56 protein-coding genes (2 of these 56 cut by a window edge) are annotated in these 56,742 nt (G+C 55.1%); 22 read left to right on the plus strand and 34 right to left on the minus strand.

All coding sequences use genetic code 11. The annotated features are described in order from the left end of the window. A protein-coding gene (locus KGP24_RS10890) for an LLM class flavin-dependent oxidoreductase (RefSeq protein WP_223563310.1) crosses the window boundary here: on the plus strand, positions 1 to 940 show its 3' portion. The gene continues 86 nt to the left of window position 1, outside the view; only the last 940 of its 1,026 coding nucleotides appear in the window; its start codon lies off the left edge, out of view; the stop codon is at positions 938 to 940. Between the two features lie 98 nt (positions 941 to 1,038). On the opposite strand, the gene KGP24_RS10895 is transcribed toward KGP24_RS10890, so the two are convergent. After that, complete coding sequence (locus tag KGP24_RS10895; protein ID WP_033145372.1) at positions 1,039 to 2,073, minus strand: AI-2E family transporter; 1,035 nt, start codon at positions 2,071 to 2,073, stop codon at positions 1,039 to 1,041. A gap of 421 nt (positions 2,074 to 2,494) precedes the next feature. Here KGP24_RS10895 and mdtJ point away from each other — a divergent pair, with 421 nt between their 5' ends. Both mdtJ and mdtI read left to right on the plus strand, forming a co-directional pair. Then, positions 2,495 to 2,857 carry a multidrug/spermidine efflux SMR transporter subunit MdtJ gene (mdtJ, locus tag KGP24_RS10900; protein ID WP_223563311.1) on the plus strand — a complete coding sequence of 121 codons (363 nt, stop codon included), beginning with the start codon at positions 2,495 to 2,497 and terminating at the stop codon, positions 2,855 to 2,857. After that, entirely contained in the window at positions 2,844 to 3,173 is a 330-nt protein-coding gene (mdtI, locus tag KGP24_RS10905) for a multidrug/spermidine efflux SMR transporter subunit MdtI (RefSeq protein ID WP_024909144.1), read from the plus strand. The genes mdtJ and mdtI overlap by 14 nt, the downstream gene beginning before the upstream one ends. Positions 3,174 to 3,211: 38 nt before the next feature. Here mdtI and KGP24_RS10910 read toward each other — a convergent pair whose 3' ends face one another. From KGP24_RS10910 to KGP24_RS10925, 4 genes are all read right to left on the minus strand, one after another. Beyond that, positions 3,212 to 4,033, minus strand: coding sequence for a serine protease (locus KGP24_RS10910; RefSeq protein WP_223563312.1), 822 nt, complete (start codon positions 4,031 to 4,033; stop codon positions 3,212 to 3,214). A 278-nt stretch (positions 4,034 to 4,311) separates the two neighbouring features. Further along, on the minus strand, positions 4,312 to 4,776 hold the full coding sequence (gene asr / locus KGP24_RS10915; RefSeq protein ID WP_223563313.1) for an acid resistance repetitive basic protein Asr: 465 nt from the start codon (positions 4,774 to 4,776) through the stop codon (positions 4,312 to 4,314). Positions 4,777 to 4,923: 147 nt separating this feature from the next. Further along, on the minus strand, positions 4,924 to 6,408 hold the full coding sequence (locus KGP24_RS10920; RefSeq protein ID WP_223563314.1) for a carboxypeptidase M32: 1,485 nt from the start codon (positions 6,406 to 6,408) through the stop codon (positions 4,924 to 4,926). A gap of 74 nt (positions 6,409 to 6,482) precedes the next feature. Further along, positions 6,483 to 7,736: an MFS transporter gene (locus KGP24_RS10925; RefSeq protein WP_223563315.1), complete on the minus strand. Its 1,254-nt coding sequence runs from the start codon at positions 7,734 to 7,736 to the stop codon at positions 6,483 to 6,485. 121 nt (positions 7,737 to 7,857) lie between these two features. Between KGP24_RS10925 and KGP24_RS10930 the strand changes: the two genes are divergently transcribed. From KGP24_RS10930 to bioD, 3 genes are all read left to right on the plus strand, one after another. Continuing rightward, positions 7,858 to 8,790 (plus strand): LysR family transcriptional regulator, encoded by a 933-nt coding sequence (locus KGP24_RS10930; protein WP_223563316.1) that lies wholly within the window; start codon positions 7,858 to 7,860, stop codon positions 8,788 to 8,790. A 94-nt stretch (positions 8,791 to 8,884) separates the two neighbouring features. Continuing rightward, positions 8,885 to 10,105: a sugar metabolism global transcriptional regulator Mlc gene (gene mlc / locus KGP24_RS10935; RefSeq protein WP_194399087.1), complete on the plus strand. Its 1,221-nt coding sequence runs from the start codon at positions 8,885 to 8,887 to the stop codon at positions 10,103 to 10,105. 130 nt (positions 10,106 to 10,235) lie between these two features. Beyond that, complete coding sequence (bioD, locus tag KGP24_RS10940) at positions 10,236 to 10,931, plus strand: dethiobiotin synthase (RefSeq protein WP_023311511.1); 696 nt, start codon at positions 10,236 to 10,238, stop codon at positions 10,929 to 10,931. On the opposite strand, the gene clcB is transcribed toward bioD, so the two are convergent. From clcB to KGP24_RS10985, 9 genes are all read right to left on the minus strand, one after another. Next, positions 10,866 to 12,176: a voltage-gated ClC-type chloride channel ClcB gene (gene clcB, locus KGP24_RS10945; RefSeq protein ID WP_223563317.1), complete on the minus strand. Its 1,311-nt coding sequence runs from the start codon at positions 12,174 to 12,176 to the stop codon at positions 10,866 to 10,868. The genes bioD and clcB overlap by 66 nt on opposite strands. A 102-nt stretch (positions 12,177 to 12,278) precedes the next feature. Continuing rightward, a complete protein-coding gene (gene osmV, locus KGP24_RS10950) occupies positions 12,279 to 13,427 on the minus strand; it encodes an osmoprotectant ABC transporter ATP-binding protein OsmV (RefSeq protein ID WP_223563318.1) in 1,149 nt (382 codons plus the stop codon). Beyond that, positions 13,427 to 14,074, minus strand: a complete 648-nt coding sequence (osmW, locus tag KGP24_RS10955; RefSeq protein ID WP_223563319.1) for an osmoprotectant ABC transporter permease OsmW — start codon at positions 14,072 to 14,074, stop codon at positions 13,427 to 13,429. Before osmW ends, osmV begins: the two co-directional genes overlap by 1 nt. Before the next feature lie 8 nt (positions 14,075 to 14,082). Continuing rightward, positions 14,083 to 14,982, minus strand: a complete 900-nt coding sequence (osmX, locus tag KGP24_RS10960) for an osmoprotectant ABC transporter substrate-binding protein OsmX (RefSeq protein WP_223563320.1) — start codon at positions 14,980 to 14,982, stop codon at positions 14,083 to 14,085. Between the two features lie 18 nt (positions 14,983 to 15,000). Further along, positions 15,001 to 15,711 (minus strand): osmoprotectant ABC transporter permease OsmY, encoded by a 711-nt coding sequence (gene osmY, locus KGP24_RS10965; protein ID WP_223563321.1) that lies wholly within the window; start codon positions 15,709 to 15,711, stop codon positions 15,001 to 15,003. Positions 15,712 to 15,987: 276 nt separating this feature from the next. Next, complete coding sequence (locus tag KGP24_RS10970; RefSeq protein ID WP_223563482.1) at positions 15,988 to 16,725, minus strand: YoaK family protein; 738 nt, start codon at positions 16,723 to 16,725, stop codon at positions 15,988 to 15,990. A gap of 155 nt (positions 16,726 to 16,880) precedes the next feature. Further along, entirely contained in the window at positions 16,881 to 17,504 is a 624-nt protein-coding gene (locus KGP24_RS10975; protein ID WP_223563322.1) for a glutathione S-transferase family protein, read from the minus strand. 72 nt (positions 17,505 to 17,576) lie between these two features. Continuing rightward, positions 17,577 to 18,773: an MFS transporter gene (locus KGP24_RS10980; protein WP_223563483.1), complete on the minus strand. Its 1,197-nt coding sequence runs from the start codon at positions 18,771 to 18,773 to the stop codon at positions 17,577 to 17,579. 49 nt (positions 18,774 to 18,822) lie between these two features. Next, entirely contained in the window at positions 18,823 to 19,950 is a 1,128-nt protein-coding gene (locus KGP24_RS10985; protein WP_223563323.1) for an alpha/beta hydrolase, read from the minus strand. Between the two features lie 113 nt (positions 19,951 to 20,063). Between KGP24_RS10985 and KGP24_RS10990 the strand changes: the two genes are divergently transcribed. Together KGP24_RS10990 and KGP24_RS10995 are read left to right on the plus strand one after the other, a co-directional pair. Next, a complete protein-coding gene (locus KGP24_RS10990; protein ID WP_223563324.1) occupies positions 20,064 to 20,948 on the plus strand; it encodes a LysR family transcriptional regulator in 885 nt (294 codons plus the stop codon). Positions 20,949 to 21,280: 332 nt separating this feature from the next. Next, entirely contained in the window at positions 21,281 to 21,736 is a 456-nt protein-coding gene (locus KGP24_RS10995) for a hypothetical protein (RefSeq protein ID WP_223563325.1), read from the plus strand. A 46-nt stretch (positions 21,737 to 21,782) separates the two neighbouring features. On the opposite strand, the gene KGP24_RS11000 is transcribed toward KGP24_RS10995, so the two are convergent. From KGP24_RS11000 to KGP24_RS11025, 6 genes are all read right to left on the minus strand, one after another. Further along, positions 21,783 to 22,193, minus strand: a complete 411-nt coding sequence (locus KGP24_RS11000; protein WP_223563326.1) for an SgcJ/EcaC family oxidoreductase — start codon at positions 22,191 to 22,193, stop codon at positions 21,783 to 21,785. A 243-nt stretch (positions 22,194 to 22,436) separates the two neighbouring features. After that, positions 22,437 to 23,294: an HNH endonuclease signature motif containing protein gene (locus KGP24_RS11005; RefSeq protein ID WP_223563484.1), complete on the minus strand. Its 858-nt coding sequence runs from the start codon at positions 23,292 to 23,294 to the stop codon at positions 22,437 to 22,439. Beyond that, entirely contained in the window at positions 23,294 to 24,811 is a 1,518-nt protein-coding gene (locus tag KGP24_RS11010; protein WP_223563327.1) for an AAA family ATPase, read from the minus strand. Before KGP24_RS11010 ends, KGP24_RS11005 begins: the two co-directional genes overlap by 1 nt. 563 nt (positions 24,812 to 25,374) lie before the next feature. Further along, a complete protein-coding gene (locus tag KGP24_RS11015) occupies positions 25,375 to 25,590 on the minus strand; it encodes a DUF6500 family protein (protein ID WP_223563328.1) in 216 nt (71 codons plus the stop codon). 94 nt (positions 25,591 to 25,684) lie between these two features. Beyond that, complete coding sequence (locus tag KGP24_RS11020) at positions 25,685 to 26,002, minus strand: YebG family protein (RefSeq protein ID WP_223563329.1); 318 nt, start codon at positions 26,000 to 26,002, stop codon at positions 25,685 to 25,687. A 76-nt stretch (positions 26,003 to 26,078) separates the two neighbouring features. Further along, positions 26,079 to 27,059, minus strand: coding sequence for a nitrilase family protein (locus KGP24_RS11025; protein ID WP_223563330.1), 981 nt, complete (start codon positions 27,057 to 27,059; stop codon positions 26,079 to 26,081). 100 nt (positions 27,060 to 27,159) lie between these two features. Between KGP24_RS11025 and KGP24_RS11030 the strand changes: the two genes are divergently transcribed. After that, positions 27,160 to 28,074 (plus strand): LysR family transcriptional regulator, encoded by a 915-nt coding sequence (locus tag KGP24_RS11030; protein ID WP_223563331.1) that lies wholly within the window; start codon positions 27,160 to 27,162, stop codon positions 28,072 to 28,074. Here the strand turns inward: KGP24_RS11030 and KGP24_RS11035 are convergent. Next, on the minus strand, positions 27,998 to 28,348 hold the full coding sequence (locus KGP24_RS11035; protein ID WP_061715355.1) for a helix-turn-helix domain-containing protein: 351 nt from the start codon (positions 28,346 to 28,348) through the stop codon (positions 27,998 to 28,000). The genes KGP24_RS11030 and KGP24_RS11035 overlap by 77 nt on opposite strands. A 337-nt stretch (positions 28,349 to 28,685) precedes the next feature. On the opposite strand from KGP24_RS11035, the gene KGP24_RS11040 reads away from it, so the two are divergent. After that, positions 28,686 to 29,861, plus strand: coding sequence for an efflux RND transporter periplasmic adaptor subunit (locus KGP24_RS11040; RefSeq protein WP_223563332.1), 1,176 nt, complete (start codon positions 28,686 to 28,688; stop codon positions 29,859 to 29,861). Between the two features lie 24 nt (positions 29,862 to 29,885). After that, entirely contained in the window at positions 29,886 to 33,041 is a 3,156-nt protein-coding gene (gene oqxB, locus KGP24_RS11045) for a multidrug efflux RND transporter permease subunit OqxB (RefSeq protein ID WP_223563333.1), read from the plus strand. 63 nt (positions 33,042 to 33,104) lie between these two features. On the opposite strand, the gene KGP24_RS11050 is transcribed toward oqxB, so the two are convergent. Further along, positions 33,105 to 33,584 carry an Rrf2 family transcriptional regulator gene (locus KGP24_RS11050; protein ID WP_047348690.1) on the minus strand — a complete coding sequence of 160 codons (480 nt, stop codon included), beginning with the start codon at positions 33,582 to 33,584 and terminating at the stop codon, positions 33,105 to 33,107. Positions 33,585 to 33,835: 251 nt separating this feature from the next. After that, a complete protein-coding gene (locus KGP24_RS11055; RefSeq protein WP_223563334.1) occupies positions 33,836 to 34,384 on the minus strand; it encodes a hypothetical protein in 549 nt (182 codons plus the stop codon). 258 nt (positions 34,385 to 34,642) lie between these two features. Here KGP24_RS11055 and KGP24_RS11060 point away from each other — a divergent pair, with 258 nt between their 5' ends. Continuing rightward, a complete protein-coding gene (locus KGP24_RS11060; protein WP_223563335.1) occupies positions 34,643 to 36,358 on the plus strand; it encodes a SulP family inorganic anion transporter in 1,716 nt (571 codons plus the stop codon). 43 nt (positions 36,359 to 36,401) lie between these two features. Here KGP24_RS11060 and dmsD read toward each other — a convergent pair whose 3' ends face one another. The 3 genes from dmsD to KGP24_RS11075 all read right to left on the minus strand — a co-directional run bounded on the left by dmsD (position 36,402) and on the right by KGP24_RS11075 (position 39,946). After that, on the minus strand, positions 36,402 to 37,016 hold the full coding sequence (gene dmsD, locus KGP24_RS11065; RefSeq protein ID WP_223563336.1) for a Tat proofreading chaperone DmsD: 615 nt from the start codon (positions 37,014 to 37,016) through the stop codon (positions 36,402 to 36,404). 93 nt (positions 37,017 to 37,109) lie between these two features. After that, entirely contained in the window at positions 37,110 to 39,548 is a 2,439-nt protein-coding gene (gene ynfE / locus KGP24_RS11070; RefSeq protein ID WP_223563337.1) for a selenate/tellurate reductase subunit YnfE, read from the minus strand. 131 nt (positions 39,549 to 39,679) lie between these two features. Beyond that, complete coding sequence (locus tag KGP24_RS11075) at positions 39,680 to 39,946, minus strand: DUF1161 domain-containing protein (RefSeq protein ID WP_023335538.1); 267 nt, start codon at positions 39,944 to 39,946, stop codon at positions 39,680 to 39,682. Positions 39,947 to 40,051: 105 nt separating this feature from the next. On the opposite strand from KGP24_RS11075, the gene KGP24_RS11080 reads away from it, so the two are divergent. Then, positions 40,052 to 40,762 (plus strand): YnfC family lipoprotein, encoded by a 711-nt coding sequence (locus KGP24_RS11080; RefSeq protein ID WP_223563338.1) that lies wholly within the window; start codon positions 40,052 to 40,054, stop codon positions 40,760 to 40,762. 17 nt (positions 40,763 to 40,779) lie between these two features. On the opposite strand, the gene speG is transcribed toward KGP24_RS11080, so the two are convergent. Then, positions 40,780 to 41,340 (minus strand): spermidine N1-acetyltransferase, encoded by a 561-nt coding sequence (gene speG / locus KGP24_RS11085; RefSeq protein ID WP_048030664.1) that lies wholly within the window; start codon positions 41,338 to 41,340, stop codon positions 40,780 to 40,782. Then, complete coding sequence (locus tag KGP24_RS11090) at positions 41,340 to 41,678, minus strand: DUF1283 family protein (protein WP_121423579.1); 339 nt, start codon at positions 41,676 to 41,678, stop codon at positions 41,340 to 41,342. The genes speG and KGP24_RS11090 overlap by 1 nt, the downstream gene beginning before the upstream one ends. Positions 41,679 to 41,830: 152 nt before the next feature. On the opposite strand from KGP24_RS11090, the gene KGP24_RS11095 reads away from it, so the two are divergent. From KGP24_RS11095 to KGP24_RS11115, 5 genes are all read left to right on the plus strand, one after another. Further along, positions 41,831 to 42,157 carry a YnfA family protein gene (locus tag KGP24_RS11095; RefSeq protein ID WP_223563339.1) on the plus strand — a complete coding sequence of 109 codons (327 nt, stop codon included), beginning with the start codon at positions 41,831 to 41,833 and terminating at the stop codon, positions 42,155 to 42,157. Between the two features lie 111 nt (positions 42,158 to 42,268). Next, positions 42,269 to 43,483, plus strand: coding sequence for a D-mannonate dehydratase ManD (gene manD, locus KGP24_RS11100; protein WP_223563340.1), 1,215 nt, complete (start codon positions 42,269 to 42,271; stop codon positions 43,481 to 43,483). 14 nt (positions 43,484 to 43,497) lie between these two features. Further along, positions 43,498 to 44,517, plus strand: coding sequence for a Zn-dependent oxidoreductase (locus KGP24_RS11105; RefSeq protein ID WP_223563341.1), 1,020 nt, complete (start codon positions 43,498 to 43,500; stop codon positions 44,515 to 44,517). A gap of 73 nt (positions 44,518 to 44,590) precedes the next feature. Then, positions 44,591 to 45,958, plus strand: coding sequence for an MFS transporter (locus tag KGP24_RS11110; protein ID WP_223563342.1), 1,368 nt, complete (start codon positions 44,591 to 44,593; stop codon positions 45,956 to 45,958). A gap of 220 nt (positions 45,959 to 46,178) precedes the next feature. Next, a complete protein-coding gene (locus KGP24_RS11115) occupies positions 46,179 to 47,642 on the plus strand; it encodes a mannitol dehydrogenase family protein (protein ID WP_223563343.1) in 1,464 nt (487 codons plus the stop codon). Between the two features lie 43 nt (positions 47,643 to 47,685). Here the strand turns inward: KGP24_RS11115 and ydfZ are convergent, their stop codons facing one another. After that, positions 47,686 to 47,889, minus strand: a complete 204-nt coding sequence (gene ydfZ / locus KGP24_RS11120; protein WP_014883679.1) for a putative selenium delivery protein YdfZ — start codon at positions 47,887 to 47,889, stop codon at positions 47,686 to 47,688. A 287-nt stretch (positions 47,890 to 48,176) separates the two neighbouring features. Here ydfZ and KGP24_RS11125 point away from each other — a divergent pair, with 287 nt between their 5' ends. Next, positions 48,177 to 48,608, plus strand: coding sequence for a universal stress protein (locus tag KGP24_RS11125; protein WP_024909093.1), 432 nt, complete (start codon positions 48,177 to 48,179; stop codon positions 48,606 to 48,608). Positions 48,609 to 48,641: 33 nt separating this feature from the next. Here the strand turns inward: KGP24_RS11125 and KGP24_RS11130 are convergent, their stop codons facing one another. Both KGP24_RS11130 and ydfG read right to left on the minus strand, forming a co-directional pair. Continuing rightward, a complete protein-coding gene (locus KGP24_RS11130; protein WP_023311557.1) occupies positions 48,642 to 49,328 on the minus strand; it encodes a GntR family transcriptional regulator in 687 nt (228 codons plus the stop codon). A gap of 91 nt (positions 49,329 to 49,419) precedes the next feature. Further along, positions 49,420 to 50,166 (minus strand): bifunctional NADP-dependent 3-hydroxy acid dehydrogenase/3-hydroxypropionate dehydrogenase YdfG, encoded by a 747-nt coding sequence (gene ydfG / locus KGP24_RS11135; protein WP_023311558.1) that lies wholly within the window; start codon positions 50,164 to 50,166, stop codon positions 49,420 to 49,422. A 142-nt stretch (positions 50,167 to 50,308) separates the two neighbouring features. Here ydfG and dcp point away from each other — a divergent pair, with 142 nt between their 5' ends. Beyond that, entirely contained in the window at positions 50,309 to 52,342 is a 2,034-nt protein-coding gene (dcp, locus tag KGP24_RS11140) for a peptidyl-dipeptidase Dcp (RefSeq protein ID WP_223563344.1), read from the plus strand. Positions 52,343 to 52,388: 46 nt separating this feature from the next. Here the strand turns inward: dcp and uspF are convergent, their stop codons facing one another. Both uspF and KGP24_RS11150 read right to left on the minus strand, forming a co-directional pair. Then, complete coding sequence (uspF, locus tag KGP24_RS11145) at positions 52,389 to 52,823, minus strand: universal stress protein UspF (RefSeq protein ID WP_223563345.1); 435 nt, start codon at positions 52,821 to 52,823, stop codon at positions 52,389 to 52,391. 256 nt (positions 52,824 to 53,079) lie between these two features. Beyond that, on the minus strand, positions 53,080 to 53,751 hold the full coding sequence (locus tag KGP24_RS11150) for an MgtC family protein (protein WP_223563346.1): 672 nt from the start codon (positions 53,749 to 53,751) through the stop codon (positions 53,080 to 53,082). Between the two features lie 456 nt (positions 53,752 to 54,207). Here KGP24_RS11150 and KGP24_RS11155 point away from each other — a divergent pair, with 456 nt between their 5' ends. Further along, complete coding sequence (locus KGP24_RS11155; protein ID WP_223563347.1) at positions 54,208 to 55,416, plus strand: MFS transporter; 1,209 nt, start codon at positions 54,208 to 54,210, stop codon at positions 55,414 to 55,416. A gap of 19 nt (positions 55,417 to 55,435) precedes the next feature. Here KGP24_RS11155 and KGP24_RS11160 read toward each other — a convergent pair whose 3' ends face one another. Then, entirely contained in the window at positions 55,436 to 56,425 is a 990-nt protein-coding gene (locus KGP24_RS11160; RefSeq protein WP_223563348.1) for a 2-hydroxyacid dehydrogenase, read from the minus strand. Positions 56,426 to 56,635: 210 nt separating this feature from the next. On the opposite strand from KGP24_RS11160, the gene KGP24_RS11165 reads away from it, so the two are divergent. Continuing rightward, on the plus strand, positions 56,636 to 56,742 hold the beginning of the coding sequence (locus tag KGP24_RS11165) for a YdbH family protein (RefSeq protein WP_223563349.1). It continues 2,533 nt past the right edge of the window; 107 of the gene's 2,640 nt are visible here — the first part of the coding sequence; the start codon lies at positions 56,636 to 56,638; its stop codon lies off the right edge, out of view.

Here is a 56,742-nt window from a genome sequence, read left to right on the forward strand (position 1 = left end):
GTCCATCGATTTAGCCGTGGCGGCTGAAGAGCTGGGGGCAGACGGCGCGTATTTCCGCGTGCACCATTTTGCACGACAGCTTAGCTCGCCGTTCCCTCTGCTGGCGGCAATTGGCGCAAAAACGAAAACCATCGAAATCGGTACCGGCGTGATTGACATGCGCTATGAAAACCCGATGTACATGGCCGAGGATGCGGGCGCGGCGGACCTGATTTCCGGCGGTCGTTTGCAGCTTGGCATCAGCCGTGGCTCGCCGGAGCAGGTCATTGATGGCTGGCGCCATTTCGGCTATGTCCCGCAGGAAGGGGAAAACGAATCGGACATGGCGCGCCGTCATACCGAGGTGCTGCTTGAGGTACTGCGCGGCGAAGGGTTTGCAAAACCCAATCCACAGCCTATGTTTCCGAATCCGCCGGGGCTGCTGCGCCTGGAGCCTTATTCTGAAGGGCTGCGCGAGCGTATCTGGTGGGGCGCCGGTTCCAATGCGACGGCCGTATGGGCCGCAAAGCTGGGAATGAACCTGCAAAATTCAACCCTGAAGGACGATGAAACCGGCGAACCGTTCCATATTCAGCAGGCAAAACAGATCCGCGCGTACCGTCAGGCCTGGAAAGAGGCAGGGCATACGCGCCAGCCGCGGGTGTCTGTCAGCCGCAGCATTTTTGCGCTAATGGACGACCGCGACCGGATGTATTTCGGTGCCAGCCGGAACGACAGCGATAGCGTGGGCTACCTTGATGAGAAAACGCGCGCGATCTTCGGGCGCAGCTATGCGGCGGAGCCGGACAAGCTGATTGAACAGCTGAAAAAGGATGACGCGATTGCCGAAGCCGATACGTTATTACTGACCGTGCCGAACCAGCTCGGTGTGGATTACAATGCGCACGTGATTGAGTCCATTCTCAAACATGTCGCACCGGCAATGGGCTGGCGCGAGTAGTCGACACACAGGGATAACGCGTGGCGTGATTCTCTATATGTAACTATCCGGGCGCTTATCGCGAAGACAGGAGGGCCAATACGTCCCTCCTGCCAGCGCTATTTGTGGCTCATATCGCTTAGCAGCACGGCGATGGTTTGCCCGCCCGCCGTCTGTTCCAGGCCAATCTTGACGATAATGGTCAGCGGGACGGAGAGCAGCATCCCAACGGGCCCGAGCAGCCAGCCCCAGAATATCAGGGACAAAAAGACCACCAGCGTGGAGAGTCCCAGCCCTCGTCCCATCATGCGTGGCTCCAGAATGTTACCGAACACTAGGTTGATGACTAGATAGCCGGCCAGCAGGATCAGTGCGTCATAAAGCCCGCTGAAAACCAGCACCTGAAGAATAGGGGGGATCGCCGCCAGCACGGAGCCGATGTTGGGAATGTAGTTAAGCGCAAACGCCAGCAACCCCCAGACAAACGCAAAGCGTACGTCCAGCGCCAGAAGCATTCCCCAGACGACACCGCCCGTGACCAGGCTAATCGCCGTTTTCAGCACCAGATAGCGGGAGACGCTGTCCAGCGCGCGTTGGATCGCCCCCATTCCTTCCACCGGCCGGACCATCATCTGCTGGAGCTTTGCCGGCAGCTGCGGCACCTCCAGCAGCATAAACACCACCGTTAAAAACAGCAGGAAAATGGAGGTCATGGCATTGGAAAGCTGCGCCAGCAGGCTGGTGACGATCGTCATGGCCGCATTGGGGTCGATATATTTCAGGAGTTCCTCAACCGAGACTTCGATACCCGCGCGCTGTAGCCAGGGCTCCAGCTGCAGCAGCGGGATTGCCAGCGAAGAGCGGTATTTTGGCAGCGTTCGCGCCAGTTCATTTAGCGAGGTACCCAGATAGGCTACCAGCAAGACCATCGCCACAATAATGATGCTGATAAGCAGCGTGATGGCCAGCACGCGCGGGATGCGTAGCCGCGTCATGCGCTGTACCAGCGGGTTAAGGATCACAGCAACAAACAGGGCCAGAATAAAGGGCACGATAATGTCAGCGGCAAAACGAACGCCCGTCAGTATGATCACCAGCATGCCCAGCATGATGACAATTTTTAACCCGTTCAGGGTAATAATGGGTTTGGCCATGGTGACTCCGAAATTTTCTTTATATTTATAATAATGTTGAAAGGCGTTGCAATAAACTAACCAAAATCAAACGGTATGGGTAAAGAATTGCAAAGTCTTTGAGTAAAATCTTAGCTTATGGTACAAATTTGGCGTGTTTAACTACCGAGGACAATTTTCATCCGCAAAGACGAGAAGCAACAACGCGGATAATTGTAATTTTATGGACAATATGTTCAGGACGTACTCTTCAAACAATACCGCTGTATACTCCACTTCTTTCTGCCTGCTTTCTGGTGAACAACACTGGCGCACCGCACTATAGACACTTCTTCTGCCTGAGCTGGCGCTAAGCGCTTAGCTATCTGATTTCAATTCGTATTTTTTGGTTTGCTGCACGCGGCAGGCCACGATGGATTATATTCTCAAGCAGGAGAAAAACATGTTTTACTGGATCCTATTAGCGCTGGCTATCATCGCTGAAATTACCGGCACGCTGTCTATGAAGTGGGCAAGCGTCAGCGATGGCAATACCGGTTTTATTTTGATGCTGGTGATGATTTCGCTTTCATATATTTTCCTCTCATTTGCAGTGAAAAAAATTGCGCTGGGCGTCGCGTATGCCCTGTGGGAAGGGATCGGTATTTTGTTGATTACGCTGTTCAGCGTGCTGATATTTGACGAAACATTAACAACAATGAAGGTCGCCGGATTAACGACGCTGGTCGCGGGTATTGTGCTGATTAAATCGGGTACCCGTAAACCTGGCAAACAGCAGAAGGTGCAGAACCATGCAACAGTTTGAGTGGGTTCATGCGGCCTGGCTGGGGCTGGCCATCGTGCTGGAGATTCTGGCGAACGTTCTGCTGAAATTCTCCGATGGTTTTCGCCGTAAGCTCTACGGCCTGATGTCGATTGCCGCAGTTCTGGGGGCGTTCAGCGCCTTGTCTCAGGCGGTAAAAGGGATCGATCTTTCGGTGGCCTATGCGCTGTGGGGCGGTTTTGGTATCGCCGCCACGCTGGCCGCAGGCTGGGTGCTCTTCGGCCAGCGCTTAAACAACAAGGGCTGGATGGGGCTCATCTTGCTGCTTGCCGGCATGATCATGATAAAACTCGCCTGATAACGTTGTGATCCTTAGTTTCAGGCCTTCGCGCTGGCTTACTGTGTAGCCAGCGCTTCCAGCTTGTCGCGAAAACCGGTTACGGACAAGGCCCGGTTATCTGCGCGCCAGCGATCTTTCGCCGCCGGTGCAGAGCTCTGAACCCCGATCAACTGCCAGCCGCTGTCCGTTTTCAGCATCAGCGGTGAGCCACTGTCACCCGGCAACGTATCGCATTGGTGCGAGAGTACGCTGGTTTGCGCCCAGCCCGTCACAATACAGTCAGTGTGCGTATAAAGCGTATCCAGATGGTCGACAGGATAGCCGGACTGCGTCACTTTGCGGTCGGCGGCTTTCAGGGCGGCGGTGAGTGCGGCTTTGTCGCCGTCAAATAACGGCAGCGGCGTAATGCCGGAAGGGGGGTAGCGTAAAACGATCAGGCCAAAGTCCCATGAGGCAGCCGCCGGTGGCACTATCCAGCCGTCGCCATCAGGCTTCAGGCGTTTGCCGAGAGACGGATCGACCCGGCCTTCAATGCCGTGAATTTCATAGCGCCAGGTTCCTTTTTGCGACACAAACCGCAAGGCCACCGCTTTATCAGGCTTGCCGTTAGGCGGCGTTAACAGACAGTGGCCTGCCGTCAGGGCAAGCTGAGGGGTGATCAACGTCGCAGTGCATAAGTTACCGCTGGCGGTTTCCAGTTGACCTATAGCATCCCAGGGGGCCTGGGTAGGATCGGAGACGCGCGTGCGATCGTCATGACCGAAAAAAAGCGTCTTTAGCTCTTTCGCGCTAATGGTGTCATCACCGCCATCATCCGCATGTGAGAATCCAGAAAAAAGAACAAACGTTCCCAGTAACAACACAACAGATTTACGCATATCACACTCTGGTGGGGGTAATTATGATTATTAAAAGTGAACCCTATGAAAATACTATAGACGGGACAGCGCTAAAGTGGGAGCAAAATCAGCGTGCTACAATCAGGAAAGATAAAAATGGCTGGCGATGAGCGCGCATAAAATAAGCAGGATCAGAATCAGCTCAAACCGATAGCGTCGCAGCATACGCCCTCCGGATAAAAAAACGGCGCGGAACCTTTTCCGGTTCAGCGCCGGTTTACCAACGTGCCCCGAAGGGCACGGTTAAGCTTGTACTCTTACGCAGCTGGCTGTGCAGCTGGTTTAGCAGCTTCGTGTTTTACTGCTTTTTTGTGGTGCTTTTTAGCAGCCTGAGCTTTCTGTTCTACAGCCGGTTTGGTCGCTTTTTTGTGATGCTTTTTAGCAGCCTGAGCTTTCTGCTCTACAGCGGGTTTAGCGGCTTTTTTGTGATGCTTTTTAGCAGCCTGCGCTTTCTGCTCTACAGCGGGTTTAGCGGCTTTTTTGTGGTGCTTTTTGGCAGCCTGCGCTTTCTGCTCGGTTGGTGCTGCGGTTGCAGGTGCAGCGGCTTCTTTTTTCGCTGCAGCTTTGTGATGTTTTTTATGGTGAACCGCTTTTGCTGGCGCAGCGGTGGTGGTTGCAGCAGGTGCGGCAGCCGGTGCAGTAGTTGCGGTAGTGTCAGCAGCAAATGCAGCAGAAGACAGACCCATAGCAGCGGCAACAACCAGAGCTAATACTTTATTCATTCTCATACCCTCGAATTTGGTTTTTCATTTAACCCCACTGCGGGGCCGTTGAAATAACTATATCCCTGTAAATTCGAGGTTTCCGTGAGTGATTGGTATCGGCGTGTAACGGAATGTACAACGCCGGGGTTGCCCCGGCGCGGCGTATTACAGGTAACGTGAGGTCAGATGTTCGCGGAAATAACGGATATTCAGATCTTCACCCGTCGCCTGGGTGATTAATTGCGACGTGCTGAAGCGGCTACCGTGCTGCCAGATGTTCTGACGCAGCCACTCAAAGAGTGCGGAGAAATCACCTTCAGCGATGGAGGCCTGCAGACCCGGCAGTGCGGTCCTGGCGGCATGGAACAGCTGCGCGGCGTACATAGCGCCAAGCGTGTATGACGGGAAGTAACCAAAACCGCCGTCGGTCCAGTGGATATCCTGCATACAGCCGTTGCGGTAGTTATCTTTGGTGGATAACCCGAGCCAGGCCTGCATTTTTTCGTCCCACAGGGCGGGAATATCGTCCACCTCAATCTCACCGTTGATCAGCGCCCGCTCAATCTCATAGCGCAGCACCACGTGTGCCGGGTAGCTCACTTCGTCCGCATCGACGCGGATATAGCCAGGTTTCACGCGCTGGTTCCAGGCAATAAAGTTCTCTTCGCTAAACGCCGCCTGGCTGCCAAAGCGGGCGTGCACCGCAGGGAGGAGATGCCTGAGGAAGGCTTCACTGCGTCCCAGCTGCATTTCAAAGAACAGGCTCTGTGACTCATGAATTGCGGTTGAGCGCGCCAGCGCTATCGGCTGTCCTGCCCACGCGCGCGGCAGGTTTTGTTCGTAGCGCGCGTGTCCGGTTTCGTGGATCACGCCAAACAGCGCGCTGAGTAGCTCATCTTCGTCATAGCGCGTGGTGATGCGCACGTCTTCCGGGACGCCGCCGCAGAAAGGGTGCGCGCTCACGTCCAGGCGACCGCCGTTAAAATCGAAGCCAAGCATCTTCATGGCTTCCAGGCCCAGCTCACGCTGGGCTGCCGTCGGGAAGGGGCCTTGCGGCGGAATAAACGACCGTTGAGCCTGTTTTTCCACGACGTTTGCCAGCAGGTCCGGTAGCCAGGACTTCATATCGCCGAACAGAACGTCCAGACGCGCGCTGGTCATGTCGGGTTCGAAAATATCCAGCAGCGCATCGTACGGCGTACAGCCTTTGGCTTCGGCCCGCAGGCAAGCCTCTTCGCGGCTGAGTTTGACCACCTCTTTCAGGTTGGCGGAAAAGCCCTGCCAGTCGTTAGCGGGGCGCTGGGTACGCCAGGCGTGTTCGCACTTGCTGCCTGCCAGGGATTTCGCTTCCACCAGCGATTCCGGCAGCAGGGTAGCCTGCTGGTAGTGGCGCGTCATTTCGCGCAGGTTGGCCTGTTCAACATCATTCAGATCTTCACCTGCCGCCGCCGCTAACAGGTCGCCGACTTTTTTATCGGTCAGGATCTGGTGTTGCAGGACGCTCATCTCCGCGAGTGCTTCACCGCGCGCGGCGCTACCGCCCGGCGGCATCATCGTGAACATATCCCAGCTGGCGATGGAGGAGAGGTGGGAGAAGCGGGAGAGACGCTGGAAGATGCGGGTGAGCTGTTGGTAGTTATTGTTTTTCATGAAGTCCTCGTGTCTGAATCAGCCGATGACAAAAATTAGCATCGGCTTGATTTAAACACGAAGGCGCTGGAATGTTAATGCAGACGTTTATGCAAACTGGTGCCCACCAGCAGCGCCGCGCACAGCATCAGCGCGATAAACCCGCCCACGCCGTTCCAGCCGTAGTGATGCCAGAACACGCCGCCGAGGGTCCCGGCGATGCTGGAACCCAGGTAATAGCTAAACAGATACAGCGACGATGCCTGGCCTTTGGCGCGACGCGCGCGCGGGCCAATCCAGCTGCTGGCGACCGAGTGAGCGGCGAAAAAACCCGCAGAGAAGAGCAGCATTCCGGCAAAAATCAGCCACAGGGAGGAGAAGAGCGTCAGCAGCAGGCCAACCAGCATCACCGCCGTGAAGAACAGCATGACCGGGCCGCGTCCGTAGCGTGCGGTCATCGCCCCGGCTTTCGGTGAACTCCACGTTCCGGTCAAATAAGCAACCGAGAGTAAACCGACAACGGCCTGATTCAGATGCCAGGGTGAGAGCATCAGGCGGTAGCCAATATAGTTAAACAGCGTGACGAAGGAGCCCATCAGCAGGAAGCCGATCAGAAACAGGCGCGGCAGCCCTTTGTCACGCCAGTGCAGGCGGAAGTTGATAAACAGCGTTTTTGGGCGCAAAGAGGTCGGGCGGAAATGGCGCGATTCTGGCAGAATTTTCCAGAACATCAGGGCCGATGCCAGCGCAAAACACCCGATCACCGCCAGGGCAATACGCCAGTTAAAGAAGTCCGTAAAGACTCCGCTCAGCAGGCGTCCGCTCATTCCGCCAATGGAGTTCCCGCTGATGTAAAGCCCCATAGAGAAGGCAACAAAGCTCGGGTGGATCTCCTCGCTGAGGTAGGTCATCCCGACCGCCGCCACGCCGCTGAGCGAGAGCCCAATTAGCGCACGCATCACCAGAATACCGTGCCAGCTGGTCATCATCGTCGAGAGTAACGTACAGACCGAGGCCAGCATCAGCGCGGTCACCATCACCGGCTTACGGCCAATGGCGTCGGACAACGGCCCGGTAAAGAGCAGGCCGATCGCCAGCATGCCGGTAGAAATAGAGAGTGAAACGCTGCTGCTGGCTGGCGATACGCCAAACTCGTGAGAGAGAACGGGCAGGATCGGCTGAACGCAATAGAGCAGGGCGAAGGTCGCCAGACCGGCGGAAAAGAGCGCCAGCGTGACGCGCATAAATTGGGGGGTACCACGTTTAATGAACTGGACCGGCTGCGATGCTGCGGGTAAATCATTGATATCTTTAGCCGGATCGATATCAATAGTAGTTGTACGACTCACAGAGTTTCCTTGCTTAAACATCCCCGTGATTTCTGGTGACGGGTATGACCACATGTTCAGGGTAGGAAAATGTAAATATTCTGTCTAATATATTAATAATCTCAAATGATACTTTAAAAATATGAATATTGAGCTGCGTCATCTTCGCTATTTTGTCGCCGTCGCCGAGGAGCTGCATTTTGGCCGCGCGGCGGCGCGGCTGAATATCTCTCAGCCACCGTTAAGCCAGCAGATTCAGATCCTGGAACAGCAGGTCGGGGCGCGCCTTCTGGCCCGCACCAACCGCAGCGTGAGCCTGACGGCGGCGGGTAAGCAGTTTCTGATCGACAGTCGACAAATTCTGAGCATGGTCGATGACGCCGCCGCACGGGCAGAACGGCTCTATCTCGGGGAAGCCGGAGAATTGCGCATCGGGTTTACCTCGTCCGCGCCGTTTATCAGCGCCGTCTCGGAAACCCTGTCGTCATTCCGTCGTCACTTTCCGGATGTTCACATTCAGACGCGCGAAATCAACACCCGCGAGCAGATTGCGCCGCTGAATGAAGGTTCGCTGGATCTGGGGCTGATGCGTAACACCCAGCTGCCGGACACGCTGGCGTGGGAGGTGATCCTGCGCGAGCCGCTGATGGCCATGATCCCGCACGATCACCCGCTGGCGTCGCGTCCGGCGGTCTCGCTGGCAGAGCTGGCAAAAGAGCCGTTTGTCTTTTTTGATCCACAGGTCGGGACGGGTCTGTATGACGATATCCTGGGGCTGATGCGCTGCTACGATCTTGCCCCGGTCATCACCCAGGAAGTCGGGGAGGCAATGACCATTATCGGCCTGGTCGCGGCCGGGCTTGGCGTGTCTATTCTTCCGGCCTCCTTTAAGCGGGTACAACTGCGCGAAATGCGCTGGGTGAGCATCGCCGAAGAGGATGCTGTCTCCGAAATGTGGCTGGTCTGGTCAAAACACCGGGAACAGGGCCATGCCGCGCAGCGCTTCAAACAGCAGCTAATTAGCGCCTCTGCCGGGCGGCATTTCCACGGAAAAGGGGGCAAAAATGTGCGGTAAATCACATGGCTAAGTAAATATTTGACGACGGATATGGAAGTGCTTCACCATAGCAAACAGTTTATTTCGAAGCTCGAAAATAAGGGAGTACGAGGTGGTTGCTGATAGTCAGCCAGGGCATATCGATCAGATTAAGCAGACCAACGCTGGCGCGGTGTATCGCCTGATTGATCAGCTTGGTCCGGTTTCGCGTATCGATCTTTCGCGCCTGGCACAGCTGGCACCTGCCAGTATCACCAAGATTGTTCGCGAGATGCTGGAAGCGCACCTGGTTCAGGAGACGGAAATTCAGGAGCCGGGCAGCCGTGGCCGTCCGGCAGTCGGGCTGGTGGTTGAAACGGAAGCATGGCACTACCTGTCAATGCGCATCAGCCGGGGGGAGATTTTCCTTGCGCTGCGCGACCTGAGCAGCAAGCTGGTGGTGGAAGACCGCCTTGAACTGCCGCTCAACGCGGAGGAACCGCTCCTCGACGCGATTGTCTCACACATCGATCGCTTCTTTATTCGCCATCAGCAGCGGCTTGAACGCTTAACGGCGATTGCCATCACCATGCCGGGGATTATTGATACCGAAAACGGTATTGTTCACCGCATGCCGTTTTACGACGATGTCAAAGAGATGCCGCTGGGCGAGGTGCTGAAAAATCATACCGGCGTGCCGGTTTATATTCAGCATGACATCAGCGCCTGGACGATGGCGGAAGCGCTGTTTGGCGCTTCCCGCGGTGCGCGGGATGTGATCCAGGTCGTTATCGACCATAACGTCGGAGCGGGCGTGATTACCGACGGGCGTCTTCTTCACGCCGGTAGCAGTAGCCTGGTGGAAATTGGCCACACCCAGGTCGACCCGTACGGTAAGCGCTGTTACTGCGGAAACCACGGCTGTCTGGAGACCATTGCCAGCGTGGAAAGCGTGCTGGAGCTGGCGCAGGTACGGCTCAGCCAGTCCATGAGCTCCTCGCTGCACGGACAACCCCTGACGGTGGATTCCCTCTGCGCCGCCGCGCGCCAGGGCGATCTGCTGGCGAAGGACATTATTACCGGCGTGGGGAATAACGTTGGCCGCATTCTGGCCATTATGGTGAACCTCTTCAACCCACAAAAAATCCTCATTGGCTCACCGCTGAGTCAGGCGGCGGAGATCCTCTTCCCGGCGATCTCGGCCTGTATCCACCAGCAGTCGCTTCCCGCCTACAGCAAAAATATTGCGGTAGAAAGCACCCAGTTTTCCAACCAGGGTACGATGGCAGGCGCGGCGCTGGTCAAAGATGCCATGTATAACGGCTCGCTGTTGATCCGGCTGTTGCAGGGTTAACTCTTTTCCGCAGATGTAAGAAAAATTGCGCTATCTCAAGCCGGGTAGCGCATGCATCCCGTAGACTTCCTCCTCTGAATTATTTAGCTGGTTTATATTTTCGAAGCATACCCAAGAGGTGAAGTGAGTCATGCTTAAGCGTTTCTTTGTTACTGGTACAGATACCTCTGTCGGCAAGACCGTCGTATCCCGCGCATTGCTACAGGCGCTGGCAGCAAGCGGTAAACGCGTGGCAGGGTACAAACCGGTCGCAAAAGGCAGTAAAGAGACGCCAGAGGGATTGCGTAATAAAGACGCCCTGGTGCTGCAAAGCGTCTCGTCACTGGAACTGCCTTATCACGCGGTCAATCCCATTGCGTTAAGCGAAGAGGAGAGCAGCGTAGCGCACAGTGGCCTGATTAATTATCCCCTGCTGTCCGACGGTCTGGCGAACCTGAGCGAGAAGGTGGACCACGTGGTGGTGGAAGGGACGGGCGGCTGGCGCAGCCTGATGAATGATTTGCGTCCGCTGTCCGAATGGGTCGTGCAGGAACAGCTTCCGGTGGTAATGGTGGTAGGTATCCAGGAAGGGTGCATCAACCACGCGCTGCTGACGGCGCAGGCGATAGCCAATGACGGCCTGCCGCTGATTGGCTGGGTGGCAAACCGCATCAACCCGGGCCTGGCGCACTACGCGGAGATCATTGACGTGCTGAGCAAAAAACTGCCCGGGCCGCTGGTGGGTGAACTGCCTTATCTGCCGCGCGCAGAGCAGCGTGAGCTAGCGCAGTACATCGATCTCTCTGCCCTCGGTGGCGTGTTGACCGTAGATCGAGTCGTGGCGTAACGTCCGCGACAGCACGGACGCCACCACGCAGGCGACCAGCAGGCCGGGCAGTAAAAAATACTGCCCGGTCATTTCACAGACCATCAGCGCCGACATAATGGGCGCATGCGTGGTCGCGGCAAGTAGCGTTGCCATCCCCGCCAGCCCCAGCAAAATCAGCGTCTCAGAACCCGGCAGCCACAGCGCGAAAAGCTGCGCGAACAGCATTCCTGTTGCCATACCGACAAACAGCGTGGGCGTAAACACCCCGCCCGGCGCGCCCGATCCGCTGCTTGCCAGTACCGCCAGCAGCTTACAGATGAACACCCCGGCAATCACCGACAACAGCGGCGGCGCGAGCAGAAAAGCCTGAACCACGCTGTAGCCATTCCCCCACACCTTCGGCGTGAGGAGAGACAGCACTCCGACGATCGCACCGCCCAGCGCTAATTGCCACGGCGGCGAAAGCTTGAGGCGCAGGAAAAGTCCGTGGCTGAAGTCCATCAGCCACATCAGCAGCGGTCCGCAGAGACCCGCCACCAGCCCCATCGCGACCAGCAGGCCATAATCGGCCGCGGTGAGGATGCCGCTCAGATGGACCTCATAGAGCGTGCCGGCACCGGGTGCCAGGAGCTGCGTGGTGAGAAGCGCCACCACCGCCGCGATAACCACGGGGCCGAGCGAGGCCAGCATCAGCGTGCCAAACAGAATCTCAGCGATGAACAGGCTTCCGGCTAAGGGTGCATGGTAGGCGCTGGCCATCCCGGCCGCGGCACCACAGGCTATCCATAATTTCCATTCGGATTTGGGCGTAAAGCGCCGGGCGAAAAAGGAGGCGGCGAGCGCGGCAAGCAGGATCATCGCACCTTCACGCCCGATGGCGCTTCCGCTGGCAACGACCAGCAGCGACGCAAGGGATTTCACAAGGCTGGCGCCGTAGTCAAGCTGGCCGTCATCGGTCTCCAGTGCTTCCATATAATCGGTTGGCGCGTGAGGCCGCTGCGCGGTCAGGCGCTGCCATCCCCAGAGCAGCAGCCCGGCAGCCAGCCCACCCAACGCAGGCGTCAGCGCGCGTCGCCAGGGCGAGAGCGACGCGGCGGCATTCACCAGGCTGCCGCTGTCGTTGCTGAGAAGCAGCCACTCCAGCAGGTACATGCTGTGGCGGAACACCGCAACGGCCATCGCTGCCAGCACGCCGGTGACGGTGGCAATCAGTAGTCGACGAAACATCGCGCGGATGTCGGGGTAAGAATGAAGACGTTCCATGAGTCGCGTTTTAACGGGGACGATACGATATTGTGGCGGGAAGTCGCGGGGTTAGCAAAAGGTCTGCGTGCGAAAAAGCCGGGCGATGCCCGGCCTGAAAGGTTAGCCGTCGCTATGAATATTCAGCGCCCGACGCGTACGCCCGGAGCTCAGGTACTCGGCAATATAGTCCTGCGAAATCTCGCCGTTGTATCGACCATCCTCATCCACAATCGGCATCCAGCTGGTGTTGCTCTCATAAAGGCGTGACAGCACCACGCGCAGGTTATCTTCTGCTTTTCCAGTCATGCGGAACGGATGCAGAATGTCGGCGCAGGTCCCGCTGGCGTTACGCGCTTCGCGACGCTTCACAAAGCCCAGCGGCTTGCCGTGCTCGTCAACCACGGTGATCGCGCGAATATCGTTATCATCCATGGTCGCAAAGGCCTCGGGAAGCGGAGTAGAGCCCCGCACCGTAATGGTCGGCTGCTGGTCGGTGACGTCGCCTGCCGACACCAGCAGCAGGCGCTTCAGGGTGCGGTCCTGACCGACAAACGAGCCGACAAACTCATTCGCCGGTTTCGCCAGCAGTTCATCCGGGCTGGCGCACTGCACGATTCTCCCCTGACGGAACACCGCAATACGGTCGCCAAGCTTCAGGGCCTCATCGATATCGTGGCTGACCAGCATGACGGTCTTTTTCAGCTTGCGCTGCATCTCGAGGAACTGGTTCTGGATCACCTCGCGGTTGATCGGGTCCACCGCGCCGAAGGGTTCATCCATCAGCAGTACCGGAGGATCCGCCGCAAGGGCGCGGATTACGCCGATACGCTGCTGCTGGCCGCCGGACATTTCGCGCGGGTAGCGGTTGAGGAACTTATGGGGATCCATCGCCACCATATCCATCAGCTCTTCGGCGCGGGTTTTGCAGCGCGCTTTATCCCAGCCCAGCATGCGCGGCACGACGGTGATGTTCTCTTCGATAGTCATGTTCGGGAACAGGCCAATCTGCTGGATCACGTAGCCAATGTTGCGGCGCAGGGTGACGGTATCCATCCCGCTGGTATCTTCGCCGTTAATCAGGATCGTCCCGCTGCTGGGCGTAATGAGACGGTTAATCATCTTCAGGGTGGTGGTCTTCCCGCAGCCGGATGGGCCGAGCAGGACGCACATTTCTCCCTCGGGCACGTTCAGGTTGACGTTATCGACGGCCTTAAAGGTCTGGCCGTGCTTCTGTGAAAATTGTTTGGTGAGGTTTTCCAGTTTTATCATTATCGAATCCCCTTTGGAGTCAAAACCACCTGCAGACGGTGCAGCAGCCAGTCGAGCACAATCGCTAAAAGACAAATCATCAGCGCACCCGCAATCAGCATGCGAATATCGCTTCCGCCGATGCCGTTGAGCAGCAGCAGGCCCAGACCGCCCGCGCCGATCACGGCGGCAATCGCCATTACGCCGATATTCATCACCACGGCGGTGCGGATCCCGCCGAAAATCACCGGCAGCGCCATCGGGATCTCGACCCAGCGCAGCCTCTGCCAGAAGGTCATGCCGATGCCTCGTCCGGCTTCGCGCAGGCCCGGCGGCAGGCTGTCTAGCGCCGTATGGGTGTTACGCACAATCGGCAGCAGCGAGTAGAGAAACACCGCCGCGATCGCGGGCAGGGCACCGATACCCTGACCGATCAGCGAAAACAGCGGGATCATCAGGCCAAACAGGGCGATGGACGGAATGGTCAGCACGATGGTGGCTATCCCCAGCACCGGCGTTGCCAGCCACTTGTGGCGGACAATCAGAATGCCCAGCGGTACGCCGATGATGATGGCTAACCCTACGGCCAGCGCCACCAGCCACAGATGCTGCAGCGTCAGGGTTAAGATGTAATCCCAGTTGTCCAGAATGTAGTGAATCGTCTCCATTGCGCCTCCTACAGCAGCTGTTTGCTACGCAGGAAATCGCGGGCGACCTGCTGCGGTGACTGATGGTCGATATCCACCTTCTTGTTCAGCTCGGTGATAACGTCGTTGTTGAGCTGGGCAGAGAGGGTGTTGAGCGCCTCTTCCAGACCGGGGTTAGCCTCCAGGGTGTCTTTACGCACCACCGGCGTCACCGCGTAGCTCGGGAAGAAGCCTTTATCGTCTTCCAGCACCTTGAGGTCGAAGCCTTTCACGCGCCCGTCGGTGGTGTAAATCAGACCGGCGTCAACAAAGCCGTCGCGCACCGCGTTATAGACCAGACCGGGGTCCATCTGACGGATTTGCGGACGGTCCAGATCCATCTTGTAGGCTGCCTGAAGCGGCTTCATGCCGTCGCTGCGCCCGACAAACTCCAGGTCCAGGCCCAGCAGCCAGTTTTTGTCCGGGTTGGTTTTACGGATCTGCTCAATCTTCGCCACCATCTCTGACATGGTGTTGATATGTTCCGCCTCGGCGCGCTTGCGCTGCATGGCGAAAGCGTAGGTGTTGTTCATGTCTGCGGGCTTGAGCCAGACCAGACCGTGCTTCGCGTCCAGGCGTTTCACCGTCTCGTAAGACTCCTGCGGCGACATGCGCTTGTTGATGTGGTTAAAGATGATCAGCGACGTGCCTGTATACTCCCAGGTCATATCAATCTGCTTGTTGATCATCGCGTTGCGGGAGATCACCGTGGCAATGTTGGTTTGCGGCTGGACCTGAAAACCTTTCTTTTGCAGGTACTGCACGGTCATCGCCGAGAGAATATGCTGCTCGGTAAAGCTCTTGGTCGCCAGAATCAGCGGGGCCGCCATCGCCTGGCTGGTGAACAGCGCCGCGGCACACAGCGCCGTCAGGCCGGAAAACAGTCTCATAAAAGCTCCTTGTTATTGTTATCGAGCGAGATGGGGACTCATCACGCGACCCAGCGCAGCCAGCAGGGTATCGAGGATCAGGGCGAACAGGGCGGTGGCCGCCGCGCCGAGGATCAGGGTCGGGAAATCGTTCAGGTAAATGCCGGGGAAAATCAGCTCGCCGTAGCTGCTGGCCCCAATCAGGAACGCCAGCGGCGCGGTACCGACGTTAATGGCGGTGGCGATGCGGATCCCCGAGAGCATGACCGGCCAGGCAGCGGGAAGCTCAACCTGACGCAGGCGCTGCCATTTGGTCATCCCAATGCCGTTTGCCGCTTCCAGCAACGATGGCGGGACGGAGCACAGCCCGGCATAGGTATTGCGCACGATCGGCAGCAGCGAGGCGAGGAACAGGGCGATAATGGCGGGCGTATCGCCAATACCAATCACCACCATCGCCAGCGCCAGAACGGCCAGCGGCGGCAGCGTGTTGCCGACGTTGAAGATTTGCATCACATATTCGGCGATACCCCGCGCGGCCGGGCGGCTCAGCAGAATACCGGCTGGAATACCCACCAGCAGGGCAAAAAACATCGATGAGAAAACCAGAATCATGTGCTGTTGCCCGAGATAGATCAGGTCAACCTGACGCGCTCTGATGGTCTCCAGCCCGATCCCCCAGGCGAGGAGGACGAGGACCACGATAATGGCGCCGACAAACAGCAGCGAACGTTTGAGTAATAGGTGCATTGCGGTGTGTCTCCCTGTGCGCATGCGTTATTGCAACCACCGGTTGCCTGTTGTTATGCCATGTTTCGGCAGGGGTATTTCACCTATAGCAAGCGTTTGGGAAGGGTTCCAGCGAAGGGGTAAAATCAGTAACCCTATGAAAACAGTGACAACCTCAGGTTAAGCCTTATGGCGTAAGGGCTGATTGAGGGGCAGGCAGAATAGTCCTAAAGCGACTTTTTAAATGTGACGTTGTCACATTTAAAAAGTCCTGGCACTGAACTGGCGTCATTATCTTCACAGAGAGGAGCGAACCCGTCGAACCCGCGTCGAGACGGTGATAATTGAAACGATAGCGACCACGGCAAGCATCAACCCGAGCGCCAGCATGGCGTTAAACCCGATCCACCTGAACAGCAGCAGCCCCGCGATACCGCCCGTAATAAACGAGAAAAGGGTGGTTAAGTGGGTTTTCAGCTGACTTTTTTGCGCCGCCGTATCTTTGGAGTAATCCCTGCGAAGCATTGCCACCATTACGGAGGCCAGGGAGATCCCCGCGTCCGTCAGCGTGCCGGTAATGTGCGTCGATCTCACCCGCCCGCCGGAAAGCTGCGTGGAGGTGGAATTATGAATTCCCATCAGAAAGCAGAGAAAAAGAATAATCGCGCTGTTGCTGGTAAGGGCATGAAAATACATCTCGTAGAAGGAGATGCCGGTCAGTAATATCCCCTCGATAAACAGAATCTGGCAAAAAATCAGCCTGACGTTATGAATAATGCCCCATATCACGAGCGTGCGCGCAAGAATGGCGCCTGCGACAAAGGAGAGAATGATCGAGCCGAAAAAAATAATATCGCTCAGGTCGGTGGAAGAAACTTCGCTGGATAATTGTGAGGTGTTGCCGGTCATGTGTGAGGGGAAAAAACCAAATGCACCGAGGGCGATGGCATTCAGCAAACCTGCCGAGGTCGCCAGCCAGAGAGCAAGCCGGCGATCCTCCTTATGCGTTCGTTCTTTCTTGAGTCTAATCAGCAAGAATACCTCCGGGTTGAGCTTTGCCTGAATAGTCAGGCTAGCAAAGCGGTGCAACAGGCTGTCCAGGATATAGCTTAATTATTATTCCCTCAGGCGAATTTCAGGGTTAAGTAATTAAATAAAATATCCTTGCTCAAGACAGGGGCGTGAAGACTTTACATCATGCCGTTATTTCCGTGACGCAAAAACGCCGGGCGCTGGTTAAGACGTTCAAACCAGGCCTCAATCGCGGGCACGTCGGGCTTATCAAACGGCGTCATCTTCCAGCGATTCACCGACAGCCCAAGCACGATATCCGCAAGGGTAAAAGCCTCACCCGCCGCAAAGGCCCCGGTGCGCTGCAGCTGGTTTTCCAGAATGGTGATGCAGTGATTCCACTCTTTTATTCCCGCCGCAATGCGCTCAGGGTCGTTAAAGTCCGGGTTTTTACGCCCCAGCGCCGGGAAGACATAGCGCCAGGCGTTATTGAATTCGGTCGCCTGCCAGTCCATCCAGCGCTCGACGTTGGCGCAGGCCTGCGGTGCGGCAGGCAGCAGATCGTGACGCCCGGCCTTGCGCGCCAGATAACGGCAGATGGCGTTGGACTCCCACAGCACGAAATCGCCATCAATGAGCACCGGCACCATGGCGTTGGGGTTCAGGGCACGAAACGCATCCGTTTCAGTAGAGGCAAAACCGCTGCCGTAATCTTCCTGTTGATACTCGAGGCCCGCTTCTTCGCAGGTCCAGAGCACTTTACGCACGTTTATGGAGGTGGTTTTGCCGAGGATGTTAATCATGTCGCCGCTTCTCTTCAGAGTGATGAATCGTTTAAAAACAATACACCAGCGGTGAAGAAAAGCGTCAACTAATCATCCGGCGAGAGATTTGTGAAGACGCGAAAGCAGAAGCGTCAACACCGCCGCGCCCAGGAGCAATATTCCGCTTAATAAAAACGTGCTCTGCCAGCCGAGATGGTCGAATACCAAGCCACCGGCAGTTGAACCGAGCGCAATGGCGAGCTGGATCACGGCGACCATTAACCCGCCACCGGCTTCAGCATCTTCCGGCAGCGTTCGCGCAATCCATGTCCACCATCCCGCGGGTGCTGCCGTCGCCAGCATCCCCCAGAAGCCTAACAGCAGGGCAACGATCCACACGCTGTGACCGGTCAGTATCAACGCGCCTGCAATGACGGCCATCAGCAGGGGTATGGCGATTAACGTCAGATAAAACGCGGCGTTCAGGGTCAGAGCAACGAGCAGTGTACCAACAAAACCCGCGACGCCGATGGTGAGTAAAATCAGCGACAAGCCGGAGGGGGTGACCTGCGTGACGGCTTCGAGAAACGGTCGCACATAGGTAAACAGGGCAAACTGTCCCATAAAGAACAGGCCGCAGGCCAGCAGACCAATGAAAACCACTGGCTGGCGGAATAGCCGAAAGACGGATGCGCGTGACGCCGTATTTTTATTGCCGTTCATATCGGGCAGGCTAAAACGTTGCCAGAGGAACGCCACTATCGCCACGGGAACCAGGCACAGGAAGGCGCCGCGCCAGCCAATGGTGGCGCCAAGATAACTTCCGAGCGGGGCGGCGACTACCGTCGCCAGCGCGTTTCCCCCGTTGAAAATCGCCAGCGCGCGAGATACCTGATGCTGCGGAACCAGGCGAATGGCCGTTGCGGCAGACATGGACCAGAACCCGCCTATAGCGATACCGATCAGCGCGCGGCCAGTCATGTAAAACAGATAGTTTGGGGCGAAAGCGATAATCATCCCCGAGAGCGCCATCAGGAGCGTCATGCCCAGCAGAAGGTGTTTGCGGTTCATATTCCCGGCAAGCCGGGAAAGGAAGAGGCTGGTCAGAACCGCCAGCGCGCCGGAAATCGCGATCCCCTGGCCAGCGAGCCCCTCCGTAACGCCCAAATCTCTGGCAAGAGGGGTAAGCAGGCTGACGGGCATAAATTCCGAGGCAATCAGGACGAATACGCACAGGGTCATGGCAAAAATACCGCCCCAGTGCGCGCGTTCCTCATTCTGTAAGGTGGTAGAGTTCAGGGTGGACATAGTCATCTTTCACGAAGCGCCGCCCGCCAAACGCGGACGGCGGAGAGGTTTATTTCAGGCTGGTTTTGAAGAACTGTTCAAACTGGCCGAACGGGATCTTCCCGGCAGCATTGTCGTAGAGATCGACATGGTTTGCGCCCGGAACAATCACCAGTTCCTTTCGCTTGCTGCCGACCGCCTTAAACGCATCTTCTGCAAAGTAGCGGGAGTGCGCCTTTTCACCGGTTACGATAAGCGTCGGGATAGTAATTTCCCCGGCATAGCTCAGCAGCGGCATATTCATAAATGACAGCGGCATTGTCGCGGTCCATGCGCCGGTGGAGTTGACGGAACGTGCGTGGAAGCCGCGCGGCATGCGGTAGTAGTCATAGAACTCCTTCAGTACCGGGTTCGGGTCTGCTGGCAGCGCCTCTGGCAGAATACGTTCAGCCGCCGTCACCTTGCCGTTCTCATCGACATAAATGTCATGGCCGCCGTGCGCGAAGGTACCGTTCTCAGCATCTTTCCAGCGCTGTTCGTTCAGATACTGCAGAACGGCGCGGCGGTCAGACGTTGAATAGCGATCTTTCCCGTCGCCCACGCCGTGGCCCATCGCCCGGCTCATGTCGTACATCACGCTGGTGGCGACCGCCTTCACGCGGGTGTCCATGGAGGCCGCATTCAGCGCCATACCGCCCCAGCCGCAGATGCCGAGAATACCGATGCGGTTACGATCCACCTCTTTCTGTAACCCCAGGAAATCCACCGCCGCGCTAAAGTCTTCGGTGTTGATATCCGGAGACGCGACGTTGCGCGGCTGGCCGCCGCTTTCGCCCGTATAGGACGGATCGAACGCCAGGGTCACAAACCCATTTTCCGCCAGGGTCTGCGCGTACAGGCCGCTGGACTGTTCTTTGACCGCGCCAAACGGCCCACTGACCGCAATCGCCGCCAGCTTGCGGTCGCCGCGATTATTGGGAAGATACAGATCGCCTACCAGGGTGATCCCGTACCGGTTCTGGAAGGACACCTTACGGTGATCGACTTTATTACTTTCGGCGAAGGTTTTATCCCATGTGCTCACCATCGAAACCGGTGCGTTTGGGTTGGTGGTTTCTGCATAACTCATTGTCGTCACTCCACTTAATGATGCACAAAGCAGCATCGCAACGGACATTTTTTGGGTGAATGTTTTCATGAAAATGGACCCTGGGTTGTTGTGTTGCGGTCATTATAGTTAGCAGAAATAGTGCTGATTAGAGGCCGAAAACTGCTAGGATTCATATCATATTGTTATAAATCGGGGGCGTGATGGCGAAGCGGGAAAACTATAATGAGCTGTACCTGTTCATGCAGGTGGTACGGGAGGGGAGCTTCACGGCGGCCGCGCTTCGGCTTGGTCTGGCGCAATCCGGGATCAGCCGCTCGGTTCGCGAGCTGGAAGAGCGGTTGGGTGTTCAGCTTCTGGTCCGCACCACGCGTAAGCTGTCGCTAACCCACGCGGGCGAACAGCTTTACCAGACCGCCGAGTCCGCGTTCGATACGCTCGATACGGGCCTGGCGACGCTGGCACACTATCGTCAGACGCCGTCCGGCACGGTGCGCATTAATGCCAGCCAGCACGCGATCGACAAATGTCTGCTGCCAAAGCTCGCCATTTTTAAACAGCGTTACCCGGATATCCGACTGGAACTGATAAATGAAAGCCGCTTCGTCGACATTATCGCCGAGCGTTTCGACGCGGGTGTCAGACTGGGGCCGGAAGTGGGGCAGGGAATGATTGCGGTGCGTATCACGCCTGATATGGAAATGGCCGCAGTGGCTGCCCCGGAACACTTCAGACGCTACGGTTTTCCCCAGACGCCTGCGGATTTAGTGGCGCACCCCTGCATTGCCTACCAGTTTGTCGACGGTAGTGACTATCAGTGGGAGCTGGTGCAGGACGGGAAAAAAATCACTCATCGGCCAGAGGGACAATGGGCGTTGTCTGACAGCTATATGGAAGCCGAAGCCGCCCGGCAGGGGCTGGGGCTGGCCTATGTCCCGGTGGAGCTGGTGGCTGACGATCTGGAGCGCGGAACGCTTATCCGGGTGTTGCAGCGCTATAGCCTGCGCATGGACGGGCTGTACCTCTATTATCCGCACCGTAACGTGTCGCCTGCGCTTAGAGCGGTGATAGATACGCTTAAAATTTAGGGCAGCGTTGTTATTCTGGAAGGCGCCTCGCAAACCGCAAATTAACCGTGCGAAATTCGGGGTTATGTCTTTTCTTCAACCGATCGGGGTCGTAAAGTGCCTGCGTTGCGGAATATCCGCAATCGGGCGTAGGAACCCGCATCCACCATATAGTGACATTTCGAATGTCGCGGCAGCGCCGATCCCGCTACAATTGCGGTGGCGCTGGCGGAGCAGCCGTTAGGCTGGCCGTTTTTCTATATGGGCGGTATTCCTACCTCTGTCAGCGCTACCCCCCGAGCGTAGGAACTCATTGGCTGGTTAAATGAATTGCATATAGAAGGATGCCTTGTATGGCTACTATTCCAACCCTGAATTATCTCCCGTCTGACGAAAGCGTCATTCTGCAACTTATCTCCCGGCCGCTTCCGGCTGATGCCGATCTGTTCGTCGTCGCCGACAACTGCGCCGCACTGGTGAGCGTGCTGGTCGAAATCGAGGATGCGAAGATGTTTACTGCGCTGTGCGAGCGTCTGCTGCACGCCCTGCGTAAGCTAAGAGAACTCTGCGATGTCGATCTTCCGCCTGACCTGATCGCGCAATTGATCATGGGTGAGAAAATGAACTCCTGCGTACCGGACTGCTGGCAGGATACCCTGACTCAGGTGGACTATGTGGTGGCGCTGACGCAAGCGGTTATGGGTGGAACGCTGCCCGCTCAGGTAGCGAAAGACCTGACGGGCCTGCTGCACGATATGGTGTGGCTGCTGGCTGAGTTTGTGAAGGAGCCGCGCATTACGGCGCATTAAGGGCGCTGGCGTGGAGGGGCGGTAGCGCCCCTTTGAAACCGTGTAATTAACGTGATGAGTTCCCGGGATCCAGAAGCGACGTACCGTAGGAGTTGTCGATGGTACAAAGCCAGCGACCGTCGCTTTCCTGCCGAAAAACATAGGTTGCGCGGCGCGACATTTCCGTTATCCCACCCTGACCATCAGGAAAACGCAGAACGGTTTCCATAATAACAAGGGCATTGCCGCCACCTTCGATTACCTGCATCTCCCCTTGTTCGACGAGCAGCTGATCCTGAAAATAATCAGAGATAGCAATAAACGCGCTGCGGATGTTTTCTTTGCCTTTAACCGTCATGCCCGGCTTGACCACCAGAGCCGCATCTTCCGCGTAATACTCCATCAGGGCGTCATAGTTTTTGGTGGTGATGGCGTGGTCGCAGGATTCAATGATCTGGCGTAGCGGATGTGGGGTCATGCGCGATTCCTCGTTAAGGGGTAAACACGTATTAACGTTACAGCCTGGCGTGTTTGTATAGCTACCAGGTTTTGTGGCGGGGGGCGTAGGGGGGAAGTTGAGGGGTAACGTTAGGTTTGCTAAGAGCGAAAAGCAGAACTTCGCGGTTAATCTCCCGGCCAAATAGTTGCATTACTCACATTACGGCGTGTTAATCAATGGAGAGCAGATCAATAAGAACAGAAATAAAAATTCCAAGCATTACTACAAGTCTGACATTAGAGCCAAACACATAATCCGTTCCCAGTGATTCACAAAAGGCGAATTATTGATTATTGTTTGGAATATAAGGTCTTTAGCAGCATTTTTATCTACGGAGATTGGTAGTACTGAGTTATATAGAGCTAAAAGCACAACTAACCTCGCACCAGCTTCTTTCGAGTATCTTAAAGATAAATCAAAATCGTTAAAATGTTTTTCCACTCTTTGTTTATGTGCATTATCCCAATCAGCAGGTGGAGAAACAAAATATTCAATAACTCCAGGCTCATCATTTTTGCCAACCAAGTATCTAGCCGATATCCACTGTTCATCATAATAACGGCTGTCGTCTAAATAGGGATGTATTATCTGTTCTGCTTCATTTCTTGCAAAAGCTTCCCCTTTACCATCCATATTACAATCTCGACAAGCTGGCACAAGATTAACAGGCAATATAGAAAACTGAGGATAGTGAGCTTTAGGCAAGTAATGATCTAAATTTCGAGGGCGCCCAATCCCACCACAGAATGGGCATTTTTCATTAGCAGCAGTCATCAGGGCATCATAAATAGCTCGAGCAGGCTTTTTCTTCCCAACAACATAATTTCCATAAAGCTTAACAAAGTCAGATTTCTTTAACCGACCTACAACAATAGGGTCTTCCTCATCTTTGTTTTGCAGTGGTTGTATTGTATAAAGCTCACCAGTTAATGCCGATGCGTTGTATGAAGCTGCCAATGTTTGCAAATCAGTTATTGCTTCATTCACTTTCAGCAACAAGCCCGGATTACCAGTTATGCCTTCGCGGCAGCTAGTCAGCATATCGGCATATGTATAAGCAGGTTGTTTAAGTTTCAACATCACTTAATACTCCGATCTCTATGTGTGACAAGCGCTTTCAATAGAGCTCGGGCTTCAACACCAAGCTGGTTACGATACTCATCGACTATATCCTCATATGTTCCACCTGACTTAACTGATTGGACTAATAAATCGTGAAAACCGGATTTAACTACTTCAAGACCAAATACCTCTCTTGTTAAGATTCCTACATTCTCACCAAATGTTTCAATGTCTGGCCTGCGAGATTCGGTAGACAATCTTGAACGATTGATTTTCCAAACACATCGTTTAGGAACCTCTTGAAGTACCACAGGTGAGTGAGTTGCAATAATAGAAACACCATTTCTATCAAGTAGCAAATCAGACAGCGTACGAATAAAAGCAGACAGCAACGGTGGATGAAGATGGCTCTCTGGTTCATCAATTAGCACTAACGTTTTTTCTTCCACCGTTGCGACTAAACGTGTAAGTGTTAATAACACAACCGCATGACCGGAGCTCATTCTTTTTATACGTTTCCGTGCATTACTAACGAGCATCTCACCATTATATCCGGCTAGATTTTTCAGCTCCATGTTTGCAAAGTTTTCATCAGACTCCAAAGTATCAATAGCCTGCAGCCATCTTTCACGCTTAGGAATCTGGCTAAAGCATAGCGTCAAAGCTTGTAGAAAGTCTTCATGAATATCATTTAGTCCTTTCAACGACTCTCCTTTTTTTTTCAAACCTATATAGAAGTAGCAAGTTCCCTTTGATGGATCAGGCTGTTCACTTGGTGGCTCGAATGGATCGAATGCGCTAAATGACACAGAGACTAAACTACTAAAGTAATCATTATCAATCGGATCATTACTCCACCCCTCCAGATCATAAAATTTTGCATTCGACGTACCTTTACTGGTAACAGCTTCAATCATTCCGTTTAGAATTGTCGTTTTCCCCACACCATTACGACCTATGATCGCGTGAATATTGGTGCTTGGTTTTTCTCCTACTTTCACCTTAAATGATAATTCGATATCGGAAATTTTGTCTTGTGTAGGGCGAATGAACTTAAACTCAAAATTAGTCAGTGGATTCTTTCCCTCAAGCACTCGCGCAAACTGCCCTTTAATAACAGACAAACTAACATACCGAAGCAAAGACGTTTTAAAGACCTCCTCATCCTTAACAAGATCTATAAGTTCTGGCGCATAAGCTATATCTTTGAGCGCCTCAAGTAATGAAACTTTGACGGATTCTGTTAAATTCGAAATTTTCTGATAATAGTCGACATCCTGACCAACGGAAAAATATCCTTCTGGGAGAATTCTAAACCTGCGCCCTAACGTGGAGTAAGTTGATTTTTCAGTAGTTTGTCCTTGAAAGCCAATCTTGACATTCCCAATATCATGCCGTTCACCTTTCTGATCAAACAGATACATGTAAAACATTGTAATGAACGAAAAGTCATTCCAACGATCCACATGCAGGTAAGCCGTACTAATGCCTACGGCAGGAATACGTTGCTCTCGGGGTACAATAATGATTTCCATATAATTTCCGAAAACCTTTTTTGTTTAGACTCACCTAATTATATCAAAAACAATAACAGATGTATAAATATATTCTGCGAGAAACTTAAATATACAAGAAAACTCAAAAATTCTTTTTGCGGTTACGCTACTAATTAAAGGAAGTATCGTCAGGAGTTCTAATTATTAGTTGAAATAATTTACATATGATACGCAGTTGGACTTTTGACATAATAAGATTCTAGCAAAGGCAGCTTCTGGCACAAAGCGGACCGCACCAGTAACAAAATTACCCGGCAAGCGGCAACGTCAGGGAAACAGCGGAGGCAGCACAACGCGCGGTAAGAAGCTGTCTCACGGGTGCAGAGTCGGCTGCTCTGATCCAGTACTCAACAGGAGAGCGTCCTGTTATTCAGGATGGGTATTCCGTTCCTGGTTTTGCTGATGAGAGCAGGACGGTATACGTCGCCTCTATGCACACAGCCGTGACGTGCGCAGCGACGATTAGCAGACGGCTCTCAGAGGAGTTATGCGACGGCCAGAGAGACGAAATCCCGTGTTACAGGCCATCCCGCTTTAGCGTGTTACAGGGCTGAGACGAGATCTCTGATCTTTTCAGCCTTTTCAAAATGGTCCAGCTTCATCTCCATAATCCACCAGTGCGCCACTTCCATAAGCAGTTCAGGATCGTCATTTTTATTAGCAAAAAAAGCATAAAACGAAAGCCCAACATCGCTTCCCTTAGAGGCAATTTTTGAATCACAGATCCTGATGATTTTTTCCTTCATTCCTTGCCGCACGTCATTTCCTTTAGTCTTTTAATGTTCGGGCTAAAAAAAGCCGCAAGCAGATGGCTGCTTACGGCTCCAGGAGCGGTGATGGTTTTTCTGACAATCAGGCCGCTTTCACAGCCCTGATTTTTTTCGTGTCAACTGCGTCGGATTCAGTTTTATCCGCTGCAGCTGGAGCGTTGAGATCGGGAAGCTTGCTGGTACGCAGAATATGCTGCACGGTCTCTTTCTGCTCGGCGAGATACAGGCCAAGATTTTCAGCCTGCGTTTCATCCATCTGCATTCCGCTTTGCAACAGCCAGTCGGTGAACGCGTCTGCCATATCGAGCAGCTTGTCGTGAGCGTCAGCCTCTTTCTTACTGGCAAATGTCATTTTCTCTTCACCTTTTCTTACGACAACAAATTTTGTTTCAACAGCCATTATGCGCACCTCATACTGTAATTATATACAGTATAACAGTTCCGGATTAATGTTGCAGCTAAAAATTGCTCACATTTTAACGAGCAGGGGGCTCATTCGAAAATCTCGCAGTAATCGCATCACGTTCATAGCCCTGGGGCTGCGTCAGTATCTGGTATAAATCAGGACGGCGACCGTGGATCCAGCGGCGTCCTGTGCTCATAGCAAGCAGGCTTAAATCGAGTTCAGCGCTCACCATCGCATCTTCGGCCGCCCAGGTTTCATTCACGATCCTGCCATAGGGGTCGAGGATCATGGCATTGCCCGTGCGCACTTCGTCATCATCGGCACCGACGCCGTTGCTGAAGAGAAGAAATAAGCCGTTGTCATGCGCGCGGGCAGGCAGCCAGCGCATGAGCCATTCCCGACCGCCTGGCCCTTTGAAAGCCGCGGTAATTTCTTCCTTACGCGTTTCCCGCTCCTCCCAGAGCGCCAGCGGAATCGGCTTCATCCCGTGAGGGCTGCGGGAATCGGTACCGCCTGTTTGATGCGGCGCGAGAAGAATATCGGCACCCAGCAGCGCCGTCGCGCGCACATTTTCGACCAGATTATTGTCCCAGCAAATCAGGATACCGACCTTCACGCCCCACGGCGTATCAAAAATCGTAAAGCTGTCCCCGCTGCTGATGGCCGAATGTTCGAAAGCATGGAGTTTACGATGCGTATGCATTGAGCCGTCCGGCATACAGGCAACATAGGCATTGTAGAGGCGGCCATCGTCGGCGCGTTCAATAAGACCGGCACCAATAAGCATTTGGTGTTTTATCGCCAGGGAACGAATGAGCGTCAGGGAAGGGCTGTCCGCAATCGGCTCTGCCAGCGCAGACACCTCCGCGGCGGTGAGCTTGGGGACATGCCAGTAGCCGGTGATACACATTTCAGGGAAAGTGAGAATGTTCACCTGCTCAAGCGCCGCCCGTTCAATAAATTTCTCCATTATCAGTAGATTGTATTTTTTGTTACTGGCCTGATGCTGAAACTGTACGGTTGCCGCCTTTAAGGATGTCAGTTCGTTCATGTTGCGTCTCCGGTTGTCATCGAGACTGAATTACATAACGATTGCCGATAACTGTATAATCAAATCATTTCCGAATTTGATAACCATCTGGAATGCAAAAATGAACACCCGGTTGCTAAAGGCCTTTTTGATGCTGGCGGAAAAAGGAAATTATGCCGATGCGGCGCGGGCGCTGTTTATCTCGCAGCCGGCATTGACCAAACAGATTAATCTCCTCGAATCCCTGGTGAAGATGTCTCTTTTTTCACGAGGTCGTCACGGCGCAATACTGACCGCCAGCGGCAGGCGTTTGCTGCCAGAGGCTGAGAAGGTGGTCAGGCAGACCCGGCAATTTATGCAGCATGCTGATCGGGTATCGAAAGGAGTTGAAGGGCATATCGCCGTCGGGTTCGGACTTTCAAGCTTTTATCTGGCGCCACGCTGTATCGCTGACTTTCGTCGGGACTACCCGGAAGTAGAAATGTCATTGACCGATCTGCCTTCCTTCCAGCAGTACGAGCGATTGCAAAACGATGAGCTGCAGGTCGGTTTTGTCAGGGTTCCTCCCCCCGTGGCGCTTGAATACCTGCCGTTATTTACCGATCGGCTGGTCCTGGTTGCACCCGCTGAGTCGCCGACGATGTCTGTCGGAGAGTGGCTCACGAAACGCCCTCTGTTGCGGCTGTATGATGAGCGGGGACGGGGATTAAACGCGCAGATTGACCGCTTCCTGCATGACAACGGCCTTTTCATCACATCGACTCAGCTGACTGACGATATCCAAACTATCGTCGCGATGGTGGTTGCGGGTATCGGTGTGGCCATTCTGCCAACCAGCGTGACGCATATCGCGCCGCCGGAGCTGGCGATTATTCCGCTAACGGGGGAGTCAATCAGCTGGAAGGTGGGCATCGCCTGGGACGCAGGCAGGGAGGATGTCATCCGTGACAATTTCATTGCTAGCGTAGCTGCTGCGTTTCCGGGCCACCCATGCTCCGCCGCCATGCCCCAGGCGCCTGACCGTACTGACGCTTAAAGCTGCGGTTGAAGGACTGCTGGGAGTCAAAGCCCAGCGCGATCGCCACGTTAAGAATCGGTTCATCGCTGCGGGTTAAGCGCTCAACCGATTTTTGCAGCTTTTGCGCGCGAATATACCCGGCGAGGGGATAGCCCGTATGCTCTTTGAACAGGCGCTGGAGGTGCCATTTTGAGTAGCCGGATCGCCTGGCGACGGACTCAATATCCAGACGGCTATCCAGGTTGTTGTCGATCCAGTCGAGTAAATCATGCATAAATGCGCCAGTGTTCATCTGATTACTCCCACGCTGCCTGTATAAAAGTATCTTTATCTGTTGCATTTAAAGGTGGCGCGTTTTTGTATTAATTGCAAGTTTTATTGTTGCATTTAAATCCCTGGCCGAAACGGGTCTTTTCACATCCGCTCAAATAGCACATAAAGTGCAACAATTATTCTTGCACTTAGTTAAGCGCCTTCCTACAATCGCCGCGAATAGTGTATTCGCAACTGTTACAGTTTTGTGGCGATGAACGACACAAATGGCCTTAAGACAGCCACCGGACAAAGGAAGTGGCGCGGTGCCTCCTGCTGCGTCTTGCCCGGCGGCGACAATTACCGGAATAAAAATAATGAGCCTGCAAAAAACCTGGGGTAACTCTCATATGAGCGCGCTGGGGGCAATGTTGCTCTCCGTGCTGCTCGTCGGATGCGATAATAGCGTCGCGCAAAATGCAGCGCCGCCTGCGCCCGCCGTCAGCGCTGCTGACGTGGTGGTGAAATCCATTAGCCAGTGGGATAGCTTTAACGGCCGGATTGAAGCGGTGGAGAGCGTTCAGCTCCGTCCGCGCGTGTCCGGCTACATTGATAAGGTGAATTACACCGACGGCCAGGAAGTGAAGAAGGGCGAGGTGCTGTTCACGATTGATGACCGAACCTATCGCGCGGCGCTGGAACAGGCGCAGGCTAACCTGGCGAGAGCCAAAACGCAGGCCAGCCTGGCGCAAAGCGAGGCTAACCGTACCGATAAGCTGGTCAATACCAACGTTGTCTCCCGCGAAGAGTGGGAGCAGCGTCGTTCGGCAGCCACTCAGGCGCAGGCCGATATTCGCGCCGCGCAGGCGGCAGTGGACGCCGCGCAGCTCAACCTGGACTTCACCAAAGTCACCGCGCCTATCGACGGCCGCGCCAGCCGGGCGATGATCACCAGCGGGAACCTGGTGACTGCGGGCGACACCGCCAGCGTCCTCACCACGCTGGTCTCGCAGAAAACGGTTTACGTTTACTTTGACGTGGACGAGTCAACCTATCTTCACTATCAAAACCTGGCCCGCAGCGGGCAGGGGGCGTCCAGCAACCACACGGCGCTTCCGGTTGAGATTGGCCTGACGGGCGAGGAGGGCTATCCCCATCAGGGCAAAGTGGACTTCCTTGATAACCAGCTGACGCCGAGTACCGGCACCATCCGCATGCGCGCGCTGCTGGATAACGCGCAGCGCCAGTTCACGCCGGGACTTTTTGCCCGCGTACGCCTGCCGGGCAGCGCGGAGTTCAAAGCCACGCTTATCGACGACAAAGCGGTTCTGACCGATCAGGATCGTAAGTACGTTTATATCGTCGATAAAGAGGGGAAAGCGCAGCGCCGGGACATCACGCCGGGCCGTCTGGCAGACGGTTTACGCATCGTGCGGCAGGGGCTGAACCCTGGCGATAAAGTCATCGTCGAGGGTTTACAGAAAGTGTTTATGCCGGGTATGCCGGTTAACGCGAAAACCGTTGCCATGACCGCCACCAGCGCCCTCAACTGATCCCTTGACCTGAGAATCCACTCCATGGACTTTTCCCGCTTTTTCATCGACAGGCCGATTTTTGCCGCGGTGCTGTCGATTCTGATTTTTATCACAGGGTTAATCGCCATCCCGCTGCTGCCGGTGAGCGAATATCCTGACGTCGTGCCGCCAAGCGTGCAGGTGCGCGCGGAGTACCCGGGCGCCAACCCGAAAGTGATTGCCGAGACGGTGGCGACGCCGCTGGAAGAGGCGATCAACGGCGTTGAGAACATGATGTACATGAAGTCCGTCGCGGGTTCCGATGGCGTGCTGGTAACTACCGTCACCTTCCGTCCGGGAACCGATCCGGATCAGGCGCAGGTTCAGGTGCAAAACCGCGTTGCGCAGGCCGAAGCGCGTCTGCCGGAAGACGTGCGGCGTTTGGGCATCACTACCCAGAAACAGTCCCCGACGCTGACGCTGGTGGTGCATCTGTTTTCGCCGAACGGTAAGTACGACTCCCTGTATATGCGTAACTACGCCACGCTGAAGGTGAAGGACGAGCTGGCGCGCCTGCCCGGCGTCGGCCAGATCCAGATTTTCGGCTCGGGTGAATATGCGATGCGCGTCTGGCTGGATCCCAACAAGGTGGCGGCCCGCGGGCTAACCGCTTCGGACGTGGTGACGGCGATGCAGGAGCAGAACGTGCAGGTGTCCGCCGGGCAGCTTGGCGCCGAGCCGCTGCCGAAAGAGAGCGATTTCCTGATCTCCATTAACGCCCAGGGGCGTCTGCATACCGAAGAAGAGTTCGGCAATATTGTCCTGAAAACGACGCAGGACGGTACGGTCGTCCGCCTGCGCGACGTGGCGCGTATCGAAATGGGGTCCGGCAGCTATGCGCTGCGTTCCCAGCTGAACAATAAAGACGCGGTCGGGATTGGTATCTTCCAGTCGCCGGGGGCGAACGCCATCGATCTGTCTAACGCGGTGCGCGCGAAAATGGACGAACTGTCCACGCGCTTCCCGGCAGATATGAAGTGGGCGGCACCTTACGATCCGACCGTTTTCGTGCGCGATTCGATCCGTGCGGTCGTGCAAACGCTGCTGGAAGCGGTGGTGCTTGTGGTGCTGGTGGTGATCCTGTTCCTGCAAACCTGGCGCGCGTCGATCATTCCGCTGATCGCGGTGCCGGTTTCGGTGGTGGGTACCTTCAGCATTCTCTACCTGCTCGGCTTCTCGCTGAATACCCTGAGTTTGTTCGGGCTGGTGCTGGCCATCGGTATCGTGGTGGACGACGCCATCGTGGTGGTGGAAAACGTCGAGCGAAACATAGAAGAGGGGCTGGCGCCGCTTGCGGCGGCGCATCAGGCGATGCGAGAAGTGTCCGGGCCGATTATTGCGATTGCGCTGGTGCTGTGCGCGGTGTTTGTCCCGATGGCGTTCCTCTCGGGCGTTACCGGTCAGTTCTACAAGCAGTTTGCGGTGACGATCGCGATTTCTACGGTCATCTCCGCCATTAACTCGCTGACGCTCTCTCCGGCACTGGCGGCACTGCTGTTAAAACCGCACGGCGCGCCGAAAGATTTCCCGACACGGCTTATCGATCGTCTGTTCGGCTGGATTTTCCGTCCATTTAACCGCTTTTTCCACCGCAGCTCTAACGGCTATCAGGGGCTGGTGGGCAAAACGCTCGGCCGACGCGGCGCGGTGTTTGTGGTGTATCTGCTGCTGCTCTGTGCCGCCGGCGTCATGTTTAAAGCGGTGCCCGGCGGGTTTATTCCGACGCAGGACAAGCTGTACCTGATTGGCGGCGTGAAAATGCCGGAAGGTTCGTCGCTGGCGCGCACTGACGCGGTGATCCGCAAAATGAGCGAAATCGGGATGAATACCGAAGGCGTGGACTACGCGGTCGCGTTCCCGGGGCTGAACGCGCTGCAGTTCACCAACACGCCGAATACCGGAACGGTCTTCTTCGGCCTGAAGCCGTTCGACCAGCGTAAACATACTGCGGCGGAAATTAACGCGGAGATCAACGCGAAAATCGCGCAAATTCAGGAAGGCTTTGGCTTCTCCATCCTGCCACCGCCGATTTTAGGGCTGGGTCAGGGGTCGGGCTATTCTCTGTACATCCAGGATCGCGGCGGTCTGGGCTATGGCGCGCTGCAAAACGCGGTGAACACCATGTCCGGCGCGATTATGCAGACGCCGGGGATGCATTTCCCGATCTCAACCTACCAGGCTAACGTTCCGCAGCTGGACGTGCAGGTTGACCGTGACAAGGCGAAAGCGCAGGGCGTGTCGCTGACCGATCTTTTCGGTACGCTGCAAACCTATCTGGGCTCGTCGTACGTGAATGACTTCAACCAGTTCGGGCGTACCTGGCGCGTGATGGCGCAGGCCGACGGGCAGTTCCGCGACAGCGTGGAAGATATTGCGAATCTGCGCACCCGTAATAGCCAGGGTGAAATGGTGCCGATTGGCAGTATGGTGAAAATCACGACCACCTACGGGCCGGATCCGGTGATCCGCTACAATGGCTACCCGGCGGCAGACCTGATTGGCGATGCCGACCCGCGCGTGCTCTCATCTGCGCAGGCGATGACGCAGCTGGACGCGATGTCTAAGCAGATCCTGCCAAACGGGATGAACATTGAATGGACGGACCTGAGCTTCCAGCAGGCGACGCAGGGCAATACGGCGCTGATCGTCTTCCCGGTCGCGGTTCTGCTGGCGTTCCTGGTGCTGGCGGCGCTGTATGAAAGCTGGACGCTGCCGCTGGCGGTGATCCTCATCGTGCCGATGACCATGCTCTCCGCGCTGTTTGGCGTCTGGCTGACCGGTGGCGATAACAACGTGTTCGTGCAGGTGGGGCTGGTGGTACTGATGGGGCTGGCGTGTAAAAACGCGATTCTTATCGTGGAGTTTGCCCGCGAGCTGGAAATTCAGGGCAAAGGCATTATGGAGGCCGCGCTGGAGGCGTGCCGCCTGCGTTTACGCCCGATTGTGATGACCTCCATCGCCTTTATTGCCGGGACCATTCCGCTGATCCTCGGACACGGCGCGGGCGCAGAAGTGCGTGGCGTCACCGGGATTACGGTGTTCTCCGGGATGCTGGGCGTGACGCTGTTTGGTCTGTTCCTGACGCCGGTGTTCTACGTGACGCTGCGTAAGTTGGTGACGCGCGGGAAAAAAGAGGAAAGGGACGTTCTGCCTGCGTAGGGACGCTGTAGATAATAAAAACCGCCTTCATGGCAAGGCGGTTTTTTTTGCACTCAATGAAAGTTAAAGGGCTTCTTTATATTTGGCGATAAGTTCAGGCACCGGATCGCAGCCGCTGGTATCGGCTTTTTTCACTTCTTCCAGCGCGCTTGCCACAGTATGGCGGGCTAATACCGCTAACGAAGCCTCCTCGGCTTCTTCGGATATTGATTTGAAGTACCAGCAGGCGTTAGCGCTGACCACACAGCGGGCCGGCACGTCAGGGCGCGAGGCCCACAGCTTTTTATCTTCAATAACCGAAAGGTAGATGTCGCGCAGGGTGATCTCTTCCGGCGGGCGACCAAGATGAATGGAGCCGTTACGGCCAAGCGTTGAGACGATAATGCCGTCACGCGTCAGCGGTACCATCAATTTACGGATGAAGCTCGGGTTCGCTTCCAGGCCGTAGGCCAGAATTGCACTCGTCGAACGTTCACCCAATTGCTCCGCCATCGCTACGCTGAGAACCATCTGCAAAGCTGTCGGGAAGCGGTAATCTAACATTTTTGTATCCTGGGTTGCGGTGAATCTTGTTCTTTTTGGCACCGCAGAGGTGAATAAGCAATAAACAACAATATAACAAATACGGTAATTATTTTGAAGCAATCTGCGGCATTTGCGATCAAACCCCCTGTTCTGGTTTAGCTAAACGTGCGGTCCGGGAAGTCAACCGTCTCCACGACTTCTGGTTAAGTGCTCAACTCAGCGGGCGTTTCTCTGCTCACGGTGAAGCGGGTGATAGCCCAATATCGGATTTATCTAAAGCTCCATTGTGCTGTAATGACAAATACAGAGGGGATGATTAGACCCACATCCATTCCAAAATAAGAGGTAAAATTATACTGGAACCCATGATAAATGTACGGAGAGAACCCTATACCTGTTACTTTTTTAAAATCATGGTACGAACCATGGTCGCCACAATCGTCGAAAGTATCAAAGAAAAATTCACCTACATATCCATAGATTCCCTTAAAAACCCAACCGTTATCCCATCCAGCCCAGTCTCTTCTAACGCCGGCAGCCAGACATCTGTCATTAAAGCTGTTTTTCATTGTGCCGAGCACAACGCTATATTTCGACGTGTCCGAGAATTTCCTCTCTACGGATACAAACTTATTTTCAAAGTTCTCTGTGTATTGTCCGTGATTATGTGTCAGATGATAAACGTATGAGCCAGTGTTAATTGAGTACAAATTTATTTCATCTGCAGAGCAATGCAATGTAACCAGATAAAAACTTCCGCACCACAGCCATGTGGGGTGTCTTTTCCGAACTGTCTGCTTATGTGGAATATTATACATACTTGCTCACTTTGGCTAACGTACTGAATTTAAAGGGGCTAGTTTCGGCATGCAACTGTACAAACTCTAGCATATATACAGGGAATTGAGATGCTCACGTCACTTGTTGGGGGTTACAGAACCTGTCAGCAAACCATTCCTCACGCTCTTATAACCAGTCAGAACGTTGGCTGCCTCAGTCCGGAGCATTTAAATACCAGAGGCTTACTGAGAAGTGTGCCAACATTACGTGGGTAATATTTATATCCGGAGAATAACGTGTTCGGAAAAGTTTTATTAAACTACATGCCAGGGTTACAAAATTTGTTAGCCTACGATAAAAGCTGGCTAAAACAGGATGTTAAAGCCGGGTTATCCGTGGCGGCTGTCGCGCTACCCGTTGCTATTGCGTATGCTGAGCTGGCGGGGGTTGGGGCAATAGTGGGGCTCTATTCCTGCGTTTTACCGATGATAGCGTATGCACTGTTTGGTTCTTCACGTCAGCTTATCGTCGGCCCTGATGCCACGACCTGCGCGGTGATTGCGGCCGTCGTGTTTCCTCTTTCTGCGGGTAATCCCGAACTGCACTGGCAACTGACAATCATCATGACATTGATGATGGGCGGATGGTGCCTGCTTGCCAGTAAGTTTCGCCTGGGCGCACTTGCCGATCTGCTTTCTCATCCCATTCTTACGGGTTTGCTTAATGGCGTAGCCGTGACGATTATTGTCGGGCAATTAGGCAAGGTTTTGGGGATCAAGCTAGATGAAGCGCAGGTTATTGAGAAAATAATGGCCTTGCCAGGCCGACTTTCGGAAAGCCATTTATTAACCGTAGGGATATCACTCTTAACGTTAATTATTTTAATGGTTATTAAAACGTATCGCAGCCAGTGGCCAGCACCGTTGATTGCCATTGTGCTGACAACGGCACTGGTGTGGGCGACGTCCGCGCAGCAGTATGGTATCGCCACGATTGGGGGAGACGGTTTCCAGCCTGGTTTACCCGTCGTTCACTGGGGAGCGTTCCAGCCCGGTCCGATGCGTGATTTAGTGATCCCGGCGCTGAACCTGGCTTTGGTCAGTTTTGTTAGTCTAATGCTGACCGCCCGCAGTTTTGCCGCGAAAAATGGCTATGAAATTAATGCTGATGCTGAGTTCAGAGCGCTGGGTATTGCGAACATTATGTCTGGGTTATCTCAGGGGTTTGCTATCAGTGGCGCCGATTCCCGGACCGCGGTTAATGATTCAGTTGGAGGGAAAAGTCAGCTGGTTTCCGTAATCGCAGCCTTACTCATCGGTATCGTCGTGGTATTTTTCACTCAGCCATTACAATTTATTCCGGTATCTGCATTAGGTATTGTTCTGATGTACGCATCCTGGTCATTGATTGATTTACGTGGATTATGGAACCTGAGGCGCAGAAATAAACAGGCATTTCGTCTGGCCTTCTTTACCTTTGGCTGCGTTTTAATTATCGGCGTTATCCAGGGGATCGGCCTTGCGGTGTTGCTTGGCCTGTTACAGTTCCTTCGTACAGTGTTTCGTCCCTCAGAGCACCTGCTGGGCACTGACGAAGATGGAATGATTCACTCATTAGGAAATACTAACGATATTAAAATGGTCCCGGGTGTGCTGATGTATCGATTTAATTCACCGTTGACCTATTTTAATGTGGCTTATTTTAAGCGTCGGGTATTAAACCTGGTTGATGGTGCAGCCATACAACCTAAATGGGTGGTCATTGATGCCGTTGCTTGCTTCACCTATTCAGACATCAGCGTTCTGGCAACCATTAATGAGTTAAAGCGCGACCTGAAAGGTCGACAGATTAAATTAATCCTTGCGGGCAGAAAAACGGAATTAACGCGCTGGTTTAAAGACAGTCGGCCAACGATGAATGACGAAGACATGATTCTTGCGCCAGACCTCTATCTCGCGCTTCGGTTCATTCAAAGTAAAGAGAGTGCGAGTGAATCAGGTGGAGAGGCATAAGAAGTTAAAGGCTTGCCCGCCAACTGCGAGCAAGCCACCCGCCTTAGCGATACAGCGTCTTTTCCGCAACCGGAATAAGCAGCCCGGAGCGCCAGTCCGCGAGTGTCAGCTGCGCAAGCCTGCCCAGCGCGGTATAAAACGGATGCCCGGCGTTGTCGACAAATACCGACAGGAAACGGGTGCTCCACGGCAGCAGGTGCCACGCCAAAAGCTGAGCGCACTCCAACTCGCGGCCATTCTCGGCCAGCCACGCTGCCAGCAGCAGCAGCGTTCCGATATGATCTTCCGGTTCATTCTGCTGCATCTCAAACGCGATATTGTTCTCGCGCATCCACTGGCGCAGCGCGAGGGTCGAGTCGCCAAACAGCACGGATTCGCGGTCCAGCCAGACGGATCCCCAGGGCGGAGCGGGCAGGGCGTAAGGGCCAATAAACAGCCTTTGCCAGGCGTCCGTCAGCGGCTCATCGGAAGATGAGGCAAACGTATCGGCAACGGGCTGCAGCGTTTCCGGCGGCAGGGGCCAGTCCTGAACCCATTCGCCCGCGGTAAGGGCTTGCACCAGCGGCGCGGCCTGCTCGCTGTCTGGCGCGAAATAAAACAGCGCACCCAGCACCCGGGCGCTGAACGCGAACGATTCACGATGTGAGACGTCTTTCATTAAATCTTCCTTGCCTGCGCGGAGGGTGTCCGCGTGACTGAGTTAACCAATAATACTGACCATAGAATAAACCACTGTCACGCAATTCACCCGCTACACCTTCTCGATCTGCACCAGATTGGTGTGCTGCGGGTTGCCTTTTGCCAGCGGTGAAGGGCGGTGCGTGGTCAGAGTGTTGATGCATGACCCGTGGTCGATACGATCGCCACTCATATTGGCATCGTGCCAGGCACCCTGACCCATGGCGCTCACGCCGGGCATGATGCGCGGCGTGACTTTCGCTTCAATTCTCACCTCACCGCGGTCGTTAAAGACGCGCACCGTATCTCCGTTTTTAATGCCGCGTTTTTCGGCATCAACAGGATTAAGCCAGATCTCCTGGCGGCAGGCCGCTTTCAGCACGTCGACGTTACCGTAGCTCGAGTGGGTACGGGCCTTAAAGTGGAAACCGAACAGCTGCAGCGGGAACTGCGCGCGCTCGGGCGCATCCCATCCGTCGAAGGTTGATGCGTAGACGGGCAGCGGGCTGATGGTCTCATCTTTTTCCAGCTCCCAGGTGGCAGCAATCTCCGCCAGCTTGCTGGAGTAAATTTCAATCTTACCCGACGGCGTTTTCAGCGGGTTCGCTTCCGGATTTTCACGGAATTTTTTATAGGCCACAAAGTGGCCGTTCGGATCCTTGCGCTTGTAAATGCCCATTTTTTTCAGCTCGTCATAGGACGGCAGTTTAGGATCTTTTTCGAGCATTTTGGCATACAGGTACTGCAGCCACTGTTCCTGCGTCCGTCCTTCGGTAAATTTCTGATGGATATCCGGCCCGAGGCGTTTCGCTACTTCGCTCATGATCCAGTAGATCGGCTTACGCTCGAACTTCGGCGCGGTCACGGGCTGAAGGAATATCAGGTAGCCCATATTGCCCGCATAATCGTTAGGAATGATGTCTTCCTGCTCGACAGTCATCAGGTCCGGCAGCACGATATCGGCGTACTTCGCTGACGACGTCATGAAGTTGTCGATGACGACAATCATTTCGCACTTGCTTTCATCCTGCAGGATTTCGTGGGTTTTATTGATATCCGAGTGCTGGTTGATGATGGTATTGCCCGCGTAGTTCCAGATGAACTTAATGGGCACGTCCAGCTTATCCTTGCCGCGCACGCCGTCGCGCAGGGCGGTCATCTCCGGCCCGCGGGCGATGGCGTCCGTCCAGCTGAAGCAGGAGATTTGGGTTTTGACCGGGTTATCCGGTAGCGGCATACGTTCAATGGTGATGGTGTAGGTTGACTCACGCGCGCCGCTGTTACCGCCGTTGATGCCCACGTTTCCGGTGAGGATAGGCAGCATGGCAATGGCGCGGGACGTCAGCTCGCCGTTCGCCTGGCGTTGTGGTCCCCAGCCCTGGCAGATGTAGGCCGGTTTTGCAGAGCCAATTTCGCGGGCAAGCTTGATGATGCGATCCGCGGGAATGCCGGTGATGCGTGAGGCCCACTCCGGCGTTTTAGCCGTGTTGTCATCACCCTGGCCGAGAATGTACGCTTTGTAGTGGCCGTTAGCAGGCGCGCCTTCTGGCAGCGTTTTTTCGTCATAGCCAACGCAGTATTTATCCAGGAACGGCTGATCGACCAGGTTTTCATCGATCAAGACCCAGGCGATCCCCGCTACCAGCGCGGCATCGGTACCCGGACGGATCGGGATCCATTCATCTTCGCGTCCGGCTGCCGTATCGGTATAGCGCGGGTCGATAACGATCATGCGCGCGTTGGAGCGTTCGCGAGCCTGCTCCAGATAATACGTAATCCCGCCGCCGCTCATGCGCGTTTCCGCCGGATTATTGCCGAACATCACCACCAGTTTGGTGTTTTCAATATCCGAGGTGCTGTTGCCGTCGTTACTGCCGTAGGTGTAGGGCATGGCGCAGGCGATTTGCGCTGTGCTGTAGGTGCCGTAGTGGCTCAGGAAACCGCCGTAGCAGTTCATCAGGCGCGCCACCAGCGAAGCGTAAGGGGAGGAGCGGGTGATATTGCCGCCGACAATCCCGGAAGAGTAGTTAATATACACCGCTTCGTTGCCGTATTTGTCGACCACGTCTTTGAGGCTGGCGGTGATGATGTTCAGCGCTTCATCCCATGTGATGCGCTCAAACTTGCCTTCGCCGCGTTTGCCCACGCGTTTCATCGGGTAGTTCAGGCGGTCGGGGTGATTGATCCGACGGCGAATTGAACGTCCGCGCAGGCAGGCGCGCACCTGATGGTTACCGTAAATATCCTCGCCGGTGTTATCCGTTTCGACCCAGTACACTTCCTCGTCACGGACGTGCAGACGCAGCGCACAGCGGCTGCCGCAGTTGACAGAGCAGGCGCCCCAGACCACTTTATCTTCAGAAGGCTGAACGGCGTCCTTCACCGCCGCGGCGGCGCTTCTTAAACCAAAAGGAAGCGAGATCCCACCAGCGGCAAGCGCCAGAGAACCTATTGCCGTAGATTTCACGAGAGTTCGACGGCTAATCCCGCCGTGATGTTCAATATCGGACATGGCTCACCCCATCATTATAATTGCGTATTATTTTTCCCGAAATGATAACCGGGCTAATGATGGGGTGAGTGTTACTGATTTGGGGGTATTAAATCTTAATCCTTATCAAATCAAAGGGGATTGAGGGTAAATTACTGGGCGTCAGCAGCCCCGTTGCCTGTACGCGTATACAAAATTTTAAAGGTGTCGTTGGCGCAATGGCCCACCACCTGCGTGCCCGCCTGGTCTGCCTGGTCGTTCGGCACAATGCTCAGCGTAAAACCTGATTCAGGCACGCCGTTGTTGATAATTTTCTGCTGAATGTCGCTTTTCACGCGCTCGCAGGAATCCGGTGCCGCCAGCGCGGCCGTTGAGGCACTCATTAACAGCAGGGCGGTAATCCAGGGTAGCCGTTTCATCATGTCGCTCCTTTTCTCTGTGTAGAGATTAATTTTAGCAGGCTTCGTGTAAACAACTGTATTTGCTAATATGATTGGGAATAATCTCCCTGTACGGTAATAAATGTGAAGAAATACGCAGCGATAACGCTACTGGCAGCAACACTGGTGGGGTGCGATAACAGCTCCGCGCCGCTGTCGTTTACGCCCGAGATGGCGAGTTTTTCGAACGAATTTGATTTTGACCCGCTGCGCGGCCCGGTCAAAGACTTTACCCAGACCTTGTTCAACGAGAAGGGTGAAGTGTCCAAACGGGTCACCGGCACCGTGTCAACGGAAGGCTGTTTCGATACCCTTGAGCTGCACGACCTTGAGGCGAACACCGGCGTGGCGCTGGTGCTGGATGCCAATTACTATCTTGATGCGGAAACCCAGCAGCGCAAAGTGAAGCTGCAGGGGAAATGCCAGCTGGCCGAACTGCCGTCAGCCGGGGTGACGTGGGATACCGACGACAACGGTTTTGTGGTGGCGGCGCACGGCAAAGAGATGGAAGTGAAGTATCGCTACGATGCGGATGGCTACCCGCTGGGCAAAACCACCGTCTCCGGAGATCGGCATCTGTCCGTTCAGTCGACGCCGTCTAAAGACGTTCGCAAAAGAATGGATTACTCGGCAGTGAGCATGCTGAACGACAAGCCGCTCGGTAACGTCAAGCAAAGCTGCGATTACGATCGACACAATAACCCGGTGAGCTGCGATCTAACGATCACCGATGATAGCGTCAAACCCGCCGTTGAGCGCAAATACACCATCAAAAACACGATTGAATACTACTGAGAATAAAACCGCGCAGATTACTGCGCGGTCGGTTTCAGCAGGCTGGCGCCTGACGGCTTGTGCCCGGCCAGGTGCTGATGCTGGAAGATGCACATGCGAATGGTATTGCGGTATTCGCCGTTGATAAAGAACTCGTGAATCAGCTCGCCTTCCACCATAAAGCCCAGCTTGCGGTAGATATGGATCGCTTTCTCGTTCTCTTTATCCACAATCAGGTAAAGCTTGTAGAGATTCAGAACGTTGAATCCGTAATCCATTGCCAGCTTTGCTGCCCTTGAGGCAAGGCCTTTTCCCTGATGCTCAGGGGAGATGATGATCTGAAACTCCGCCCGGCGGTGAACGTGGTTGATCTCAACCAGCTCCACAAGACCGGCTTTTTCGCCTTCACACTCCACAACAAAACGACGTTCACTTTGATCGTGAATGTGCTTATCGTAGAGATCGGACAGTTCAACAAAGGCCTCGTAAGGCTCTTCGAACCAGTAGCGCATTACGCTGGCGTTATTGTCGAGCTGGTGGACGAAGCGCAGGTCTTCACGCTCCAGCGGACGGAGTTTAACGTCGCAGGATACCGACATTACGGGGCTACCGTGCGGCCAGTGCGGCGATCCAGACAGCGCAGGGTGTTAGGCTCCCAGTAGGCGTTGACGTTTGCACTTTGCTGACACTTATCGCGCGCGTCAAAAGCGACGTCTTCTTTGTCCCACTCTTTTTCAGCACGTTTGTTGACCTTCTGACGAAGGTTACGGGTGTCATTCCATTGTTCTTTGTCCATGGCGGCGTTCTGGCGGCTTTGCGCGCTGTCACCAGACTCAATAATGAGCTTGCTGGTTTCCGCTGTCGCAGAGGTGGCAAAGGCGAACGATGACAGCGCCAGCAGGGCTGTCAGACAAAGGCGTTTGCTTAATGTGGTCATAGCGTTTCCTTTTAAACGGGTGCAGATAATCAAGTTACCCCGAACAGATTCTACACCAAAGCGAAATGACGTCATACCCGCAGGGCAAGTATGGAAAACTAAAGGGTATCATCAGGTATGATGGTTAAATAAATCCTCATCTGACGTGAAATATGCTTAAAACGACGCTGCTTTTTTTTGCCACCGCGCTTTGCGAAATCATCGGCTGCTTCCTGCCCTGGCTCTGGCTGAAGAAGGAGGGAAGCGCACTGTTGCTGATCCCGGCGGGCGTCGCGCTGGCCCTGTTTGTCTGGCTGCTAACGCTGCATCCGGCTGCGAGCGGCCGAGTCTACGCCGCTTACGGTGGCGTCTATGTCTGCACGGCGCTGCTGTGGCTACGCGTGGTGGACGGCGTCAAGCTCAGCGCATACGACTGGGCCGGCGCGCTGATTGCCCTGTGCGGCATGCTGATTATTGTGGCGGGATGGGGACGGGCCTGAGTCCCCGGTTTTTGTGATCGTTAGCTGATTTCATGATCATTATACTTGTATGGTAGTAGTGTAGTTGCGTAAATTTCCAGCATCACAACGAACGATGTAAGGAAAGGAATTATGAAGATTGTCGCGGCTGACGTGTTTGTTACCTGCCCGGGGCGGAACTTTGTCACCCTTAAAATCACCACCGACGAGGGGATTGTCGGCCTCGGTGACGCTACGCTGAACGGGCGTGAACTCTCCGTTGCTTCCTACCTGAAAGACCACCTTTGCCCGCAGCTGATTGGCCGCGATGCGCACCGCATCGAAGACATATGGCAGTTTTTCTATAAGGGCGCCTACTGGCGTCGTGGACCGGTCACCATGTCGGCTATCTCCGCCGTGGACATGGCGCTGTGGGACATCAAAGCCAAAGCGGCCAACATGCCGCTCTACCAGATGCTGGGCGGCGCATCCCGCGATGGCGTGATGGTTTACTGCCACACGACCGGTCACACCATTGACGACGTGCTGGAAGATTACGCCCGCCATAAAGAGATGGGCTTCAAGGCTATCCGCGTGCAGTGCGGCGTGCCGGGCATGAAAACCACCTACGGCATGGCCAAAGGGAAAGGGTTGGCCTACGAGCCTGCGACCAAAGGCGACTGGCCAGAAGAGCAGCTGTGGTCCACCGAAAAATACCTCGACTTCACGCCGAAGCTGTTCGACGCGGTGCGCAGTAAATTTGGTTTTAATGAACATCTCCTGCACGACATGCACCACCGCCTGACGCCAATCGAAGCGGCGCGTTTCGGCAAGAGCATCGAAGCGTATCGCATGTTCTGGATGGAAGATCCAACGCCTGCGGAAAACCAGGCCTGCTTCCGGCTGATCCGCCAGCATACCGTCACGCCAATTGCGGTGGGGGAAGTGTTTAACAGCATCTGGGACTGCAAGCAGCTCATCGAAGAGCAGCTCATCGACTATATTCGCACCACCATTACCCACGCGGGCGGGATCACCGGGATGCGTCGCATCGCGGACTTCGCCTCGCTCTACCAGGTGCGAACCGGCTCGCACGGTCCGTCGGATCTCTCGCCTGTATGCCACGCCGCCGCGCTGCATTTCGACCTGTGGGTGCCGAACTTTGGCGTCCAGGAATATATGGGCTATTCCGAACAGATGCTGGAGGTCTTCCCGCACAGCTGGCGCTTTGATAGCGGCTATATGCATCCGGGCGACAAGCCGGGGCTGGGCATCGAGTTTGATGAAAAACTGGCGGCGAAATACCCCTACGATCCGGCCTATCTGCCGGTGGCCCGTCTTGAAGACGGCACGCTGTGGAACTGGTAAACGAGGAGCGAACGATGAAAAGCGTAGTGATTCAACAGCCGAACGAACTGGTGATTGAAGAGCGGCCACTTCCGGAGCCAGCCCCTGGTGAAGTGCGTGTCAAAATTAAGCTGGCGGGGATCTGCGGTTCAGACAGCCACATCTATCGCGGCCATAACCCGTTTGCGAAGTATCCGCGCGTGATCGGTCATGAGTTCTTTGGCGCGATCGACGCCGTGGGCGAGGGTGTCGACAATGCCCGTCTGGGCCAGCGCGTCTCGGTCGATCCGGTGATCAGCTGCGGGCACTGCTATCCGTGTTCCGTCGGAAAACCGAACGTCTGCACCTCGCTGGTGGTGCTGGGCGTACACCGCGACGGGGGCTTCAGCGAATACGCGGCGGTACCGGCTAAAAATGCCTGGCCCATCCCGGATGACATTCCTGATAAACACGCCGTCATGGTTGAGCCCTTCACCATCGCCGCCAACGTGACGGGGCAGGCCAGTCCCACCGAGCAGGACGTCGCGCTGATTTACGGCGCAGGGCCGATGGGGCTGGTCACCGTGCAGGCGCTGAAGGGCGTCTATAAGGTGAAGCAGGTTATCGTGGTTGATCGCATTGACGAACGTCTGAAAATGGCCCAGCGCAGCGGCGCGGACTGGGTGTTGAATAACGGCGAGCAGTCGCTGCAGGCCGCGTTGGAAGAAAGGGGCATCAAACCGACGTTAATCATTGATGCCGCCTGTCATCCTGCGATTTTGCAGGAAGCGATTACCCTGGCCTCACCGGCGGCGCGCATCGTGCTGATGGGCTTCTCCAGCGAGCCGAGCCAGATTGTCCAGCAGGGTATCACCGGCAAAGAGCTGGCAATCTTCTCCTCGCGCCTCAATGCCAACAAATTCCCGGTCGTCATCGACTGGCTGAAAAAAGGGCTGATCGACCCTGAAAAACTGATCACCCATACCTTTGACTATCACCATGTAACAGACGCCATTGAACTGTTTGAGAAGGACCAGCGGCAGTGCTGCAAAGTCTTGCTCACGTTCGGTCAATAATCATTTACGCGGTTAAGAGCCTGCGCAGACAGGCTCTATGTGGTACGCATCTTACCCTTCAGAGATAGCCATTATGACGCAAGCACAACCTCAAAGAACCACCTCAGATCTGGTGAAAGCCGCCGTTTCCGGCTGGCTGGGCACCGCCCTGGAGTTTATGGACTTTCAGCTTTACTCGCTGGGGGCGGCCCTGGTCTTTCACGAGATTTTCTTCCCGGAACAGTCAGCCGCGATGGCGCTGATCCTGGCGATGGGCACCTACGGCGCAGGCTACATAGCACGTATTGTCGGCGCTTTTATCTTCGGCAGAATGGGCGACAGCATTGGCCGTAAGAAGGTGCTGTTTATCACCATCACCATGATGGGGATCTGCACCACGCTGATTGGCGTCCTGCCCACCTATGAACAGATCGGGATTTTTGCTCCGGTTCTGCTGGTGACGCTGCGTATTATTCAGGGCCTGGGCGCCGGGGCTGAGATCTCCGGGGCCGGGACCATGCTGGCGGAGTACGCGCCGAAAGGGAAGCGCGGCATCATCTCCTCGCTGGTGGCGATGGGAACGAACTGCGGGACGCTGAGCGCAACGGCGATTTGGGCCGTGATGTTCTTTGCCCTTGACCGTGAAGAGCTGATAGCCTGGGGCTGGCGCGTGCCGTTCCTCGCCAGCGTCGTGGTGATGATCTTTGCCATCTGGCTGCGTATGAACCTCAAGGAGAGCCCGGTATTTGAGAAAGTGAACGATGCACAAACCGCGCAGCCGGACACGTCGCTGGGTTCAATGGTGAAAAGTAAATCCTTCTGGCTGGCGACCGGCCTGCGTTTCGGCCAGGCCGGCAACTCGGGTCTGATCCAGACGTTCCTCGCAGGTTATCTCGTTCAGACGCTGCTGTTCGATAAGGCCATTCCTACCGATGCGCTGATGATCAGCTCCATTCTCGGGTTTATCTCCATTCCGCTGCTGGGCTGGCTTTCCGATAAAGTAGGGCGCCGTCTGCCGTACATTATCCTCAATATCTCCGCCATTCTTCTCGCATACCCGATGCTGTCGATCATCGTCGATAAGAGCTATGCGCCGGGGACGATCATGCTCTCTATCATCGTTATTCATAACTTTGCCGTGCTGGGGCTGTTTGCGCTGGAAAATATCACCATGGCGGAGATGTTTGGCTCGCGAAATCGCTTTACCCGTATGGCTATCTCGAAAGAGGCGGGTGGTCTGGTGGCGGTGGGCTTTGGTCCGGTACTGGCGGGTATATTCTGCAATATGACCGGCACCTGGTGGCCGATTGTCGCCATGATGGTGGCCTATTCCGTGATTGGGCTGGTCTCGGCGATCCTGATGCCGGAAGTGCGCGACCGTGATTTGAGCGCAGCGCATGATGCAGCCGAGTCTGCGCCAAAAGAGACGGTCGGTTATGGCGCTGTCTCCTCGCGACGCTAGTGGTTTATAGCTTGCGCGACATGTCACACAACTTTGTTTTTATGTCACACCACATGACCAAAAGTTAATATAAATCAAAATATCAAACGGCAGTATCAGTATGGTTGATGGCAGTTACTTTTTTACTCCAACTGCCATTCTAGTTGGTGTAGTCAGCAGGCGCTGCCGCTTCAGAAGGCGCGGCAGCGATCCACGGCTTTCTAATTAACGAGTCTTAATCATGGAAAATACCTTATTACAGGCCAACGCGACGCTGCCTCTTTACGATCGCGATAGCCTTAAAGCACGCATTGTACATTTAGGCTTTGGCGCATTTCACCGCGCGCATCAGGCGGTGTATGCCGACATTCTCGCCGCCGAACACGGCAGCGGCTGGGGCTACTGTGAGGTTAACCTGATTGGCGGCGAGCAGCAGATTGCCGATCTGAACGCGCAGGATAATCTTTATACCGTGGCGGAGATGTCTGCCGATGCATGGACATCCCGCGTGGTTGGCGTGGTCAAAAAGGCGCTGCATGCGCAGGTTGACGGGCTGGAGAGCGTGCTGGCGGCGATGTGCGAACCGCAGGTGGCAATTGTCTCGCTGACCATCACCGAGAAAGGGTACTGTCACTCACCGGCGACCGGACAACTGATGCTCGATCACCCGTTTATCGTCGCCGATCTGCAAAACCCGCACCAGCCGAAATCCGCGCCGGGCGTGGTGGTGGAAGCGCTGGCGCGTCGCAAAGCGGCGGGTCTGCCTGCGTTTAGCGTGATGTCCTGCGATAACATGCCGGAGAACGGCCACGTGATGCGCAATGTGACCTGCGCTTACGCCCGGGCGGTAGACGGCGAGCTGGCGGACTGGATCGAGGCTAACGTCACCTTCCCGTCAACCATGGTGGATCGCATCGTGCCCGCGGTTACGCCCGATACGCTGGATAAAATCGAACGGCTGACCGGCGTGCGCGATCCGGCGGCGGTCGCCTGTGAACCGTTCCGCCAGTGGGTGATCGAGGATAACTTTGTGGCAGGACGTCCCGAGTGGGAAAAGGCTGGAGCCGAGCTGGTGTCAGACGTGATCCCGTTTGAAGAGATGAAGCTGCGCATGCTCAACGGCAGCCACTCGTTCCTGGCGTACCTGGGCTATCTGGCGGGCTATCAGCATATCAACGACTGTATGGAAGATAAGAACTACCGCCTCGCCGCGCACGCGCTGATGCTTAGCGAGCAGGCACCTACGCTGAAGGTCAAAGGCGTCGATTTAGGACGCTATGCCGATCTCCTGATTGCCCGCTACAGCAACCCGGCCCTCCGCCATCGGACATGGCAAATCGCGATGGACGGCAGCCAGAAGCTCCCGCAGCGTATGCTGGACTCCGTGCGCTGGCACCTGGTGCACCAGAAACCTTTCCCGCTGCTGGCGCTGGGCGTGGCAGGGTGGATGCGTTATGTCGGCGGCGTGGACGAGCAGGGTAACGCCATCGACGTGAGCGATCCGCAGCTGGCGGTGATTCAGGCGGCGGTGAAGGGAAGTGCGGAAGGGGAAGGCCGGGTCAAGGCGCTGCTCGGCATTGAGGCCATCTTTGGTAAGGAGTTACCGCAGGAGCCGCGCTTTGTTGCTGCGGTGATGACCGCGTACCAGTCGTTGCTGCAAAAGGGTGCGAAAGCGACCGTCGCGCAGTACGCGTCTCAACGGTAATTCAGCACATGCCGCCGTTCGCGGCGGCATGTCTGCACACCGTTTAGTGCATCCCCAGGCGAATCAGCTCAATCGGCTCGAACTTACCTTCGCATCCTTCCACTTCAACCGTTTTGCTGCGGCGTACCTGTGCGGCATCCAGCCCGTCGCTGTGGATCGCTTTAATCACGCCAGTTTTGCCCGTGCCGCTAATCATGACGCGGCTGCCGGTGGTGATTGCATTGCGGTTACGGTCGTATGTCATCATGGTATTTTCTCCTCTCTAACCTGTTCGTTACGGCGTTATTTCAGGGTTGCCGTTCACGGAGCATATAAATACGCCTGTCTGCATCACATGTTTTTGTTTTTGATCAAACTCACACTTTTTTCTTTATTGTGTAAGGCGCTGACCGTTCAAGACAGCAATTTACAAAGTGGACCTTTATTTTCATTCATTGATAGTTTCAGCAGGGAAGCGTTGAGGGTTGGTTTATATTCCCGGTGCCATTCTGGGTACAGGAAATAACCCTTTTATCAAAATAAGGAGTCAGGCTTATGTATAAGAAGATTTTGATGCCTGTTGATGTGTTTGAAATGGATTTGAGCGACAAAGCGGTTCGCCACGCGGCAAACCTTGCGAAGGCGGAGGGTGCCTCGATTACCCTGGTCAATATTCTGCCGGCCAGCAGTCGCTCCCTGCTGCGCGGATTTAACGCCGATATTAAAAAGTTCGAAGAATATATGACTGAGGAGTCCGGGAAGAAAATGAACGCGTTAAAAAGACTGTTCGATATCTCGCCGGAGAAAATTGACAGCCTGGTACGCTTTGGCAACGTCCGGGATGAAATTATCAGGCTGAGTAAGGAAGGGGAATATGACGTGATCGTCATCGGATCGAAAAATCCGGGCATCACCACCCATCTGCTGGGGTCAAATGCGGAATCTATCCTGCGCTACGCCACTATTCCGGTGTTGGTCGTTCGCTAAACCTATCGCCGCACCCGAAAGGGGCGGCGAATATTACTCTTCGCTAAACCACTCGCTATTTTCCTGACGAATCAGCTGCACGGATTCGCTGATTTCCTGCAGATGCAGCGTCATCGCTTTTTCCACTCCGTCCGGGTCGCGTTTTTCCAGGGCGCTGAAAATATCATGATGCTGTCGGAGCAGCATTTCCGGCGGGGAGACGTGATCGAGGCTCATGTAGCGCACGCGGTCAATGGTAGCCTTGATGTTTTCGATGGTGTCCCAGGCCAGCTGGCAATCCGCAATCTGCGCCAGTTTCTGGTGGAATTCATCATCAAGCTGGAAGAAATCGTTCAACTGCTTACGGTCAATCGCAATCCGCTGCTGGTGCAGGTTCTGCTCCAGCTGGTAACACTGGTTGTCGTTGATAAGCGTTGCGGCACGGCGCGCCACCGCGCATTCAATGGCCTGGCGAACAAAACAGCCGTTGCGTACCTGAGAGAGTGAAATTTTGTTCACGTAGCTGCCGCGCTGCGGGCGGATCTGAATCAGACCGTTTTCCGCAAGCTTAATAAACGCTTCACGCACCGGCTGACGGGAAACGTCAAAACGCACGGAGACCTCTTTTTCAGAAAGCGGCGTTCCCGGTGGGATCAGGCAATGGACAATATCACGTCGCAAAATGCGATAGATTTGCTGGTTAACGGGCTGGGTGGGATTGAGTTGCGATTCAGCGGCCATGAGTTGTCATTTCTCAGAGAGTTAGCCTGAACATACTACCATTCTTTTATAAACCGAAACAGACCCGGCCCGCAGGCCGGGAAGGGCTGCGTTAGCCACGATGGACGCTAAGTCCGGCAAAACTCTGGCTGACTGGCATCATTTCCACGGTATTGATGTTGACGTGTTTTGGCAGCGTCGCCACCCACCAGACCGTTTCGGTGACATCTTCTGGCGTCAGCGCGTTTGCATTTTCGTAGGTCTTGCCCGCCTTTGCGTCATCGCCCTTGAAACGCACGTTGGAGAACTCGGTGCCGCCCACCAGGCCTGGTTCGATATCGGTGACGCGAATGGCGGTGCCGTGCAGATCGGTCCGCAGATTAAGGCTGAACTGGCGGACAAATGCTTTCGTTGCGCCATACACGTTGCCGCCCGCGTAAGGCCAGCTCCCGGCGGTGGAACCGATATTGATGATGTGGCCGCGGTTGCGCTCGACCATGCCCGGCAGCACCGCGCGGGTCATATAGACCAGCCCTTTGTTGTTGGTGTCGATCATGTTTTCCCAGTCTTCCACGCTGGCTTTGTGCGCGGGTTCCATGCCCAGCGCCAGACCGGCATTGTTGACCAGCACGTCGATGGCGCGCCACTCGGCGGGCAGGTTGGCAATCATCTCTTCAATGGCCGCGCGGTTACGCACATCCAGCTGCGCGGTCAGAATGCTGTCGCCTAATTCGTCTTTCAGCTCCTGTAAACGCTCCTGGCGGCGGCCGGTCGCAATAACCTTATGCCCGTTGGCGACGAAGCGACGCGTGATGCTTTCACCAAAACCTGCCGTTGCCCCGGTAACTAAAATAATCATCTCACTGTTCCTCAACGCTTTTTGTGTTGTACTAACATAGCACGGCCGCAGAGGGTGCGTTAAGGCAACATTTGTATGACGGCGTTGCAGGGGATGGCGGCCTGGCCTACTCTGGGAGGATACCCGTACTCAGGAGCGAAAGATGACGGCTACGAATCCCTTTTTTGAAATTAGCCTGCTGCCTTACCAGGCACCCCATTTTGATGAGATCAACGACGGCCACTATCGCCCGGCCTTTGATGAAGCCCTTCGCCAGAAGCGGGCGGACATTGACGCGATTGTCTCTCAGGCCGCTGCGCCGGACTTCACTAACACCGTGCTGGCGCTGGAGAAAAGCGGCGCCATGCTCTCGCGCGTTAGCAGCGTGTTTTTCGCCATGACTTCCGCGCACACCAATCCGTATTTACAGAAGCTGGAGGAACAGTTCTCCACCGAGCTTGCCGCGCTGGCAAACGATATCTGGCTGAATGACGCGCTATTCGCCCGCGTGGAGAGCGTCTGGCAGGACCGTGCCGCGCTGGATGCCGAATCCCGTCGGCTTGTCGAGGAGACCTGGCAGCGGTTTATTCTCGCCGGCGCGCGTCTTAATGAAACCGAAAAAGCCGAGCTGAAGGCGCTGAATACCGAGGCGGCGACCCTGACCAGCCAGTTTAACCAGCGTCTGCTGGCTGCCGATAAGACGGGCGGGCTGGTGGTGGATTACGCGCACCAGCTTGATGGGCTCAGCGCCAACGAGATTGCCGACGCGGCGCAGGCTGCCGCGGAGCGAGGGCTGAACGATCGCTGGCTGATCCCGCTCCTGAACACCACCCAGCAGCCCGCGCTTTCTGCGCTGCGAAATCGTCAGACCCGCGAAAACCTGTTCAACGCGGGCTGGACGCGCACCCAGAAAGGGGATGAAAACGATACCCGCGAGCTGATCCTGCGCCTTACGGCGCTTCGTGCGCGGCAGGCCCGCCTGCTGGGCTTTGAGGATTACGCCAGCTGGAGCACTGCCGACCAGATGGCGAAAACCCCGGACGCCGCGCTGGAATTTATGCGCGGCATTGTGCCCGCCGCCCGCGCCCGCGCAGAGCGCGAGCAGGCCGATATTCAGAAAGTCATTGATGACGAGCAGGGCAGTTTCACCGTGCAGGCCTGGGACTGGGCCTTTTATGCCGAACGCGTTCGCCAGGCAAAATATGCCCTCGATGAGTCGCAGATCAGGCCTTACTTTGCGCTCAATACCGTTCTGCAGGATGGCGTATTCTGGGCAGCCAGCCAGCTGTTTGGCATTCGCTTTGTGGAGCGCTTCGATATCCCGGTTTATCACCCGGACGTTCGGGTATGGGAAATTTTCGACCATACCGGTGAGGGCATGGCGCTGTTTTACGGCGACTACTTTGCCCGTGATTCCAAACAGGGCGGGGCATGGATGGGGAACTTCGTCGAACAATCCTTCGAGTTTGCTGCCCGTCCAGTGATCTACAACGTCTGTAACTACCAAAAACCGGCTAACGGCGGCGTCGCGCTTCTCTCCTGGGATGACGTGATCACCCTGTTCCACGAGTTCGGCCATACGCTGCACGGCCTGTTTGCCAGCCAGCGTTTCGCCACGCTCTCCGGCACCAATACGCCGCGTGATTTCGTTGAATTCCCGTCACAAATTAATGAGCACTGGGCCAGCCATCCACTGGTGTTTACCCACTACGCCCGCCATTATGAAACCGGTGAACCGATGCCGGACGCGCTGCGGGAAAGCATGCTCAACGCGACCCATTTCAACAAGGGTTATGACATGACGGAGCTGCTGGCTGCCGCGCTGCTGGACATGAACTGGCACGGCATCGGTGAGGCTGTTTCGAGCGTGGAGGATTTTGAAGCGGCAGCGTTGAAAAAAGAGGGGCTGGATCTGCCCGCCGTACCGCCGCGCTATCGCAGCAGCTATTTTGCCCATATCTTCGGCGGTGGCTACGCGGCGGGATATTACGCCTACCTGTGGACGCAAATGCTTGCAGACGACGGCTACCAGTGGTTTGTCGAGCAGGGTGGTTTGACTCGTGAAAACGGACAAAAATTCCGTGAGGCGATTTTGTCGCGCGGCAATAGTACTGATTTAGCTGAACTTTACCGGAACTGGCGCGGCCACGATCCGAAGATTGAACCGATGCTGGAAAATCGCGGGTTGAACGAATAGAGTCAGTCTCGTCAGAAAAAAGAACCGGGCTTCGCGCCCGGTTTTTTTATCTTACGACAAGCACAGGGCATTTCGCATGCCGTACCACTGCCGCAGCGTTTGAACCCAACAGATATGTCGATATATCAGGCTTGTGGGAAGCGATGATAATCAGGTCTGCATCGATCGTGTCAGCGAGCTTAAGAATCTGATCCTTAGGGGATCCCGTCACGGCGTGGGTCTGGATCTTGTCGGGAGGGATTTTGAATTGCTTAACGATTTCATCCAGCTTCGCTAAGGCCGCGCGCTGGAACTCTTTCAGCTTCGGCATTTCTACCGAGTAGGCCAGGCCTAATGATGAATAATACGGAAGCGATGGAATAACAGTAAGAAAGTGAACTTTAGCTGTGTTAAGTGCTGAATGTGCCTGGACGAAGGGGATAACCATGTGCGTCAGGCTATCTTCCGAAATGTCAATTGGAACCAAAATTGAGTTGTACATTTGACCCTCCTGAGTGTTTTTCACACAGTTCAGGTTAGACCGCTAATGTCAGGAAAACAGAGAGCAGGCTGTCATAACGGGGACAAATTTCGGCTATGTGATATTCGTGCAGTCGAACTTGCCTGCGATCTCGTCAACGTGGCGTGACGACGAACGTTTCACGAGCAGGGGCATCCGGGGATGAATCTTTTCGCCTCATGGTCCGTTTTCAGCAAAATGGCAAAGCTTCAACCGGGCGCAACGCCCGGTATCCTGGTCATATTGCGTGGCAGCTTACGGATGCCATGATTTTATTACCGCCAATATTACCCATAATCAGATCGAGTAATTTTCGGTATTCCTCCCGGGTCATTACCTCAGCCCGAATTTCGGTTTTTCCTTCAGCCTGCGCCGTAGCGGAATAAATCGCTTTCAGACCTAACGTCAACTCTTTCGCCATATTAACGACGCTCTGACGCACCGCATCTTCATGCTCATTATTGCAGGTGATCTTCAGGACATAGCATTTTTCACCTTCATGGAGCACGGGCAGTTGATTAATTCGCTGCGCGGCTTCGCGAAGCAAAATGTTGGCGCAGAGAATAATTAGGCTGGCCATGGCGGCATTCCAGAACTGACCTAATCCGCACAGCACGCCAATTCCGGCCGAGCACCACAGCGTTGTGGCGGTGTTTAAACCACGAATATTCATTCCTTCACGCATAATGACGCCTGCGCCAAGAAAGCCTATTCCGGAGACGATCTGTGCTGCGATACGCCCCGGGCTATCAGGATAAGTAGATACGGAACTTAAAATGAACACTGCCGCACCCGTGGCAACCAGTGCATTGGTACGAAGCCCGGCCATACGCTGGCGCCACTGTCTTTCCGCGCCAATAATTGCGCCCAGCAGCATCGCTGCGAGCAGATGAGAGATATAAGGGAACATCAGCCTGTCGCCTGTTAACGTTATTAAAGAATAAGCGTCAGCGCTTTGCAAAGCACATCATAACGCCATTTAAATGCTAAGCGTGTCAGGATGACGGTGGCGGAAAGAGTGAATGTGTAAAAATGAACATCGCGATGCCCCACAAATTGAGCGGTTTTACTATTTCGGGATACAATCGCTTAAAGAGGATTGCTGCCCACCGTTTAAGGTAAGCAGCGAGAAATTTGCGCTAGCTTACCTTCGTATCGACTATAAAATAACTTTCCAACGAAGGACTCCTGTGAAAATTTATTGCCAGTATAGTCAGGGCCGATAATGAGTAAAGCGAAAAAACAGCCTCCGTTATGAATTGTTTAAGTTCGAAGGGCATGTTTTTAAGACGTCATCTGATTTTCAAAAATACCCGGTATACTACATTTTCTTTTTTACAGGCGATAACAGACAAAGGCAGGCAGTATGTCTCTTCGTTCGCTGCGGGCATTATGCCTGACAAGTTTTTTCATTGCGGATGTCCGCGATGGCCTCGGTCCTTTTCTCGGTATTTTTCTGACCGAACGCCACTGGACCCCCGATGATATTGGCATTCTGATGACGGCAGGTGGGCTGGCGGGATTAATCGCTACGCTGCCGGCGGGATTCATCACCGACACCTCACGCAGCAAGCGGACGGTGCTGGCGCTGGTGTGCCTGCTCATCACCCTTAGCACGCTCCTGCTCTGGTTTAGCCAGCAGAGCGCAGTTGTCGCGGTTTCGCAAATCGTCTCCGGTATCTGCGCGGCGTTTGTCGGGCCGCTGATCGCAGGAATTACGCTGGGGCTGACCGGCCAGAGCGGGTTCAGCGCGCAGATGGGCAGAAATGAGGCTTTCAATCACGGCGGCAACTTTGTCACCGCGCTGATTGCGGGCGGCATTGCCTGGTACTGGGGCGTCGGCGGGATTTTCCTGCTGATGACCTGTACCACGCTGTTAACGCTCTGCGCGCTGCTTGCCATTCGCAGCGGAGATATCGATAACGACGCGGCGCGGGGACTCTCTTCGTCAGCGAGCGTGCCGGTTCCCGGCTTTGCCGTGCTGATTAAAAACCGGGCGCTGTTTGTGACCGGACTGACGCTGCTGCTGTTTCACCTGGCGAACGCCGCGCTGTTGCCGATGCTGAGCATGAGGGTGGCCGCGGCACCTGCCTCGATCAACCCCGGTTTGTACGCGGCGGCCACCGTCATTATCTCGCAGGCCGTGATGATCCCCGTCGCCATCTGGGTCGCCCACCGAATAGACCGCTACGGCTACTGGCGCTTGATTTTGCTGGCGCTGCTGGTGATGCCGGTGCGCGCGGGGCTGGCGGCGTCGACGGACGCGCCGTTAATGATGATCCCGGTACAAATCCTCGACGGGCTGGCCGCAGGGATCCTGGGGGTTGTGGTTCCGTCGTTTATCGTGGTGCTGCTGCGCGGAAGCGGGCACGTCAATGCCGGGCAGAGCGTGGTGATGCTGATGCAGGGGGTTGGGGCATCCATGAGCCCGGCGTTAACCGGCACGATTGCGGGTCATTACTCATTTGCAGCGGCATTCAGCGTCCTGTGCGCGATTGCGCTGGTGGCCGTCCTGATCTGGTGGTGCTTTGCGCACCGGACCTGGGAAACAGACAGTACGCCGGGTGGGGCATAGCCGCCGCCCGGCGTCACGCTTATGCCAGTTCGTTAGGGCACGCTTCGCCCCTTTCCAGCTGCTGCAGGTTACCCAGCGTGGTTTCCGAAATGCTGATCAGCGCTTCTGCAGTCAGAAATGCCTGGTGTCCGGTAAACAGCACGTTATGACAGGCGGACAGGCGGCGGAATACGTCGTCCTGAATCACATCATTAGACTTGTCTTCAAAGAACAGATCGCGTTCGTTCTCGTACACGTCCATCCCCAGCGCGCCAATTTTCTGAGTTTTCAGCGCTTCGATAGCGGCCTGAGAGTCAACCAGCCCGCCGCGGCTGGTGTTGATGATCATCACGCCATCCTTCATCTGGTCAAACGCCGCCTGGTTAAGCAGGTGGTAGTTCTCCGGCGTCAGCGGGCAGTGCAGGGAGATCACGTCAGACTGCGAGAACAGGGTTGGCAGGTCGACGTACTCCACGCCCAGATCCAGCGCCGCGGCGCTTGGGTACGGATCGAACGCCAGCAGACGCATGCCTAAGCCCTTCAGAATGCGCAGGGCAGCGACGCCGATTTTACCGGTGCCGATAACGCCCGCGGTTTTGCCGTACATGGTAAAGCCGGTCAGCCCTTCCAGCGAGAAGTTGGCGTCACGGGTACGCTGATAAGCGCGGTGAATACGACGGTTGAGCGACATCATCATGCCAATCGCATGTTCCGCCACCGCTTCCGGGGAGTACGCCGGGACGCGCACCACCTTCAGACCCAGCTCTTTCGCCGCGTCGAGGTCCACGTTATTAAAGCCCGCGCAGCGCAGGGCGATGTACTTCACCCCCTGTTTTTTCAACTCTTGCAGCACCGGCCGACTGCCGTCGTCGTTAACAAAAATACAGACGCCTTCACAGCCGTGCGCCGTTTTGGCGGTTTTTTCGGACAGCAGAAAGTCGAAAAATTCAAGCTCAAACCCGTAAGCCTCGTTAACATGTTGCAGATACTTTTTGTCGTACTGCTTTGTGCTATATACCGCGAGTTTCATAAGACTTTCTCCAGTGATTTTGCATTCACGTTAGCATGATTAAAATTATCTTACAATTTCTAAAATATTATTGAATTCAATAAGTTCTATCAATTATTCTAGAGCATCTATCCTTAAAAATGGCATTCCCTTCAACTGACTGGCTAAACATGCGACAATGATCGGCACTGCCGGCTTAATTCTTTCGCTAAATCAGGATATTAACTGCCCATGAAGGGTAAATACAAAGCCGCTCTTGCGCTTTTACTGCTGTTCATATTGTTGCCGCTGACGCTGCTGATGACGCTCGCTCAGTGGGTACCGACGCTCGCTGGGAT

Source organism: Enterobacter sp. JBIWA008 (assembly GCF_019968765.1).
Taxonomy (GTDB): Bacteria; Pseudomonadota; Gammaproteobacteria; order Enterobacterales; family Enterobacteriaceae; genus Enterobacter.

Bases quoted from the DNA above. Each gene is read 5' to 3' on its own strand.
- KGP24_RS10930 (WP_223563316.1), top strand. From the start codon at position 7,858: ATGAATATTGAGCTGCGTCATCTTCGCTATTTTGTCGCCGTCGCCGAG.
- manD (WP_223563340.1), top strand. From the start codon at position 42,269: ATGAAGATTGTCGCGGCTGACGTGTTTGTTACCTGCCCGGGGCGGAAC.
- KGP24_RS11150 (WP_223563346.1), bottom strand. From the start codon at position 53,751: ATGTTCCCTTATATCTCTCATCTGCTCGCAGCGATGCTGCTGGGCGCA.
- KGP24_RS11130 (WP_023311557.1), bottom strand. From the start codon at position 49,328: ATGGCCGCTGAATCGCAACTCAATCCCACCCAGCCCGTTAACCAGCAA.
- KGP24_RS10990 (WP_223563324.1), top strand. From the start codon at position 20,064: ATGGCGAAGCGGGAAAACTATAATGAGCTGTACCTGTTCATGCAGGTG.
- KGP24_RS11105 (WP_223563341.1), top strand. From the start codon at position 43,498: ATGAAAAGCGTAGTGATTCAACAGCCGAACGAACTGGTGATTGAAGAG.
- mdtI (WP_024909144.1), top strand. From the start codon at position 2,844: ATGCAACAGTTTGAGTGGGTTCATGCGGCCTGGCTGGGGCTGGCCATC.
- KGP24_RS11160 (WP_223563348.1), bottom strand. From the start codon at position 56,425: ATGAAACTCGCGGTATATAGCACAAAGCAGTACGACAAAAAGTATCTG.
- KGP24_RS10895 (WP_033145372.1), bottom strand. From the start codon at position 2,073: ATGGCCAAACCCATTATTACCCTGAACGGGTTAAAAATTGTCATCATG.
- ydfZ (WP_014883679.1), bottom strand. From the start codon at position 47,889: ATGATGACATACGACCGTAACCGCAATGCAATCACCACCGGCAGCCGC.
- bioD (WP_023311511.1), top strand. From the start codon at position 10,236: ATGCTTAAGCGTTTCTTTGTTACTGGTACAGATACCTCTGTCGGCAAG.
- ynfE (WP_223563337.1), bottom strand. From the start codon at position 39,548: ATGTCCGATATTGAACATCACGGCGGGATTAGCCGTCGAACTCTCGTG.
- KGP24_RS11075 (WP_023335538.1), bottom strand. From the start codon at position 39,946: ATGAAACGGCTACCCTGGATTACCGCCCTGCTGTTAATGAGTGCCTCA.
- KGP24_RS10995 (WP_223563325.1), top strand. From the start codon at position 21,281: ATGGCTACTATTCCAACCCTGAATTATCTCCCGTCTGACGAAAGCGTC.
- ydfG (WP_023311558.1), bottom strand. From the start codon at position 50,166: ATGATTATTTTAGTTACCGGGGCAACGGCAGGTTTTGGTGAAAGCATC.
- KGP24_RS11030 (WP_223563331.1), top strand. From the start codon at position 27,160: ATGAACACCCGGTTGCTAAAGGCCTTTTTGATGCTGGCGGAAAAAGGA.
- osmY (WP_223563321.1), bottom strand. From the start codon at position 15,711: ATGCACCTATTACTCAAACGTTCGCTGCTGTTTGTCGGCGCCATTATC.
- KGP24_RS10920 (WP_223563314.1), bottom strand. From the start codon at position 6,408: ATGAAAAACAATAACTACCAACAGCTCACCCGCATCTTCCAGCGTCTC.
- osmV (WP_223563318.1), bottom strand. From the start codon at position 13,427: ATGATAAAACTGGAAAACCTCACCAAACAATTTTCACAGAAGCACGGC.
- osmW (WP_223563319.1), bottom strand. From the start codon at position 14,074: ATGGAGACGATTCACTACATTCTGGACAACTGGGATTACATCTTAACC.
- mdtJ (WP_223563311.1), top strand. From the start codon at position 2,495: ATGTTTTACTGGATCCTATTAGCGCTGGCTATCATCGCTGAAATTACC.
- KGP24_RS11115 (WP_223563343.1), top strand. From the start codon at position 46,179: ATGGAAAATACCTTATTACAGGCCAACGCGACGCTGCCTCTTTACGAT.
- KGP24_RS11050 (WP_047348690.1), bottom strand. From the start codon at position 33,584: ATGTTAGATTACCGCTTCCCGACAGCTTTGCAGATGGTTCTCAGCGTA.
- KGP24_RS10910 (WP_223563312.1), bottom strand. From the start codon at position 4,033: ATGCGTAAATCTGTTGTGTTGTTACTGGGAACGTTTGTTCTTTTTTCT.
- osmX (WP_223563320.1), bottom strand. From the start codon at position 14,982: ATGAGACTGTTTTCCGGCCTGACGGCGCTGTGTGCCGCGGCGCTGTTC.
- KGP24_RS10975 (WP_223563322.1), bottom strand. From the start codon at position 17,504: ATGATTAACATCCTCGGCAAAACCACCTCCATAAACGTGCGTAAAGTG.
- asr (WP_223563313.1), bottom strand. From the start codon at position 4,776: ATGAATAAAGTATTAGCTCTGGTTGTTGCCGCTGCTATGGGTCTGTCT.
- KGP24_RS11040 (WP_223563332.1), top strand. From the start codon at position 28,686: ATGAGCCTGCAAAAAACCTGGGGTAACTCTCATATGAGCGCGCTGGGG.
- uspF (WP_223563345.1), bottom strand. From the start codon at position 52,823: ATGTACAACTCAATTTTGGTTCCAATTGACATTTCGGAAGATAGCCTG.
- dcp (WP_223563344.1), top strand. From the start codon at position 50,309: ATGACGGCTACGAATCCCTTTTTTGAAATTAGCCTGCTGCCTTACCAG.
- KGP24_RS11025 (WP_223563330.1), bottom strand. From the start codon at position 27,059: ATGAACGAACTGACATCCTTAAAGGCGGCAACCGTACAGTTTCAGCAT.
- KGP24_RS10980 (WP_223563483.1), bottom strand. From the start codon at position 18,773: ATGTCCACCCTGAACTCTACCACCTTACAGAATGAGGAACGCGCGCAC.
- KGP24_RS11010 (WP_223563327.1), bottom strand. From the start codon at position 24,811: ATGGAAATCATTATTGTACCCCGAGAGCAACGTATTCCTGCCGTAGGC.
- clcB (WP_223563317.1), bottom strand. From the start codon at position 12,176: ATGGAACGTCTTCATTCTTACCCCGACATCCGCGCGATGTTTCGTCGA.
- oqxB (WP_223563333.1), top strand. From the start codon at position 29,886: ATGGACTTTTCCCGCTTTTTCATCGACAGGCCGATTTTTGCCGCGGTG.
- KGP24_RS11095 (WP_223563339.1), top strand. From the start codon at position 41,831: ATGCTTAAAACGACGCTGCTTTTTTTTGCCACCGCGCTTTGCGAAATC.
- KGP24_RS11125 (WP_024909093.1), top strand. From the start codon at position 48,177: ATGTATAAGAAGATTTTGATGCCTGTTGATGTGTTTGAAATGGATTTG.
- KGP24_RS11020 (WP_223563329.1), bottom strand. From the start codon at position 26,002: ATGGCTGTTGAAACAAAATTTGTTGTCGTAAGAAAAGGTGAAGAGAAA.
- speG (WP_048030664.1), bottom strand. From the start codon at position 41,340: ATGTCGGTATCCTGCGACGTTAAACTCCGTCCGCTGGAGCGTGAAGAC.
- KGP24_RS11005 (WP_223563484.1), bottom strand. From the start codon at position 23,294: ATGTTGAAACTTAAACAACCTGCTTATACATATGCCGATATGCTGACT.
- KGP24_RS11155 (WP_223563347.1), top strand. From the start codon at position 54,208: ATGTCTCTTCGTTCGCTGCGGGCATTATGCCTGACAAGTTTTTTCATT.
- dmsD (WP_223563336.1), bottom strand. From the start codon at position 37,016: ATGAAAGACGTCTCACATCGTGAATCGTTCGCGTTCAGCGCCCGGGTG.
- KGP24_RS11110 (WP_223563342.1), top strand. From the start codon at position 44,591: ATGACGCAAGCACAACCTCAAAGAACCACCTCAGATCTGGTGAAAGCC.
- KGP24_RS11090 (WP_121423579.1), bottom strand. From the start codon at position 41,678: ATGACCACATTAAGCAAACGCCTTTGTCTGACAGCCCTGCTGGCGCTG.
- KGP24_RS11000 (WP_223563326.1), bottom strand. From the start codon at position 22,193: ATGACCCCACATCCGCTACGCCAGATCATTGAATCCTGCGACCACGCC.
- KGP24_RS11055 (WP_223563334.1), bottom strand. From the start codon at position 34,384: ATGTATAATATTCCACATAAGCAGACAGTTCGGAAAAGACACCCCACA.
- KGP24_RS11035 (WP_061715355.1), bottom strand. From the start codon at position 28,348: ATGAACACTGGCGCATTTATGCATGATTTACTCGACTGGATCGACAAC.
- KGP24_RS10985 (WP_223563323.1), bottom strand. From the start codon at position 19,950: ATGAAAACATTCACCCAAAAAATGTCCGTTGCGATGCTGCTTTGTGCA.